Consider the following 57,671-nt stretch of genomic DNA (forward strand, 5'->3'; position numbering starts at 1 on the left):
ATCTGGCAATCTATGATCCAAAACGATGTAGCTAATGGTACAAGTGTGACAGGTAATATTGTTGAAACTGATAGACAATACAGACATGGAGAAAAAGGTCAATACTGCAACTAATTTTATTGTCATACTAATGGTCGCTGGCGGACTTAGCATGGCTCAGAAGACTCATCAGGTAACCCCACCACAACTCAAAACTCGGCAAACACCAGGGGTAAATCTATATGCTGGCTTTGGTCAGAAACTTGACAGTGCAACTGTTGTAACTGTTAAATTTAAACTTACTCAGACAGGTTTTCTGGATACGCTATATGTATCTGAAAATGCGCCAAAAGATTATTATGAAAAGATACGAAACCAGCTTAAAGAATTTGACGGCAAGTGGGTTCCCCAACAAAGTCAAGGGCATCCTGAGAAGAGCAAATGGCTAATCTACAGGCACTACGTAGTGGGCCCGTATAGCCGCAAAGGCGGGGTTTGGGCTGAGGTAGAAAGGGCATACCAAAGAGATTATGATTTATTCAGATGCCAACATAATCCTAAGCGTCAAATTCAATGTTTGACCACATATATTGAAGGGCCTGATTTTTTCCTGTTCCCTCCTGAGTGGTACCCGACATACAACTAATACAAATACATCGCTATATAGTTAAGAATTAAACTAGAAAGCCTCGATATAAAAACTGTCGAGGCTTTCTAGTTTAAAGTGTAATAAAAAGTCAAGATTGTTTCATCATACCAAATTACATGTCGATAATCTTTTAGCTTTCTATAATATTTCTCAGGTAACCTTTAAGCGCAGATATTCACTATGTGCCCTCAACGGCTTACGGTATAGGACTGAATCTGCGGCTTTAGATCATGGATAAATACTCCGGGAATTGCTGTTTCCAGACCGGCCAGTCGTGAACGCCCCACGGCTTGATGTCGAGCCGGTGCCGGATGCCCTTGCGGTTCAGAATACCTGAGATGTGCTGCGTCGAGGGTTTGCAGAAATCATACTCCGACGAACCGAGCACGATATTCATGTGGTAAAACTCGTTGTTCTGCGCGTTGGGCAGGTAATCGGGCGGGTTGTTGAAATAGACGTTGTCGTCGTAGTATCCATTCAGGAATGACTTGATGTCGAAAGCCGCGCCCATTGTAAACAGGTGCCCGACCTGCTCGGGGTGGCGGAACGCAAAGTTCAGCGCCTGGTAACCACCAAAACTGGCCCCGGCTACACCGATCTTCTGTACGTTACATTCCCGCTGGATACCCGGTACCAGCTCGTGGTGGATGAAGCGGTCGTAGAGCACGTGGTTCCAGATGCGGGTGCCGGGGTGGAGGTGCTTGCCGTACCAGCTATCCCGGTCGATGCTGTCCACGCAGATCAGCTTCACCTTGCCGGTTTCGACAAACCTCCGGGCCGTTTCGATCATCCCGAAATCTTTGTACTCATAAAACCGGCCCATGGATGTCGGAAACATCAGAACCGGATAGCCCCAGTTGCCGAAGACCAGGAGTTCAATGTCGCGGCCGAGGTGGTGCGAATACCACTTGCGATAGGATTCGTGCAAATCGAAGGATGGTTAAAATTGATATGAATTAGGTTGCTGAAAATTAAGCAAAGCAACATAAACCACAAATTACGACGATAGGTAAGCTAAAAAAATGGCTACTTTGCAAAATCGTGACGTTTGTATTTACCCTGTTGATTTGCTTTATGGCTGATTTTTCGCCGGCCCTGACCCACGCCGAACCGCCTGCGGTGACGGTGGTGCGGGATGATTCGTTGTATTCGGTTCCGTTGAAACGTACCGTTCGGCTGGACATTATGCTGCCGCCCGGTTACCGCCCGACCGATGCCCCGTACCCTACGTTGTTTCTAAACGACGGCCAGGACCTGCCCCGGTTGCGGATGCAGGCCGTACTGGACTCGCTGTACCGGCAGCAGGCTATCCGGCCCTTTGTACTGGTGGCTATTCACGCCGGCGACCGGATTCAGGAATACGGCACGGCCGCCCGGGCCGATTACATGGAGCGGGGCAGTAAAGCCGGGTTGTACACGGATTTTGTGCTGACGGAACTGCTGCCCTACGTCCGGAAGCATTACCGCATCAGCGATCGGCCCGATCAGTCGGTGTTTGCGGGGTTTTCGCTGGGTGGCCTGTCGGCGTTCGACATCGTGTTTCACCACCCGGAGCGGTTCAGCAAAGCGGGCGTATTCTCGGGCTCGTTCTGGTGGCGCAGCAAGGCCTTCGACAGTACGTACTCAGACGATACCGACCGAATCATGCACAACCTCGTCCGGGCAGGCAAGCATCACCCTAACCTCCGCTTCTGGTTCGAGACCGGCACCGACGACGAAACCAGCGACCGGAACAACAACGGTATCATCGACGCCATTGAGGATACCACCGATCTGATTGATGAACTGGTGACGATCGGCTACCACCGCACCAACGACATTCGCTACGTGGAAGTGCAGGGGGGGCAGCATAACCAGGAAACCTGGTCGGCCGTAATGCCCGATTTTCTGACGTGGGCCTTCGGGAAGCAGTGAGAAAAGCGAGCCATAATGCTTTTGTTGCTATGCTGAAATTACTCGTTGTTACTGGCGTAGCGGCCCTGGTTGCCTGCGGAGCCACCGATCCGACCGTCGCGCCTGTTCAGCCGCCGGGAACTGCGCCCACCGCCCGCAAGCTGGTCTGGGCCGATGAGTTCGACAAAGCGGGTCTGCCCGATACGACCAAATGGGCCTACGAAGTGGGTGGCAACGGCTGGGGCAACAACGAACTACAGTTTTATACCAACCGGCGCGCCGACAACGCCCGCGTTGAGGGCGGCAAGCTCATTATTGAAGCGAAAAAGGAAGAGTATCAGGGCCGAACCTACACCTCGGCCCGGCTGCTGACCCGGGGCAAGGCGGAGTGGAAATACGGTCGTGTGGAAGCCCTGGCCAAACTGCCGGCCGGTCGCGGTACGTGGCCCGCCGTCTGGATGCTCGGCAAGAACATTCCGACCGCGGGCTGGCCCCGCTGTGGTGAAATCGACATCATGGAGCACGTCGGCTTCGACGAAGGGGTGGTTCACGGTACGGTCCATACCGAAGCGTACAACCACGGCAAAAAGACGCAGAAAGGCCAGCAAACGCCCGTGCCGGACGCTGCCCAGGCGTTTCATCTGTATGCCATTGAGTGGACACCCGATAAGATAGATTTCTTCGTCGACGATCGGAAATACTATACCGTGGAGAAGTCGGTTTTAGGGAGCACCGTCGCCGAATGGCCGTTCGATCAGCCGTTCTATCTGATCCTGAACGTAGCGGTGGGCGGCAACTGGGGTGGGCAGAAAGGCGTCGACGAAACCATCTGGCCCCGGCGCATGGAGGTAGACTACGTGCGGGTGTATCAGTGAGGAAATAATACGTTTTGCATTGTCAATCAGGGCCGTTGCCATCAGGTAACGGCTTTTCTGCTATATTGCTCAACGCATTGCTTCCCGTTTAACACAACCTGCCATCTATGAATCGACTCACTACACTCCTGATGCTTTGCTTTGGGCTTGCCACCACGGCTACCATGGCCCAGACTACCTTCGCCGTTGCGTTTACCGATTCGCAACGTACCCAGCCGCTCGATGGGCGTGTGCTGCTTATCCTGGCCAAAACCCAGTCGCCCGAGCCTCGTCAGCAGGTCAGCGATATCGTTAGTACGGCGCAGATCTTCGGTAAAGACGTGGAAAAACTGAAACCCCGCGAACTCGTTACGTTCGACGGCTCGGTGTTTGGCTACCCGCAACGGAGCCTCGATAAGGTGCCGCCCGGCGACTATTACGTACAGGCTGTCCTGCACAAATACGAGACCTTCACCCGCAAGGACGGGCATACCGTCAAACTGCCCGCGGACCGGGGCGAAGGACAAAACTGGCGGACAGCCCCTGGTAATCTCTTTAGTAAGCCTCTCAAAATCAGCATACGGCCGGGCGCGAAACAGCGATTTACTGTCCTGATGGATCAGGTAAACCCGCCGATTCCGGAGCCGAAAGACACCAAGTTTATCAAGCACATCAGGATCCAGAGTAAACGCCTGACCGAATTCTGGGGCCGGCCTATGTACCTCGGTGCGCACGTCTTGCTGCCGGCCGGATTTGACGAACATCCGGAAGCCAAATACCCGCTCTGTATCTACCACGGCCACTTTCCGGCCAATTTCGACGGGTTCAGCGAAACTCCCCCACCCGCCGATATGGACACCTCCGACTACATCGAACGGTTCAAGGTGCGGGGCTACAAGAAACTAGTGGCGCAGGAAGCCTATGATTTTTACCGGAAGTGGACCAGTAAGGACTTTCCACGCATGCTGATTGTCGAGATACAGCACGCCAATCCATACTACGACGATTCGTACGCTGTCAATTCCGAAAACCTGGGACCTTACGGCGACGCCATCATGTACGAACTGCTGCCCGAAATCGAACGGCGGTTCCGGGGCATCGGTCAGGGGTGGGCGCGGTTCACCTACGGCGGCTCGACCGGAGGCTGGGAAGCCCTGGCCGCGCAGGTTTTCTACCCCGACGAATTCAACGGGTGTTTCGCGGCCTGTCCGGACCCCATTACGTTTTCGGCCTACACCGTTGTTAATCTCTACAAAGACAAAAACGCGTACTACATCGAAGGGCCGTTTCGGCGAACCCCCCGGCCTGGTCAGCGGGATTACCTGGGGCATGTAAAGTGTACGCTAGAAGAAAGCAATCACCGGGAGCTGGCCCTTGGCACGCATTCCCGCTCGGGCGATCAGTTCGACATCTGGGAGGCCGTGTATTCGCCCGTTGGGGCCGATGGTTACCCTCAACCCATCTGGAACAAACTGACCGGCGAGATTGATACGACCGTGGCCGCTTACTGGCGCGAACACTACGATCTGCTCCACATCCTGAAGCGCGACTGGAAAACGCTCGGCCCGAAGGTGATGGGCAAGATGCACATCTACTGTGGCGACATGGACAACTACTACCTCAACAACGCCGTGTACCTCATGGAGGATTTTCTGAAGCAGACGAAAAATCCGCCCTATGCCGGCGAGGTAGCCTACGGTGATCGGGCCGAACACTGCTGGAATGGTGACCCAACCTTACCGAATCACATTACGCGACTCCGGTACAACACCATGTACATTGACAAGATCCTGAAACGTATCGAAGCGAACCATCCGCAGGGAGCCGACCTAACAAGCTGGCGGTATTGAAGAGGGGAGGGAGGAAAGGGAACAGAGGGAAGAAGGGGAGGAAAGGAGAAGGGTACGGCTAATTCTTTTTCCCTTCCTCCTCTCCTCCTTTTCTCCTTCATTATAGGCCCGCCAAAAACGCCATGGTGTCGATACCATCGGGGTAGTCGGTCAGGCTGGGGCGCTGGGTTTGTCCGAACGCTACGCTGCCCGGGTACCAGCCGGTGCCGTCGCCCCGGTCGGCCGATGCAACAACCTGAATTTTGTCGGCGCGTTCGGTCAGGAGCGCCGTTACGTCATCCATCGTCCGGTACGTCTGGTAATACACGACCGAAATCGGCGACACCAAACCCGGATTCTCCGTCAACAGCAGAAACCCGTTGTCGTAGTGAGGTACCTGATTGATCAGATAAATTGACTTGTTGTAGTCATAGTTATTCAGGTACTTATGATGATTCAGATAATCAGGCAGCTGCGGTTCCAGGGTTTGCAGTAAACCCGTGAAATTATAATCATCCGGCACGAGCAGCGTCGATACGTTCCGACACCCCAATCCGAAGTAATCCAGCAGGTCGTGGCCCAGTTTTTCGAACTCCGGCTGCGCTTCGGCACCCATCAGCAACCCTACAGAAGTACGGTTTCTGCGGATTATATGCGGTTTTTTGGCAAAATAGTACTCAAAGTACCGGGCGGTATTATCACTACCGGTAGCGATGTACGCTTCGGCTGCGTTCAGGCGTTCGGCCACCTCAATGTACTCGGAAAAACCCGGATTTATCTCCTTTATTTTTTGTATTAAATATTGGATTAATACAAAATCTTGAGAGCTTAATTTAGCCAGTACCTTATGGCCGCTGACGAGTATGCACAGCAGATCGTGAAAACCAACCGCTGGTATATTGCCCGCCATAACGACGCCAACGAGCCGGGGTGTAACGGGCGTTTCTGTTTCAGATGCGCCGGCATACGAACCCGCCCAGGAAATCAATTTGTCGGCTACGAGGAATTCGTCGGCAATTGCCTGAAGAGCACTAAGCGAATTGTTGGGAGTGAACCAGTTATTCTTCTGATGAGCCCGGTGGGCAAGTTCAGTCAATTCAGATTGAGCGCCCGGCGAACGCAGGAAGTCCCCCAGCGCCACGAACGTTTGCAGTCGTTCTGATTGCAGCATGTATTCAGGAAAAGATGAGTATCCAGATAGGAACCTCTAAAATTTATTTTTAGTTTGGTGCCAACCTTTAAATAATTATATTTGTTGTTCAATCTAAAGATAACTGATTTTACAGCCATAAAATTGTATCGCTCATGGCAATAATGATCACCGACGAGTGCATCAACTGTGGTGCCTGCGAACCGGAATGCCCTAACACCGCTATCTACGAAGGTGGTGTTGAATGGACATGGGGGGGAGGAACTGAACTGACAGAAGTTGACTTTGGCGATGGTACGGTGGTCAGTGGTAAAGCGCCACAGTCGCCCGTATCAAACGAATTTTACTACATCGTGTCAGACAAATGCACTGAGTGCGTGGGTTTTCACGAGGAGCCACAGTGCGCGGCCGTCTGCCCCGTAGATTGCTGCGTTCCTGATCCGGAACACGTTGAGGACGAGGAAACGCTGCTGGCCAAGAAAGCCTGGTTACACGCCGAAGTGTAAGTAGTCATACGTATAGTTTACATAACGCCCGATCAGCCCAGCTGATCGGGCGTTATGCTTTTGTGCCAATGCAGTAATTGACTAATTGCTAAAAAACAATGTGTACAGACGTTTAGTTTTTAAGAGTTTTGATTAAAATTTTAGAGAAATTCAAAAAAATAGGGCTGTTTTTAGACTATTAACAATGAAAAATTATACAATAGAATGAAAAATAGGTTTTTGGTTTACTTATCTATTGCTCATATAATATTTTGTAATAAAATTTGTGGCCATATTATAGTAGGTAATTTTACAACAGAACAGAATAATATTATGAAAAAAATTGCTTTACTTCTTTCTTGTTCTTTAGTAGCATATGTTGGAAAAGCACAGGATTCAACTGCGCTTGCGGTTAAAGCTCCAGCATCTACTGCCACACCAACTGCTGCGCCGGCTGCTGAGCCAGTCAGTACCGGCAAGTTCACCTTTTCTGGTTATTTAGATACCTACTACTTCGGGAATTTCAATAATCCAAAGAGTCAGTCAAACCTGGGCCTTAGTGGCGAGAACGTAGGTAATGCCCGGGCGTTTGACCAAAAAGCCGGACAATTTGGCATTGGTCTGGTTCAGGCCAAAGCATTATACACGTCCGATAAGGTTGACGCCGTGTTCGATCTGGCGTTTGGTCCGTTTGCCGATCTGGGCAACTACGGTAATAACGTAGGATTCCTGGGTGCCGGCTCGACATCACTGGCGATCAAACAGGCATTTGTTACGATGAAGGCTACGCCCAAACTGTCGTTCACAGCGGGGCAGTTTGGTACGCATATCGGTTATGAAGTGATCGACGCACCGGTCAATTACAATTATTCTTTATCCAACTTATTCAACAACGGGCCGTTCTATCACATCGGTCTGAAAGGCCAGTACAACTTCAGCGACAAGGTGTACCTGATGTTGGGGGTTGTTAACAACGTCGATAACATATTCGACAACAACAAGCGGAAAGGACTGATCGGTCAGTTATTCGTCTCGCCGGTGTCGGGCTGGAATGTGTACCTGAACGCAATCGTTTCCAACGAAGCGTCGCCTGATTCGCTGGGTAACACGCCCGACGGCAACTACTCGCTTTTCGACCTGACTACTACGTATCAGATCAGCTCTAAATTCTTCCTGGGCCTGAACGCGGCCGTTGGTTCGCAGAAGGGTGGTTTCCAGGTGCCGTATGGCGTGAATGAGTCGCGGAGCTGGAGCGGTATTGCGCTGTACAGCAACTATACCTTCACCGACAAGTTTGGCCTGGGCGTCCGCTACGAAATTTTCGACAACAAGAGTGGCGTTCGGGCGCTGACCGATGCCGCCGGCAACGGGGCCAGTGTGAACTCGATCACCATCACCGGCAACATCACGGCTGCCGAGGGGCACGTACTGCTTAAGCCTGAATTCCGGCTCGATAGCTATTCAGCCAACAAGTTCCAGAAAAACGACGGCTCGCTGACCAAATCGCAGGCGACGCTGGGTATGGCTGCCATCTTCAAGTTTTAACACGTTTTCGTAACCTAACCTATACGTTCAAACCGATTTAAGTACAACAAAAACCTCTTTAGCATTATGCAAAAGCCTAATTACGTACCTCTTGTTCTCCTGCTGGCCGTTGCCATACTGGGCATTATCCCCGGCTTCAATGCGGTGCCTACCCAGATCGTTACGGAAGGCATCAACTCGGGCGATACCGCCTGGATGCTCGTTGCGACGGCTCTTGTTTTGTTGATGACCCCCGGCCTGGCCTACTTCTACGGCGGGATGGTGAACAACAAAAACGTTATCTCGACCATGCTGCAAAGCTTCATTGCCATGGGTGTGATCAGTATTCTGTGGGTAACGGTTGGCTTTAGCCTCGCATTTGGTGATTCCATCGGCGGCTTTGTCGGTAACCCCGGTACGTTCTTCATGTTCAATGGGGTGTTGGATGGCAAGCCCTGGTCGCTGGCCGCTACCATCCCGCTGGCGGTCTTTGCTTTCTTCCAGCTTAAGTTTGCCGTAATCACTCCGGCCCTGGTAACGGGTTCGATGGCCGAGCGGATCAACTTCCGTTCCTACGTACTGTTCATGATCCTGTTCAGCCTGTTCGTATACGCTCCGCTGGCGCACTGGACCTGGCATCCCGAAGGGTTCCTCTTTAAGCTGGGTGTACTCGATTTTGCCGGTGGTACGGTTGTACACATGTCGGCGGGTTGGGCGGCTCTGGCCGGTGCCCTGTACCTCAAGCGCCGGAAGTCGCACCTGGAGGCTAATTATTTCCCGCCTGCCAACATCCCGTTCGTGCTGCTCGGTACGGGTCTGCTGTGGTTCGGCTGGTTTGGTTTCAACGCGGGTTCGGCCGTTGGGGCGTCTCCGCTGGCGGCTTCAGCGTTCGCTACGACCAACACAGCCGCTGCGGCTGCGGGTCTGGCCTGGGTGTTGTTTGATGCGGCTAAAGGCAAGAAAGTATCCGCGCTTGGTTTTTGTATCGGTGCGGTAGTGGGTCTGGTGGCCATCACGCCTGCGGCTGGTTTCGTAACGGTTCCGACGTCGATCTTTATCGGTACGATTGCTGCCATCACCAGTAACTATGTAGCGCACCTGCGCACGAAGTCAACGCTGGACGACACGCTGGACGTATTCCCCTGCCACGGTGTAGGTGGTATGGTTGGTATGGTCATGACGGGCATCTTCGCATCGAAGGGGGTTAACTCAGCCGTTGTCGACGAAGGACTGGCGTTCGGAGCTACGAAGCTGTTCATGACGCACATGCTGGCCCTGGTGATTGTATCGGCTTTCGCGTTCGGCATGTCCCTGCTGCTGCTGAAAGTAACGGATCTGATTCTGCCGCTGCGGGTATCTGAAGAAGACGAAAAAGTTGGTCTGGATGTCAGCCAGCACGACGAATTCCTGATCGAAGGATAAGAGCTTATGACAGAGCCACAGGCACCTGCTTAGCCTACTTGGGTCGGCAGCCTAACTGTGGTTTTGTTGTACTCAGGAAGCCGTTCGCCTTTGGCGGGCGGTTTCTTTTTTTCAGACCTATTCCTTATCAAACTGCGCCCGCTTGTTCTGGGCCGCCATCCGGACGATCTGTGCTATGCGTGTTTGCCGGGTTTCGGGACGTTTGGCGTTGTTGAGCCACTCCAGAATTCCTCGCTTAACCGACCGGGGAAACTCCTCGTAGTACTGCCGGGCGGTTGGGTTATCGGCAAAGGCCAGGGTCAGGTCGTCGGGTAGGGTAAGGGCTTCGACCGCATCCAGCTTAGTCCAGGAGCCGTCCTGTTTTGCCTGCTCAATCTTCGCCAGGCCCGCTTCCGTCATCAGGCCGTCGGCAATCAGCTTGTCGATGCGCTGCTTGTTCACCCGCGACCAGCCACTTTTGGGTTTTCGGGGCGTAAACAACTGCCTGAACCGCTCGTCGTCAAGCTTGTTGGGTACACTGTCGATCCAGCCAAAACACAACGCTTCTTCAACGGCTTCGTCGTAGGACACCCGGGGTTTGCCGCTGTTCTTCTTGTACGATACAAGCCAGACACCCCCCGACGTAGCGTGATTGGCCTGAAGCCAGTCGCGCCATGCCTGCCGGCTCTGCGCACAGAACTCGGGCAGTTGCTGATTCGATTTAGCCATTGCTGAAAAGAGTTGGTAGAACAAACGTACAAAATGCGTTGAATAAGTTGGTTGTGCGCAAGGGTATGACCGTTTCCTTGTTTTCGGAGGGGTGGCCAGTCAATTTGCTACGAAATGAGTTAAGCCAGTGATCATTCCAAACGTTAAACTCAACGTCACTAATGAACACCGGCGAACAAACGAACCCGTACGAAAAAAAGGATCCACTGGAAAAATACCCACAGCCCCCTCATCCCGAGCCTCGGCAGGACGTGCCGGGTACGGAAGCCGCGATGCAGCTCAAAGCCGATCATGGCGAAACGTCGTATCGGGGATCCGGCAAGCTTACGGGCCGAAAAGCCATCATTACGGGGGGCGATTCGGGGATTGGCCGGGCCGTTGCCATTGCCTTTGCGCGGGAAGGCGCTGATGTGCTGATTTCGTATCTGAATGAAGAGGAAGACGCCCGCGAAACGGCCAGGTACGTTCAGGAAGCCGGCCGGAAAGCGGTGCTGGTGCCGGGCGACATCAGCGAAGAGGCTCACTGCCGGCAGCTTGTTCAAAAGGCACTGGATGAGTTTGGTCAGATTGATATTCTGGTCAATAATGCGGCTTTTCAGATGGCGCGGGAGTCGTTGCAGGAGGTTTCGGCTGAGGAGTGGGACTACACCTTCAGGACGAACATCTACGCCATGTTTTACCTCTGCAAAGCGGCCGAACCCCATCTAAAGCCGGGTAGTACGATTGTCAACACAACGTCGGTGAACGCCTATAAACCACGGCCTACCCTGATTGCGTATGCCGCTACCAAGGCTGCCATCCAGAACTTTACGGCGAACATGGGCCAGTTGTGGGCTGAAAAAGGGATTCGGGTCAATTGTGTGGCACCGGGACCCATCTGGACTCCGCTCATTCCGTCGACGATGCCACCGGATCAGGTAGAATCGTTTGGGCAGGATGTGCCCCTGAAACGGGCCGGTCAGCCCGCTGAGCTGGCGCCCATCTATGTGCTGCTGGCTTCCGAAGATTCGAGCTACATGACCGGTAGTACGGTGCAGGTGACCGGCGGTTCACCGACCATATAACCAAACTACGTAGTATCCCGCGATCCGCTCTAGTTCGTTCAATAGCGGATCGCGGGATACTCGTACTAAGCCAATACCGGCGATACGTCCTGATAAATACGCACCGATTTTACCTCTCCGGCTTCGTTCAGATCGGTGAAGGCTACGGCATGCACCGTAACGGCCTTTCCATCGTGACGAACGTAGTGGTTCAGCGCTTCAAGGACGTAGTTTGAGTCCGTGCCGTAGATGTTCGTGAGGTCGTGTTCGATGCTCGCAAAGGACTGCCAATAGGCGCCAAGGCCCTGCAAAACGGCTTCTTTTCCACCCTGCATGGGGGCATCATTGTTGAACTGCACCGTTACGTCGTCGGCCAGGAAACGGCCATAGCCCTCGACATCCCGGTTATCCATGGCCTGCAGGTAGGCTAAGTACTGGTTGTAAGCGGTAGCTGAAAGCTGGTTGATACGGAGGTTGCTGGTGATCATGGTTGCGTTTGTTTGCGTTGTTTGAACAAGTCAAAGGTACGCCAGCCAACAGGGGAGGGGGTAGGACAAAGTACGGCGATGCTGGTAGTTATTTCCAGAATAGATGTCGTGCGTCAGGCGCGGTACTCCATCGGTGTGCATCCCGTTTTGCTTCGGAACAGCCGGGTAAAGTAAGATGGATCGTCGTAGCCCAGCCAGTACACGATCTCCTTGATGCTCAGGTCCGTCTGTTTGAGGAGACTCCTGGCTTCGAACAGCACAAAGTCCTCGATGCTTTGCTTGGCCGACTTACCGGTTTCCTGTTTCAGCAGCTCCGACAAGTGCCTGGCCGATACATTCAATTGATCGGCGTAGAAACCAACCTCTTTTTGTTCCTGGAAGTGCGTGTGCAGCAACTGACTGAACTGCCTGACCAACCGATTACTCATGCCTGGCAAAACGGAGTTGGCGCTGTCGGGGTAGATGCCGAGAAGGTATTCCAGGAACGAAAACAGGAGCCCGGCGGCAATTTTCGGCATTGCTACGTACTGCTGAATCAGGGCGATGAAGGCATTGGCGCGGGCGTATTGCTCATCCGAAAGCACGATGACGTGTTGCGCACCCGACCCGAAAAAAGGATAACTGAGCAGGAAACTGCTGGAAAAGGGAGCCGAAAATAAATCGGGCGTAAAGAAAAGAGTCGTGTTGCGAACAGCCCAGTTGTTTTCGAGCCATAGGCGGGTTATGCCCGGGCCAATCACCGTGAGGGCCTGCTTCGGTACGTCGAAGTCCTGAATTCCCACGCGGATCCGGCACCGATCCTCGTGCATGAGCCCGAGGGCATAGAAGTAACTCCGGTAGGGAAACGTAATGTTTCCGGCTTTTTGGAAATCAGACTCCGTCGCAACGTACAGATGCCGATCGGCCGGGGCAACACCAACCACCTGCCGGAGGAATTTGTGAAATTCGTAATTGAACGGAGTCTGATGAACCATAGCGCTTATGCTGATCTATGGCCGCGTCGGCTTATTTCTTGGCGCTGAAAAACTGATACGTACCGAACAGGAAATCGTTGATACCGGCCGTATGATCTTTGCCGGGCAGGGTGATCAGTTCAACGTTTGTGGCTCCCCGTTTGCGCATGGCATCGTAGGCGTCGACGGAGTTAAAATAGAACACCTGCTGGTCGGCGTCGCCGTGGTAGAGCTGGGTGGGCGTGCGGGGCTTCCAGTCGTAGATGTCATTGTCTTTTACGGCGTTGATAAACTGCGTATCCGTACCGTCGTTTATCCCCTTGCGGAATGAATCCGTGACGGCTTCATTGAAGCTCACCGGGATATTGCTGCCGAATGGGTCTTTCTGCACAGCCGTGGCATACGGCTCTTTGAGGTAGACGGTCAGCGGCCGGTTCAGCTTGTAGACCTGGTTGATGGTCGCTAGTACCATGGTGTACAAGCCATTGTAAAAGGGATTTCCGTGCGTTTTCTGATTGAGCAGATACGTCATAAACGCCGTTGAGTTGTAGGCCCCGGCTCCGCAGCTCGACGCCACCAGATTGAACTCGGTACCGGTTTCTTCCTCAATTTTCTTCTGCAGGGCCATGGTCGCGTAGCCACCCAGCGAATAGCCGGCAATGAACAGCTTTTCGTTCCAGTTGACCTTTTCCTGCCGCACAAATTCGCGGGCGGCCCGGATCATATCCAGCGAGGAGGAGGCCAGCGAAGCCCGGTGCTGATACGGATGCGGCAGGTTTTTTGACTCACCGTAACCAATGAAATCGGGCAGGACCATGATAAAACCGTTGGAGCCCAGCAGCGAGCCGGAGAAATACGTTTCGCTGCTGGCACCGTTGTACGACGGCGCCTGGTCGTCGGTCCGGATGGTGCCGTGCTGTTCGCTGATCATCGGAAAGCTCATGTTCTTATCCGTTGCGACAGGAATAACCACCGCGCCTGAAGCCTGGATGTCGGCACCATCCACGTTTTTGGTCTTGTACACCAGTTTGTACACCTTAATGGGGTGGTTCAGCAGAAACGTAATAAGGTTACCCCCATCCGTACCCGCAAACCGCTGGGCCAACTGGGTGCGCGTGTACTCGCCCAGCAGGCTGCTGCTGACGAGGTACTGGTTGGTAGGACTGGGTTGCGGATCAGGGTCGGTGGTGTTGCTCTGGCAGCCTGCCAGCCAGACCGACCAGATGAGTACGAAGGCAAAACGAAATGTAGAACGACGTGAAGTCATAGTGAGTAGTGGCAAGAGGGATTAGTGTATTGTCAATAAAACGAAGGTACGGTATGCACCAATATAAACGATTCCGGACGAATAACCAATGAGTTACACCAGAACGTCGACGTCTTCTACCTCAACCAGCCCGTCGGGGTTAACGGCCAGCAGCCGAACGGACTTAATTTCGTTGATCAGCAGCGGGTCGTATCTGGCAACCACCCGAACGTAGTTCTCCGTAAAGCCCTGCATGTAGCCGTCGGCAACGTCCTCTTCGAAGAGGACGATAGCCTCGCGGCCCAGCTGCGACTCGTAAAACGCCCGGCGCTTCTTATCCGACAGGATGTGCAGCATTTTCGACCGCTCGGCCCGTACGTGGCCCGGCACTACCGGTTTGATGGTGAGGGCGTGGGTATTTGGCCGTTCCGAGTATGTAAACACGTGCAGGTACGATACTGGCAGTTCGTTCAGAAACTGGTACGTTTCTTTGAACAGCTCGTCGGTTTCGCCCGGATGACCCACAATGACATCCACTCCGATGCAGGCGTGCGGCATCAGTTTCTTGATTTTTGCGACGCGGTCGGCGTACAGATCGCGTTTGTAGCGACGGCGCATGAGCCCCAGCACCTGGTTACTGCCCGATTGCAGGGGTACGTGGAAATGGGGCACAAACCGTTTGGATCGGGCCACGAACGCGATAATCTCATCGGTAAGCAGATTAGGCTCAATCGACGAAATCCGAAACCGATCGATGCCGTCAACGTCGTCCAGCGCCTGAATCAACTCCAGAAATGTTTCTTTCCGGTGGGAACCGCTACCATCCGCCAGACCGAAATCGCCGATGTTGACGCCCGTCAGCACAATTTCCTTAACCCCCCGTTCCGCAATGTCGTGCGCAGCCCGGACAACGTTGGCAATCGTATCCGAGCGGCTTTTACCCCGCGCCAGCGGGATAGTGCAGTAAGAGCAGGGGTAATCGCAGCCGTCCTGCACCTTCAGAAAGGTCCGGGTGCGGTCGTTCAGCGAGTACGAAGCATGGTACTCAATGGCTTCCTCGATGGGCGAGTTGAAGACGCGGGCCGACTCCCCGGCGGGCTGCTTGTCGAACGTCCCGATCAGTTCATGCAGCCGAAACTTTTCGGCGGCCCCTAAAACTGCGTCGACGCCGGGAATTTGAGCAATTTCCTGTGGTTTCAGCTGGGCATAGCAACCCAGAATGGCTACGTAGCCGTTCGGATTGATTTTCTGCGCTTCGCGGACAATTTTCCGGCATTTTTTGTCGGCGTTATCCGTCACGGAGCAGGTGTTGATGACAAAAACGTCGGGATGCTCATTGAATTCCACCCGCTCGTGCCCCTGCTCTTCGAGGAGCCTGGCCAGTGTGGATGTTTCGGAGAAATTCAGTTTGCAACCGAGGGTATAAAAAGCAACTTTCTTCATGAATAACAGCCCGTTACCGGCCCACGAAGGGCGATAGAGCATCCTGCAAAGGTACAAAAATTCAGGCGGGTAGGTTCCGTTTCTGATGCATTCACTGCGTGAAATGCAGGTTTTAAAAACCGGATGGTTGAGCCATAAAAACGAAGAGCCGGCTCACGGAAGGGTTGAAACAAAGCAACATCAGACTGAAAACTGGTAGTTTGTCATAAAACTACGTTTATTCATTAAATGATTACATTCCAAATAAATCAGGCCGGAAATTGTAAATTACAAACGAAAATTAGGAGTATTTTATAAAATTGCAATTAAAAGTAGGTTAATGGCTAAAGGACTGCTATAAGTTTTTGGACTGTATTATATATTTGTTAGGAAATCATCGTACTTATCAGTTCCATACAATTTTATTTACGTACCCCTATGGCAAAAGCTAAGTTGGAGTATATCTGGCTTGACGGTTATAAGCCCACCCAGAGCCTGCGCTCGAAAACCAAGATTGTAAGTGATTTTTCCGGTGAACTGGAAGACTGCGAAATGTGGTCGTTCGACGGCTCATCAACTGAGCAGGCTCCGGGCGGTTCGTCAGACTGTCTGCTGAAGCCGGTGTTTATCGTTCCCGATCCGCAGCGTAAGAATGGATATCTGGTTATGTGCGAAGTGCTGAACGCCGACGGAACCCCCCACGAGTCGAACGGTCGCGCTACGATTGAAGATGATGACAATGATTTCTGGTTTGGTTTTGAGCAGGAGTACTTCCTCTACAGCCGCGAAACCAACAAACCCCTGGGCTTCCCCGCCGAAGGCGAACCGGCTCCTCAGGGACCGTACTACTGCTCAGTCGGCGCAAACCACGCGTTTGGTCGCGAGATCATCGAGGAGCACCTGGATGCCTGCCTCGAAGCCGGTCTGAACGTAGAAGGTATCAACGCGGAAGTAGCACCGGGTCAGTGGGAGTTCCAGATTTTTGCCAAAGGGGCTCAGCAGGCCGGTGACCAGATCTGGGTAGCCCGTTATCTGCTGGAACGTATTGGCGAGAAATACGGTGTCTGGATCAACTGGCACTGCAAGCCGCTGGGTACGGATGCCGACTGGAACGGATCGGGTATGCACGCCAACTTCTCGAATTCGACCCTGCGCACGGCTGGTAAGAAAGAAATTTACGATACGATCTGCGAAGCGTTCGCGCCGGTAGTGAAGGAGCATATCGACGTATATGGCGCCGACAACCACCTGCGTCTGACGGGTAAGCACGAAACCCAGTCAATCGACCAGTTCTCATACGGTATCTCTGACCGGGGCGCGTCAATCCGGATTCCGATTGCTACTGTAGAGCGTGGCTGGAAAGGCTGGCTCGAAGACCGCCGTCCGAATTCAGCGGCTGATCCTTACAAAGTAGCCGCCCGGATCATCAAGACGGTCAAGTCGGCAAACGTACTGCAGGAAGCGTAAACGCCTGATACAGATTTATAAACAGAGCGGCTCAGTTAACTGAGCCGCTTTTTTGTTGCCCAGGGGTAGCTAGGCCTGAACGGCAATGACGGCAAAGTTCATACCAACTCTACCAACCTGATGTGAACTAGGCATTTCGTCCCGGAATAAATAGCGCTTGTTGCTATTGTGCCGACACCCGGACTGGTCCGCCGGAGCGGGGAGTCTTCGGCGGCTGGCGGTTAGTCAACTTCACCCGAAGTTTCATCCGGGCGCTGGAGTAGCAAAACAGAAATCTGCAACCAATTGATAAACAATCATTTGATATTTGCTTTATTCAGAGCTCACGCCAGCCTGTGTTAGAAAAGCCGGATTGGTAGGGAACTGACCCGGCTAACCAGATTTACAGACTACGAACGAGCCTTACTTCTTTGGCATGTATTTTGAACCGGTAGGACGGTTACCACCCGTTTGTGTATGCCGAAATTCTACATGCTCAATGTTTCCTCTCTTCATCGCATCCTGAGTCAGATTGGGCTGATGCTGGTGCTCGTGGGTGGTATGACCATCAGTACGGCTACGCCTTTGTTGGCTCAATCGGTTGAGATCTGCAACAATAACATCGACGATGACGGCGATAACCTCATTGATTGTCAGGATCCTGACTGCCCGGAATGCGCCCAGTCGATCGAGTGCGGTACGTCCAATACGTGCTATATGCCGCCCATCTACGGCAACCCAACCACGGCCAACGCCAGTTATTTTGGGTCGCAGGACCTTGTTCTGTCGACCAACGCTCCCTTTACGACCGTGCGCATCCGGACGCCGGATGGGTCCTACGACCAGACCGTTGTCGTAACCTCGACCGGCTCGACCATCGTATCGCTCCCGACCAGCCTGACCGGTGGCCAGACGGTGGTAATGACCAATACGGTAAATACCATCCAGCGGAACCGTGGCCTGATCATTACTTCCGACGAACCCATTCAGGCAACCTACCGGCTGACGGCTTCACTGAACCAGGATATCGTACCGCTAAAATGCCGGGCGGCTCTTGGCTATGCGTTTTACGCCGGCAGCCAGACCCGCCTGACAACGACCAACAACAACCTGGACGAGCGCCATTTCGTAGGCGTTATGGCGACGCAGAACAACACCGTCGTGACGTTCCGGTTACCGCCTTCCGCTGCAGGGGCACCCACCAGTGTAACCTCCCTGCAGGGCATTACCACGTTTCCGCACACCGTAACGCTGAACGCCGGCGATACGTACCTGGTGTCGACCCGCATAATCGGTACGACTAACTCAGAAAACCGGTCGGTTGCGGGCGTGCTGGTTACGTCGAACCAGCCGATTGTGGTTAACTCCGGTTCTCAGCACAACGGGCAGCCGTATAGCGGTAACAAAGACGCGGGGATCGACCAGTTGGTGCCGGCCCGAACCACCGGCCAGAGCTACGTGGCGGTACACGGTCAGAATACGACCGCTAATTCCGACTACATATTCGTGGTCGGTATCGAGCGGGGCACAACAGTTACGGTTACCGGTCCTACCACAGCGTCGGGCACGACCATTGCCACGTTGGCAACGGCTACCATTAACAACGGTGAAGTGTTTACCTATAACCTGCCAAACTATCCGAACCGGGCTTTTACCATCACTACGTCCAGGCGGGCGTATACGTATCAGGTATCGTCCTATGCGGCCAATGAGTTCGGGATGGGTATTCTGCCGACCATCAACCCCTGTAACGGCAGCAGGCGTATCGATTTTTACCGAACCAGCAGCGGGTCCAACGACCAGGCCATCGTGACGATTCCGCAGACGGGCCTGTCGTCTCTGCGCTTCAGGGGGCAGCCGTATACAAGCTTCGGTACCGTTGTCGATAACGTCACGGTAGGGGGCGTTCCGCAGGCCATCGTCAGTTTTCCGAACGGCTCGATTGCCTCGGCTGGTACGGTCAATACCGTTACTTCCAACGAGCGGTTTCAGGTTGGCGTGGTCAGCAATACGGGTGGTACAAACACCGGTAACTTTGGCTTTTACTCCAATTACGATGCCCGTGTTGACGTACTAAACCCCGACAATAACCTGCCCGACGATTTTTATACCGCTGCCGAAGTCACACCGGGACAGGCCGTTACGCGCTGTCTGCGCCTGACCAGTTGCGGCACCCGGAACCGGATCACCAGCATTGTGGGCGGCTCTCTGACGCAGTCCGTAACCTTTTCGCAGGATAGCTGCATTACGTACACGATGCGGGCGAATGCGCCGGCCTGTTCGCGCGATACAATCCGCGTGGCCGTCGAAAACGAGATTGGCCGGCAGGGTACCGTTTGTCTGGAGTTCGTAAATCGGAACAGCGATCTCACCGTCAATATTTTGCCGGCAAACCCACTGATTTGTCTGCCGGGTGGTACTGCCTCGCTGACGGCCGTGGCCACCAGCTCGAACAGCAACTATACGTACCAATGGATTACGCCGGACAAGCAGATTCTGACCACCCGGGTTATTTCGACTACGGCTGTCGGGCGATTTAACCTAACCGTCACCAACGCCCAGGGGTGCCGGGACACGACATCGGTGGTTATGCAGGGAGAAACTCCGACGCTGAGTTTTGCGGGCGGATCTGCAACGGCCTGTACCGGTACAACCGTCACCTACAACCTGGCCGGTAGTTCAGGAACCTATAGCTGGTCGGTTACCAACGGAACCATCACGGCGGGCGGTACGCCAACCAGCACCAGTGTGACGGTTCGGTGGACCGGGGCAACACCCGGAACCGTCCGGGCAACCGTCACAACGCCGAACGGTTGTACGGCTGCGGTGACGCAATCCGTGACCGTATTTGCGCAACCAACGCTGACCGTAGCTACCCAGAACCCACGATGCAACGGCAGTGCCGACGGCCAGGTAAATCTAACGGTAGCCGGGGGCACATCACCGTATACATTCCGGTGGAGCAACGGCGCCACCACCGAAGACCTGGCGGCCGTAACGGCGGGTACGTACTCGGTGACGGTAACAGACCGGAATACCTGCGCTGCGTCGCCCACGCCCTTGTCGGTTACGCTTACCCAGCCCACGGCCATCAGCCTAAACACCGCCGTAACGAATCTGTCGTGCAGCGGGGCGACAACCGGCACCATCAACCTGACGGCAACGGGGGGGACACCGGCCTACGCGTACCGATGGAGCAACGGAGCCACCACCCAGAACCTGACGGGGGTGACGGCCGGAACTTATTCCGTAACGGTGACCGACGCCAACAGTTGTACGGCCACCACCTCGGCCACCATTGCTCAGCCGCCCGCCCTGCGCGTAGCCCTCGATAAGCAGGATGTTCTCTGCAACGGAACCAGCACCGGTTCGGTCAGCCTGACGGTTACGGGCGGTACACCGGCTTACACCTATCGCTGGAACAACGGGGCCACCACCCAGAACCTGCCGGCTGTTCCGGCGGGAGCGTACTCGGTGACGGTGGCCGATGCCAATAGCTGTACCGTGACCGGCTCGATCGTGGTCAGCCAGCCACCGGCGCTGACGCTCACTACCCAATCAACGCCGGTTCGCTGCTTCGGCGGTGCTACGGGGGCCATATCACTGGCTGCGGCCGGGGGCACGCCCGCATACACGTACCGGTGGAGCAACGGGGCCACCACCCAGAGCCTGAACGGAATTGTAGCCGGGACGTATTCCGTTACCGTGACCGATGCCAATAGCTGTACGGCGACGGCATCGGCCACGGTAACGCAGCCAACGGCCTTAAACCTGAGCACGACGCAACAAAACCCGTCCTGTTTCGGTAATGCAAACGGGAGTATCAATCTGACCGTAACGGGCGGCACACAGCCCTACCAGTATCGCTGGTCGGATGGGGTGCTGACCGAAGACCGATCAGCACTGGTTGCCGGGGTGTACTCGGTTACTGCTACGGATAACAACAACTGTTCGGCGATTACGTCGGTAACGCTGACGCAGCCGGCCGCCCTGACCATAGGATCGGTGGTTACCAATGTGGCCTGCGCCGGTGGTGCCACGGGAGCCATCAGCCTGACGGTGACCGGCGGAACGCCTGCCTATACCTATCGCTGGGCCGATGGCCCGACTACGGCTAACCGTACCAATCTGGCTGCTGGCACGTATCAGGTTACGGTTACCGACGCGCAGGGTTGCCTCAGCAGCCGCACCTTCGTGGTGGATGAACCGCAGCCGCTGCAACTGAGCCGGACGTTCACAAATGTGCGGTGTTCGGGCGGTACCGATGGCAGTATCGACCTGTCGGTGGTAGGCGGAACGCAGCCTTATACGTACCGCTGGACTACCGGTGCCACTACGCAGGATCTTACGGGGCTGGTAGCGGGCACCTATTCGGTGACCGTTACGGATGCAAATAGCTGCTCGGCCGCTATAAGTACTACCATCACGCAGCCAGTGGCGCTGAGCCTCAATACCCAGGTGACGGGTGTTGCCTGCAACGGGGGAGCCAGCGGAGCCATTAATCTGTCCGTCAACGGCGGTACGTTGCCGTATCAGTTCCGCTGGACAACCGGCGCGACGACCGAAGATGTGTCGGGCCTGACGGCCGGCGTATACTCGGTTACGGTAACGGATGCCAATCTGTGTACGGCCACAACGTCCGTAACGGTGACGCAGCCGTCGGCCCTGACCCTGCTGACCGATGCCACGAATCCGTCCTGCTTCGGCAGCGCCGACGGAGCCGTTAGCCTGACTGTACTGGGCGGGACCGTTCCCGATACCTACCAGTGGAGCAACGGCGCGACGGTCGAAGACCTGATCGGCCTGACCGCCGGGGTATATTCGGTCACCGTGACGGATGTGAACAACTGCACCATAACCACGTCGGTGTCGCTGACGCAGCCGGCCGTCCTGAGCCTGACGACATCCTCAACGAACGTAGCCTGCAATGGTGCCCGAACCGGCGCCATTAACCTGACCGTATCCGGGGGCACTACGCCTTATCGCTACGCCTGGAGCAATACCAGTGGGCTACCCGGTGCGACGACTGAAGACCTGACTGGTCTGTCGGCCGGAACGTATACCGTCATCGTGACCGATGCAAATGGCTGTACGGCTACTACCTCCGTAACCATTACTGAACCCCCGGCGCTGGCTGTTCAACTCACCGAGCAGGATGCCGCCTGCAACGGGGCCGCTAATGGTTCGGTTAACCTGACCGTTAGCGGGGGTACGCCCGCGTATACGTACCGGTGGAGCAACGGGGCCACGACCGAAGATCTGACCGGTCTGGTGGCCGGCACGTATTCCGTAACGGTGACGGATGCCAATAGCTGCACCATCGGTGGTTCCGTTGTGGTGGCGCAGCCCACCGCGCTGAGTCTGACCACGCAGGTGACCCCGGTACGTTGCTTCGGTGGGACAGACGGCTCAGTCCGGCTGGCCGTCGCGGGAGGGACACTGCCCTACGCGTTCCGCTGGTCGAGTGGCGCAACCACCGAAGATATTACAGGGGTATCGGCCGGGGTGTATTCCGTGACGGTAACCGACGCCAACCTATGTACCGGCGTTACGTCGGTGACCGTTGGGCAACCGGCCGCCCTGAGTATTGCCGCCGTCACCCAGAACGTTGGCTGCTTTGATCAGGCAACGGGCAGCATCAGCGTGACCGTAACGGGCGGTATTGCACCGTATGAATACAACTGGAACGATAATGTCAGCACCCCCAATCGGCAGGGTCTCGTAGCCGGTACGTACTCCGTAACGGTGACCGACAACAACCTGTGTACGGTGATCCGGTCTTTTACGTTATCCCAGCCCGATTCGCTGAATATCAGCGAGGTAGTCAGGCCCGTGTCCTGCAAAGGCGGCTCCGATGGAGCCATCGATCTGACCGTAACGGGCGGTACGACCCCGTATCAATACGCCTGGACTAATGCCGCCGGGCAACCGGTCGCGACCACCCAGGACCTGGAAAATATCCCGGCGGGTAATTACACCGTAACGGTAACCGATGCGGCCGGGTGCCAGCGCCGATTCACTTCGGCCGTTACCGAGCCGGACCCCCTCATCGTCGAAGCAATGCCCAGCAATCTGCAGTGCAGTGGTCAGACGGGCAGCATTACGCCGACTGTTCGCGGAGGCACTGAACCGTACAGCTATCTGTGGAGTAACGGCGCCACTACGTCGAGCGTATTTGGCTTGCCGCCCGGCTCTTATACATTGGTTGTGACCGACGCCAACGGGTGCCGGGCCTCGCTGCAAACCGTGATTACGCAGCCACCGCCGTTTGCCGTCAGCGTTCAGGTTACGCCTGAAACCTGCAACGACAGTGCCGACGGGGCCATTAACCTGACCGTCGAGGGAGCGACGCCACCGTATCTGTTCCGCTGGTCAACCGGCGCGACGACCGAAGACCTGACCGGCCTGACCGCCGGGGTGTATTCCGTGACGGTAACCGATCGGAACGGATGTACCGAAACCGTAATGGCTACCGTTGAGGAGCCACCGGCGCTCGTACTCAGTGCCACGCAGGTGAACAACGCCTGCTTCCAGGGACGTACCGGCAGCATTGACCTGACCGTAACGGGCGGCACGGCTCCGTACCAATACCGCTGGTCGGATTCGCTGACGACCCAGGACCGAATCAATCTGGAAGCCGGCACGTACGTTGTGACGGTGACGGACAATAACGGCTGCGTACAAAGCCTGTCGGTGGTAATCACGCAACCCCCAGCCATAACGATCAACGTCGTTGAGCAGGACGTATCCTGCAACGGCGGCAACAACGGCCTCATTCGGCTGACCGTGACGGGCGGCACCGGTGCTTACACGTATCGGTGGAATACCGGCGCGACCACCGCTGAAATCAATGGCTTAACCGCCGGTATTTATTCCGTAACGGTGACCGATGCCAACAGTTGTACGGCTACCGAGCGGGTCGTGGTCAATCAGCCAACGGCGCTGAGTCTATCGGCAGCTGATCAGGATGTTCGTTGCTTTGGCGGGAACGACGGCTCAATCCAGCTGGCGGTTTCGGGGGGGACGGCACCCTACGGTTATTCGTGGAACAACGGCGCTACAACCGAAAACCTGTCCGGGCTGACGGCCGGGGTGTATTCAGTAACCGTGACCGACGCCAACGGCTGCACCATTAGCCTGACTGAAGCGATCACCCAGCCGGCAGCCCTGAGTATTGCCGCCCAGCAAACGAATGTTCGCTGCTTCGGTGGCGACGACGGAACCATCAGCCTGACGGTTACCGGGGGTACATTACCGTACGAATACGAATGGGCGGACGGGGCGGCAACCCGAACCCGCCAGGGCCTGAGCGCCGGGGTGTACTCGCTGACGGTTATGGACGGTAATAACTGCATTACGAGCCTGAGCATTACCATCAGTGAGCCACCCGCCCTGGCCTTGCAGGCTCAAGTGCAGCCGGTAGCCTGTGCCGGTGGTGCCACGGGGGCCATCAGCCTGACGGTATCGGGCGGCACGGCTCCGTACAGTTATTCCTGGAATACGGGAACCACAAGCCAGAACCTGACCGGACTGACGGCGGGAACGTATCAGGTTACGATCTCTGATGCGAACGGATGCCGCCTGACCCGCAGCTTTACCATCGACGAGCCGACCGAACTACAGTTAAGTAATAGCTTTACGAATGTCAGCTGCTTCGGTGGGCAGAATGGAACCATCGACCTGACCGTAGCGGGCGGAACCCAGCCGTACGGCTATCGATGGACCAACGGCGCGACGACCGAAGATGTGTCGGGCCTGACGGCCGGCGTATACTCGGTTACGGTGACCGACGCCAATCTGTGTACGGCGACCATGTCCGTCACGATTTCGCAGCCGCAACCCCTCAGCCTGAGCGCGCAGGCAACACCGGTTACCTGTTTTGGCCGCGCGGACGGTGCCATTCAACTGGCCGTTTCGGGCGGTACGCAACCGTACGTCTATCAGTGGAGCAACGGCGCCACGACCGAAGATCTGACGAGTCTGATCGCTGGAATTTATTCAGTAACCGTTACGGATAGCAACGGCTGTACAGCCGGTACGTCGGTGACCGTCACGCAGCCGACCGAACTAAGCCTGACGTACCAGTCGGAGGATCCGGATTGTTTCGGGGCATCTGACGGTGCTATCCGGCTCTCGATTGCGGGCGGTACGCAGCCGTACACGATTCGATGGAACACGGGTGCCACGACCGAGGACCTGGCTAACCTGGTGGCGAGTGTCTATTCCGTCACCGTCACGGATACCAACGGCTGTACGGCCGGTACGTCCGTTACCCTGACGCAGCCTACGGCGCTGAGCCTGACGGCTTCGGCTACGAACGTGGTCTGCAATGGAGCGGCAACCGGCCAGATCAACCTGACCGTCAATGGTGGGACCACCCCGTATCTGTATAGCTGGAACACCGGCGCGACCAGCGAGGACCTTTCCAGTTTGTTGGCCGGGGTGTATTCGGTCACCGTTACGGATGCGAATCTCTGTACGGCAATTACCTCCGTCACGATCACCCAGCCGCCGGCCCTGACGCTGGCGCTGACCGAGCAGGATGTACGCTGCAACGGTGGCAATACGGGCAGTATCAACCTGACCGTTAGCGGGGGGACACCCGCGTACACGTACCGGTGGAGCAACGGCGCTATCACCGAAGACCTGACCGGTCTGGTGGCCGGGGCGTATTCCGTCACGGTAACCGATGCGAACAGTTGCACCGCGACTGGAGCTGTCGTAATTAGTCAGCCCACAGCTTTGACCGTAACGGAAACCAGCCAGAACGTTCGCTGTTTCGGCGGGAACGAAGGATTCATCCAACTGGCCGTTTCGGGCGGTACCCAGCCGTATTCGTACCAGTGGAGCAACGGGGCCACGAGTCAGAACCTGACGGGGCTTATTGCCGGCGTGTACTCCGTAACGGTGTCGGATGCCAACGGTTGTACGCAGGCCGTTTCCGAAACCATTACGCAGCCAACGGCACTGAGCCTTTCGGCCCAAACGACCAGCGTTCGCTGCTTTGGCGGCTCCGATGGAACCATCAACCTGACCGTAACGGGCGGCACGGCCCCGTATCAATTCGAATGGGCCGACGGTACGGCTACGGAAGATCGGCAGGGACTGGCCGCCGGAACGTATTCGTTGACGGTGCTGGACGCCAATAACTGCGTTTCGAGCCTGAGCATAACGATCGGTCAACCACCGGCGCTGGCCCTGCAGGCCCAGGTGCAGCCGGTAGCCTGTGCCGGTGGGGCCACGGGGGCCATCAGCCTGACGGTATCGGGCGGCACGGCTCCGTACAGTTATTCCTGGAACACAGGCGCAACCACCGCCGGCCTGACGGGATTGACCGCGGGCAGCTATCAGGTTACCATCACCGATGCTAACGGCTGTCTGCTGACGCGTGGCTTTACGGTTATTGAACCGGCTCCGCTGCGGCTCAGCAGTAACGAAGCCGATGTCAGTTGTTTTGGTGGCTCAAACGGCAGCATCACCCTGACCGTCGGGGGCGGTACACAGCCGTATGCATACCAATGGAACACGGGCGCAACTACCGCCAATCTAAGCGGGCTGACGGCCGGGGTTTACTCCGTCACCGTCACCGACGCAAACCTATGTACCGGCGCTCTGTCGTTCACAATCAGTCAGCCAACGGCATTGAGTTTGTCGGCGCAGACGACTCCGGCGCTTTGCAACGGCACGAACACCGGCACCATTAACCTCACACCCGCGGGGGGAACCGCTCCCTACACGTATCAATGGAGTACGGGCGCCACCACCGAAGACCTCGACAGTCTGTCGGCTGGTCAGTACGTCGTCACGGTAACCGATCGGAATGCCTGCGTTCAATCGCTGACCGTGACGATCGGCCAGCCGGATGCGCTGGTGCTGACCTTTACCACCCGGAACATCCGCTGCGAAGGCGATCTGACCGGCCAGATTAACCTGACCGTAACCGGCGGAACCACTCCGTACACGTATGCCTGGACAAACACCACCGGCCAGCCCGTTGCTACGACCGAAGACCTGGACAACCTCGGGGCGGGGCTTTATCAGGTGGTCGTCACTGATGCAAATGGCTGCCGCGATAGTACCCGGATCACCATTACTGAACCGTTCCGGCTGGAATTTGAAGGGTTCGTGACCAACGTAACGTGCTTCAGCGGCAATACCGGTAGTATTGCCATCAATACCCGCGGGGGAACACCACCTTACCGCTTCCTCTGGAACGACGGCGTCACGACCGAAGACCGCACGCAACTGGTGGCCGGTACGTACTCGCTGACCGTGACGGATGCCAATGACTGTCAGTTCTCGCAGGCTTTCGGAGTGGGCCAGCCCGCGGGTTTCCCGGTTGTTACGGCCGGCAGCAATGCGCCGATCTGTTCGGGGGATACGCTCCGGCTGACGGCCACGACCAGTGTGTCGGCTACGTATCGCTGGACTGGTCCGGCCAACTTCACCGCCAACGTAGCCAACCCAACCCTGGCGAATGCAACCACGGCCAACGTGGGTCTGTACATCGTCACGATCACGGATTCAACCGGTTGTTCGGGGTCTGATTCGGTCAATGTGATCATCAATCAGCGACAGGCCTTCAACGCGTCGACGGTATCGCCCACCTGCGTCGGGGCAACACCCCAGGCGGATGGCCGGCTTGTGCTGGGCGGCTTCAACCCCGCCGACCGCTATGACTTCACGGTGGGCCCAACCTACACGGGGCCGGCTACCGGTCCGGCGGGATTGCCAACCATACCCGCCAACGGCGTTATTGCGCAGAACCTGGCCAATCCAGCCAGTCCGCAGCCGTATACCGTGCGGGTGTTCAGCGACAACGGCTGCTTTCGGGATGTTACGGTCGTGCTGGTACCGAGCACCTGCGAGTGCCCGGAGATCTGCGTACCGGTAAGTCTGCAAAAAATTTCGCGGTAGCAGGCAGCCTGGAAAGATGGTTCAGGAGTTGGTCAACTGCGGAGCGGCCTCGTAGCGGAGCAGTTTCAGGACAGCCGCTTCCTGGCGCGGGGTGTTGGCCATGATCTGCTGCTGTACGGACCGGACGCGCTCTGCGTAGGCGGTCTGATCGGCAAGCAGCATACTCATCTGCCAGCGGATTACGTTCGGATCGGCTTTACGCAGTTCGCCGGCCAGACCCAGCCGGTGGTACAGCACCCGGCCCACGTTCCCCACCTGATCGCTGGTCAGGTTCAGCGGGTAGACGAGCATGGGCACCCCGGCGGCAAGACATTCCGTTACGGAACCGATGCCGCCATGCGTCAGCATCAGATCACAATGGGGGAGTAGTTCGGGCTGCGGCACGTGCGCAAACAGGTGGATATGAGCGGGCAGCGACAAATCGGACTGAGCAGCCAGCAGTTTGTTGGCAATGATTACCTGAACGCCCGAGAGGGGGCGCACGGCTTCCACTACCTGATTCAGGAACCGGACCGCTACGTCGGCCTGATCGGCGCTGAGTGTTCCCAGAGCCACCAGGATTACTTTGTCCTCACCGCTCAACACCGGCGCCATACCTTTCCAGAACGCAGTATTGTCGGTGGTATCCCGGCGCTGGTAAGGCCGGGTCAGGAAGAATTCCGTAGCGGCCTGCCGGAACCAGGGGTATTCAAACGCCTGGGGGGTCATGTAAATCGATGGGACGCCCCGCACAATATCGTAAAGGGCGTTGTTGCGTCGGTCCAGACGGCGCTTGTCAACGCCAAATTTCCGGCCCCAGCGCCCGACAAAATACAAGTCGTTCTTACCGAGAAAAACGCCCTCGCGCAGCCACCGTCCGACCCGTCGGCGCATCAGGTGTTTCTCCCACGACCACCAGCTGTAGACCCGGTCGCGGAGCGAATTGGAACTTGGAGTCGGGTCGGTCATGGGGGGCAGACCGGGCGCGCGTCGGGTGGGGGGCTTGATGTGCAGAAAACAAACCTGCGGCACCAGGTGCTGAATGAGGTAATAATAGTAGTTCAGGTGCTCGTCGACCAGAACATGATCCGGTTGTACGGCCTCCAGAACGCCTTCGATGGAACGTACTTTTTCCAGAAACTCGCGGTACCGCTGCCGGCCGAACTGCCGGCTTCGGATGGTCCGTTTCAGGTGTTCGAGGCTTTCGTGGCGGTTAACAACGTAGTACTCGATGAGGTAGTCCAGCTCTACAAACGCAAACCCCTGCGATTCGATGTGGTCGCGCAGGTACGCAGTTCCCGTAAAAACAACCCGGTAATCGTGGGCTCGAAGCAGATCGGCCAGTCGGAAAAAGCCATTGTAATGGCTGGGCAGCGGATTAATCAGGAACAGAACGGTCTTCATCGAATAAGCTGGAAAAAAGGCACGTGTCGAAGTTCCGAAAATTTGGAACGTGGGCCCGGTCAGAAAGCGGTAGAGTTTGCGCTTATTTTCTGAGCGGTTGTTTTCTTTCCTTTTTGACTCGCTTTGTTCGATCAGGTAACGTCAATAAAGCCAAATTCGAGCCTGCTTCGCTGGTTTTATGGCGTCTTCATGGACCCGTTGGCCCTCCGGGAAATAGGTGTAAACCGGTGTAAGGAACCCCAAACGTATCGAATGGCAGCAACCTGTTTAGCACGTAACAGACCCACTTGGCTGGTACAATCAACAGGGGCGTTTTTGTCATGCTGACGAAACCGGATGGCCGGTACCGGAGCATGACAAAAACAACCGAATGCCCTTACTTGAAATCAAACAGAACGGGAAACAGGAAGGTCACGATGACAGTCCACAACGAGTAAACCGGTAAAAATCCGGCTATGACGTTCCCGACGTTTTCAACGCGCAAGGCTGCCCCTTTCTGACTGTTTCGAACGGCTTGAAAAAGGGTACGCGTGACCAGAACCAGATTGACCAGAATCAACACGTTGCTGCCCAGAACAGCGAGCCGATTCGGGGTAATGCCCCATTCGGTTATTCGGTATAAAATGGCCGACAGCGCAATGCCATTCACGATGATGGTTGTAAGGGCCAGCACAAACAGCAGCAGTACTTCATTCCGGTTGTGGGCTGCCTTCGACGATTCGGCCACGGAAAACAGAATCAGGGCCATGACCCCAAGCAGGAGCAGGTTGAACACGATCAGAAAGTCGCGGTCTGTGAACGGGTCTTTCCCCGACGTAACGATGGCAACCAGAAAAGCGATGATCGTAAGCAGCGCCAGCGGGGTAAAGAGCCGGGCGATAACGGGCGAGACCCGGCCGACCAGCTGCGGATTGCTGCGCACCAGATACGTACCGACAAAGGGCGCAGCCGATACTCCGAAAACGACGACGTATTGTCCGTAGAATTTCTCGATGTTAATCTGTATGGAATGAAATAATCCGATCGTAAGCGCCGTGAACAGGATGCCGGCAATGGCGATCAGAGCCAGCATCACCGCCAGATCGCCATTGTAACGTAAAAAGTCGAGTCGTTTCCGATGGTCGGCTACCTTATCACCAACGAAACTGAAACCCAGCAGCGTCCACAGGAAAAGGGGCAGGTGAATACAGGCCAGAATCAACGTATCGCTTTTGGTTGCAACGGGTAGCTTATTGATATACAGCAGCGAAAGCAGCGTTATCGAGGCTACCTGGATGATCCTGTTCACAGGGCTTTTCTGCGCCCGGAGGAAGTACGCCATCAGCAGCGGCAGCACAATGAAGGCTACGTTTCTCGAATAGAAGTACTCTTCATTGATCGACAGCAGTTCGGGCAGTTTCGCAATGAGTCCGGCCAGCACCGAGGCAATGATGGTAAACGTCTGTTCATTGGTCGAGTCCCGCGCAATCCCCGGGCCTCCGTAGTTCAGGCGTTCGTACCAGACCGCAGCCGTCTTGTTATGTTTCAATTCTTCATAAATCGAGTTGAACGACTGCGTAAAGGCGGTTTGATTGTCCCGGTACAGTACTTCAAGCTGCCGGGGATTGTCCAGATTATTCAAGATGGCCTCTCTCATGGATGTGGTCGTTTTGGAGTTACAACAGAGTACCGTTTGTGAATGAGTACGTTAGTTACGGGGTAGATGGTTACAGGTTTTTGATAAATTCTTCCAGGGCATTCAGGTGGTCGCTGAACGCCTGCCGACCGGCGTCGGTGGCCGAATACGTCGTATTGGGTTTGCGACCGACGAATTGCTTCTGCACGGCAACATAACCGGCTTCCTCCAGCGCCCGCAGGTGGGTCGCGAGGTTGCCGTCGGTGAGACTGAGCAGTTCTTTGAGAGCATTGAAACTGAGCGACTCATTTACGACCAGAACGGACATGATGCTCAGCCGCGCTTTGCTCTCAAAGGCTTTGTTAAACTGCGCTAACAGGTTCTTGATCATGCCGTATCCGTTTTACGTTCGTACTTATACCACATGGCAAGCCCATACACGATGTGCAGGACCCCGAAACCGAGCGCCCAGGCCAGCAGATTGATTCCGGTAACAAACAGGGACAGCAAACCAAGGGCGATTTCGCAATAGCCCAGCGATTCAACGTCGCGGTGGGTGTACTTACTGCCGTTCAGCAGCGCCAGGCCGTAGAAAATAAGCGTCGTGGGGAACGTCAGCCAGACCAGATTATACCGGATAAGGGCCAGACAGACCAGCCCACCCGTCGCCAGGGGCACCATCAACGCCCACAGCAGCCGCCGGGAGCTCGCATTCCAGACACTCAGCCCCTGCCGACGTGCCCGGCGAACCGTAAAAAACGTACCAGTCAACAAGGCGAGCACCAGTACGGCAAGGGCATCCGTGATGAGGAACGTGACCAGATCGTGCCGGGTGGTGGTCGATGCCATAATTGGCCGGTCGTAGATGGCAAGGGGGTACAATTCGGCCGCTTTCCGCAGCGAAACGACGCCCACGCCCGCCAGCGCGATAATGCCCGCCGACACGCCCGACAAACCACTTAAAGACAAAAATTTGGAAGAGCGCTCCATCAGGCTGCGAATTTCGGTCAGCGTCTGGAGGTGTTCGCGCGATTCAGACATGGTCAAGGTTGGATGAAAACGGATTTAACGAATAGCATACTGGCTGTATAAAAGGTCGACCAGTTTTCCGCCCAGGATAATGACACCGACAACGGCAGACGTAATGGCCAGCACCAGAACGGCCCCCGACGAGAGGTCCTTAACGGCTTTGACGGTCGGGTGGAGTTCCGGCATAACCAGATCGCAAAGTTTTTCGAGGGCGGTATTAAAGGCTTCGGCCGCCCAGATCAGCCCGATCTGAGTCAGAATAATCGCCCATTCCGTCCGCGCCAGACCTAACCAAAGGCCGGCGATAATCACAAGCAGCGCGATGAGCAAATGCACTTTCGCGTTGTTCTCATACCGAAACAGGTCAACAATACCCTGCCCGGCAAACCGGAAGCTACGAATAACCTTGCGAACGTTAATCATGGAACACAGGAGCAGAATCCGCTACGGTTGTCGGTGAACCGACCGATAATCGGGCGAACCTACCTTTATCGTTCGCCAAGTTAGGTTGAATCTCGGTTTTTATCTTCGACAGAATCGATTCCAGTACAGGCAGCATCGTATTAAGCTGCTTTGTTTTGATGATAAAATTCCAGACAGGCTCAAATTTCTTCCAGCCACCCGCGTAAAGCAGGTGCTTTAGTTTGTGCTTGTTCGACGCATGCGTCATGCCTGATGCAATGATATTGGTCCAGCTATAAAATTCTTTGTAGGCCCAGTCATACCCATGCTTCAGCTGGTCGGCCGTCAGCCGTGTGGTTCGATAAACGACATGCCGGGTGTCGTACAGATTCCAGTCATGGGTTACGATGCGGTTTTCCGCTACCATCGTCTTGTACAGGTTGGTACCCGGGTAAGGCGTCAGGATATGGTACGTAGCTGTGGTGATGCCGTGCTCGACGCCCCAGTCAACCGTTCTTTTGAAGACGTCGTTGTCATCTTCATCCAGACCAAAGACAAAACTACCGTTAATCATAATGCCAAGCGAATGCAGGCGTTCTACAGCACTGGTGTAGTCTTTTGCCAGATTCTGCTTCTTGTTACTTTGCTTCAGGTTGGCAGGTGAAAACGTTTCAAATCCAATGAATACGCTTCTCAATCCAGCGTCTGCGGCTTTTTCAATTAAATTTCCGCGAAGGATGGAATCAATGGTTGCGGCTCCCTGAAAGACTCGATTCATCCCTTGCATCCCATCGAACAATGCTCTGGCAAATCCGGCATTACCCAGAAGATGATCGTCGAGGAAATACAGATGCCGACCGGGAAGGCGCTCGATCTCCTGAAGCGCCTGGTCGACCAGTTGGGTGTAAAAGGTTCTGCCTCCCTCAAAAAAGGCGTCTTTATAACAAAAATCGCAATGGTGTGGACAGCCGCGGGTAACAACAATTGAATTGGGAACCAGATACCGATCCCGTTTGATTAAATCACGCCGGACCGGAGGAATGTTGTCGAGCGTTCTGACGGGTGAACTATATCTGCGTTTGGGAACACCCTGTCTGAAATCGCTCAAAAAGGTGGGAAATGACTGGTCGCCCGGGCCAAGAAAAATACTGTCGGCATGCTGAGCAGCTTCATCCGGCATGGAAGTTACGTGTAGCCCGCCCAGGATGACGTAAGCTCCGCGAAGGCGGTAGTGATCAGCAATGGCGTACGCTCGATAGGCATTCGTTATGTACACCTGAATAACGACAAGGTCCGGATAGTCGTCGAGTTGTAAGGTCTCCACGTGCTGATCCTGTAAGTCAACCTCGTCGTCAGGGGCCAAGTGAGCGGCCAGGGTAGCTAAGCCAAGTGGCGGAAAAAGGGAATATTTAATCGGCCGCCAAAACGGACTCTCAGCTTCTGCTAACGCCGGTAAGATCATTTTTACCTTCAAAGCTTTCATAGATAAGTGTGGAACAAAACCGCCGGGCGCACATTGACGGCCAGATAAACTCTACGAAGTACCTCCCCGAAAGCGGGCGATTCAGGCTTTAGCATCGCTATCCTGCTCAACGTACCAGTGAAAAGCCACGTACAGTACCGTCAGCACAAAACCGTACGACAGGGTCAGTTTCATACTCAGGTGATCCTGGTAGGAGCTTGTTACGGCATTCAGCAGCGACGACGGCCTGGTCAGGATATGCCAGCTATTCCAGCGGCCGAACCGACCCAGGTAAATCCCAAAGCCTGACAGGAGCTGGCAACCGATCATCAGCAGCCAGGCGAGGCCCCAACCCGTTAAGGGGCGGATCATCCGGTGGACCAGCAAGGTTGAATACAGGCCCGCCAGCAGACCCGTCAGGGCAAACAGAAACAAGGTCATGGTGTCGAACCACAACAACGAGTCCTGTAGGTTCTTGATGTGAAACAGGTCGGTAATGATGTACGGGGCATTCGGAACGAACGCCAGCCAGCCGGCCAATCCGGCGATCAGCAGCCACGTTTGGCGAAAACCAGCCGCCCGCAGATCGCGCAGCACCAGCACCACACCCAGCGGAAACCACGCCAGGAACAGGTTCCACGTGAGCATGATGAAAAACCACCAGTTGCCGGTCAGCAGCCCGCGGGTGATCAGCAAGCTCAGGCCGGCTCCGGTGAGCAGGGTCAGTGCCTGCAGGCCACGGCTGTTCGATATGGACTGGAAGGGGGAGCGGTACGTGCCTAACGTCTGAGCAAAATTGTTCATGGTGTAAAAGTACTTTGTATTGCAAAGTAAATGAATAAATGAAATGCCAGTCAAGAAGACCGGCAAATTATTTTTTAGTGGGTCAGTTCGTCACCACTGCCGTGCGGAAAAACCGGGTGAAAAAGCCCCAGCCAACCAATACCATCGAGCCCGCAACCACGATGGGGAGGTACACGTTGATCGTATCCATATAAGCCGCGATGATGGGCGGCAGGGCAAAAGCCGCCGACAAAACCGACTGGTTAATGCCCAGCGTCTGCCCCTGTTCCTGCGCGCCCGCGCTCTGCGACACCAGCGCCGTGGAGTTAGGAGAGGTCAGGCCCTGAAAAAGGGCCATAATCGGCACGACCAGAAACAGTTGCCAGCTTTCCTGAGGCAGCAGGAACAACCATAAGGCAAACCCAAGACCCAGCACGCTGAACCGAAGTATCTGCTGGGGAGCGTACAAACTGGCTACCCGACGTACCACCGTGCCCTGCATGAGCGCTACCCACAGACCGACGTAGGCAAAGTACCGCCCGATCTGGGTCTGGTTGTAGTCAAATACTTTGATCAGGATCACCTGGAAAAACTGGGTGTAGAAATTAAAGCCCAGCGAATAGAAAAACACACCCAGAAACAGAATGCGCAGCCGCTGGTTGGTAAATGCTTCCGACAGGTTTCTGACGCCGGTCAGGAGCGTAACTGGTCGATCAACAGGGTGTTGCAGGGTTTCGCGGAAGTTCAGTACGACCAGCAGCATGTTGATCAGCGAGAGCAGGGCCGCGGCCAGAAACGGCGTCGTGAAATTGAACCAGGATACGGTGTTCGGGTTGGCCAGTTCGCCACCCAGGGCCGGCCCGATGATGAATCCCAACCCAAAAGCCACCCCGGTCAGGCCGAAGTTTTTGGCCCGGGACTGCGCATCACTCACGTCGGCAATGGCCGATTGAATAACCGACAGGTTGCCCCCGCCAATGCCGTAGATGGTCCGGCTCAAAAACAACAACGGGACACTTTTCAGATAGATACCCAGGGCGAAAACCAGGTATCCGGTGAAAGTCAGGCTCAGCGACGCCAGCAGAACCTTCTTTCGGCCGTAGCGATCCGACAGAGCACCGAGCAGGGGGCCGCTGAAAAAACCGGCGATGGAAAACACGGCAATCAGCACACCCAGAAGCAGCGTACGTTCGGTTTCAGTGTAACTGGCCGGCAGCATACCCGACTCCGGCCGGAGCAGCAACGGCGCGATGATGGGATTGGCAATGCCAACGCCAACCAGATCCAGAAAAACGGTGAAAAATATGGTGCCCAGCCGGAGCCTGTTTGACGAGTTCTGGGATGAAGCGGGGGTGTTCATACACAGGATAACTACCAGCCGGGGTAAATTCTTTCGCCATTCGCCAGAACTTATCGGATGGTTTGGCACCCCGCCGGCCGCTAAAAATTTAATGCGTTGCTTTTTCGTTAATTCGCCCGCCCTTTGATTGAGTTTCTTACATTTAGCTGTTGATTATCAACACGTTATGTTAAAATAATTACTCATTCGAACCTCTGTTGTAACTGTTAATAGAAGTCAAAGGTAAACATGTTACTATATGCCGGTGTGGAATGTTGAAACGGCTCGTCACCTATTGTCGCGGTGCTTATTCGGTTACACACGTAACGATTTGCGTAAAGCTCTATCGTTCGCGTCGGCTGATGCGTTTGTTCGCAACGAGTTGCTGGCCGATCTGCCGCTGCCTGCTCCGCCCGATACGTGGGTGACCGAACCGCCCGTCGCCAACAACGCCAGAGTGGATGGGGAGCGCTACAAAGAACTGACCAACTGGTGGCTGAACCGGATGCTGACCGAAGGGACCAGCATGCGCGAAAAAATGGTCCTGTTCTGGCATAATCACTTTACGTCCGATCGCCAGAAGGTGAACTATCCGCAGCACATGTACCAGCAGAATGCCCTGTTCCGGCGGCACGTATTCGGCGATTTCCGGCAGTTCGTTAAGGACGTAACCGTCGATCCGGCCATGCTGATTTACCTCGATGGCCGGCAGAACAACAAAAACGCGCCGAACGAGAACTACGCCCGGGAACTGATGGAACTCTTCACGCTGGGCATTGGCGATGGAACGACTGCCAACTATACCGAAGCCGACGTAAAACAGGCCGCCCTGGCGCTGACCGGCTGGCGGGTGGATGGGCTGAAGGCGGTATTTAACAGAGCGAACTTTGCCGACCGCGACAAGACATTTCTGGGTAAAACCGGCAACTTTACGTACACGGACATTGTCGATGTCATTCTGACGAAAGACGCCGTCGCTGACTTCATCAGCCGGAAGCTCTTCCGAGAATTCGTGTATCACCAGCCCAACGAAGCCTTCGTCAAACAGATGGCGACCGTTTTCCGGCAGGCCAATTACCAGATCAGGCCCCTGCTGCAGTTTCTGCTGACGTCGGAGGAGTTTTACAAGCCAGACTACCGGGGGGCCAAAATCAAATCGCCTACCGAGCTGCTGGTTGGAACGGTGAAAGAACTCGGTATCGAAAAGCCCGACTGGACTTACCTCGCTGACATGGGCAAAACGCTCCAGCAGCAGCTATTTCAACCACCCGACGTAGCAGGCTGGCCGGGGCAGCGCGACTGGATCAGCTCCAACACCTACCCGGCTCGGGGCGGTTTTACCGACTCGGTCACAAACGGCCGCCGGGCCAATGGACAGGCGTTGTCGTTCGCCCTCAATCCGCTTGCCTACGCCCGAAGCTTTGCCAGTGCTGAGCAGGCCGAACTGTTCGTGAAAGACGTAACGGACTGGCTGCTCCGGTTTCCGCTCAGCGAAACACGGCGGAAACAACTGCTGGACACCCTGCTCGACGGTACCATTGCGGCCAACTGGTCTACCAACACACCCATGGCGGACATCCGTATCCAGAAGTTTATCAAGGCAGTCATGCGCCAGCCCGAGTATCAACTTACATAAAAGGAGAAAGGGAGGAAAGGAGAAGGAAGACCGGGTCCTTTCCTCCCCTTCCTCCTTTCCTCCCTTCTTTCCCTCTCTTTATGAACCGTAAGGACTTTCTACGACAACTGGGTTTGCTGACGGGCGGAGTTGCCTTCGGGATAGAGGGCATACCGGTCCGGGCGTATGCGCACAGCCCGCTGCTGTTCGACCTCGACTGCACGAACGGCAACGTACTGGTGCTGGTGCAGTTGCAGGGCGGCAACGATGGCCTGAACACGGTCGTGCCTTACGAAAACGATGTGTACTACCAGAAACGCCCGACGATTGCCATTCCAAAGGATAAAGTATTGAAACTGAGTAGTCAGCTTGGTTTCAATCCGGCGCTGGCTGCCTTCCGGGAGTTATACGATAACGCCCAGTTGTCTGTTGTCCAGAACGTTGGCTACCAGTCGCCGAACCGGTCGCATTTCCGCTCGACGGACATCTGGCTGTCGGGATCGGACGCGAACCAGGTATTGACGGAGGGCTGGGTGGGGCGCTACCTGACCAGTCGGTTCCCGGCTTACCCCGTCACACTGCCCGAGCAGCCGATGGCCATTCAGCTCGGATCGGTCGAGTCGATGCTGCTGCAAAGCGAACTGGGTTCGATGGGTACCGTGTTCGATAACCCCAATGCCTTCTACGAACTGGTGAAAGGCAGCAGTACCGACAGCGATGCCATTCCGAACACCGTAGCGGGGGAGGAGCTGAAGTTTCTGCGCCAGGTAGCGGCACAGTCTGTGCAGTACTCCGACGTGATTAAGAAGAAGGCCGATATCGGTAAAAACCAGGTTACGTATCCCAACACGGGGCTGGGCAAACAACTGGCCATTGTGGCCGAACTCATCGCCGGCGGCCTGACTACCCCTGTTTATCTGACTACCCTCGGTGGTTTCGATACCCACGCCAATCAGGTTACCGCCGGGAACGTAACGAGCGGACAACACGCTACCCTGCTCAGAACCGTAGCTGAAGCGGTAGCCGCTTTCCAGAAAGACCTCACTAAACAGAATCTGGCCGACCGCGTAACGGTGATGACGTTCTCTGAGTTTGGTCGGCGGGTCAACCAGAACGGTACGACCGGCACGGACCACGGCACCGCTGCCCCCCTGTTTGTCGTCGGCAAGCCGGTTCGGGGTGGTATTGTCGGCGCAGCCCCCGATTTGAAAGACCTCGACAGCAGCGGGGATCTGAAATTCAAAAACGACTACCGGCAGGTCTACGCCAGTGTGCTGCAGGATCATCTGGGCGTCGATGATTCAGCCACCCGGACGATTCTGGGGCGGAATTTCGACTCCCTGCCTATTTTCCGGCAGGCACCGGCCTTGCGGGTCACGGAAGGAACGTTTGCGCTTGGCCAGAACACACCAAATCCATTCTCAGACGTAACAGAAATTCAGTTTACCGTACAAACCGCCCAGTACGTCCGGCTGACGTTGTACGATATGCAGGGCCGGGAGCTATCCGTGCTGCGCGAGGGCCGGGTCGACGCGGGCAACTACACGGTGCCGGTCAGCGGGTATGGCCTGGCGGCCGGGCATTATCTCTACAGTCTGCAAACCGACGGTGGGCGGGCTGTGAAGCGACTCATGAAAGTATAACAGGAAAAGAACGCAGAGAGCCGGATAAACCATCCGGCTTTTTTGTTAGGTCCAAAAGGAATGGGCAAATTTGTAGTATGACAACCAACAACCTGGACGAGAAAATTGACGCGATGACGCCCCGCCGACGGGAGCAGCTGCTGGCCTTCGATCGGCTGCTGACCATCATGGACGAATTGCGTGAGCAATGTCCCTGGGACCGTAAGCAGACCTGGGAAAGCCTTCGCCACCTGACCATCGAGGAAACGTACGAACTGTCTGATGCCATTCTGGAAAACGACGCGCCCGAAGTGCGGAAGGAACTGGGAGATCTGCTGCTGCACCTGGTATTTTACGCCCGGATTGCGTCGGAAACGGGGGCATTCGACATCGCCGACGTACTGAACGGGATTTGCGAGAAGCTGATCAGCCGGCACCCGCACATCTACGGTAACACGAAAGCCGAAACGGAAGAAGAAGTTAAACAGAACTGGGAGCAGCTGAAACTCAAAGAAGGCAACAAATCCGTGCTGGGTGGCGTACCGGGGTCACTGCCGGCGCTGGTCAAAGCCATGCGCATTCAGGAAAAAGCCCGGGGTGCCGGCTTCGACTGGGAAGAGAAGCAGCAGGTCTGGGAAAAGGTTGAGGAGGAAATGCAGGAGTTTAAGGCCGAGTTCAACGCAGAGAAAAACGAAGCCATTGACCGCCAGCGCGCGGAGGGCGAATTCGGCGATCTGCTGTTCTCGCTGGTCAACTACGCCCGTTTCATCGACATCAACCCCGAAACGGCGCTGGAGCGAACCAACAAGAAATTCATCAGGCGATTCCAGTACCTTGAGGCCAGGGCCAAAGAAAGTGGACGGGATCTAAAGGATATGACGCTGGCGGAGATGGATGTGTTCTGGAACGAAGCGAAAACAGCCCTATGAGAGTTGCGTTCATTACTGATCTGCACATCGGGGCCGAAGGCGAAAAACCCATGGACGTTGATGTGCGCCAGAATTTTCTGAATGCGCTGGCGTTTCTGCCTGAAGTCAATCCGGCCTGCCTCGTTATCGGGGGGGACATCTGCTACCAGACCGGCGACCGCACGATCTACCAGTGGGTCCGTCAGCAGGTAAGTCGGCTGCGATTTCCGTGTTATTACATTGCCGGCAACCACGACGATTCTACGCTGCTGGCGGAGGAAATGAACCTGACGCATAACCTTCAGGACGGTGAACTGTATTATGCCCTGCCGCTGGAAGGTTACCCGTCGCTGTTCCTCGATACGTCCCGCGGAACCATGTCCCCGACGCAGTGGGAGTGGCTGCGGGAACATCTGCTGGTGCTGAAGGACAACAACGTACTGGTGTTCATGCATCACCCACCCGTCGAAGCCGATGTCCGGTACATGGACACTACGTACCCGTTTCAGCAGGGCGACCAGTTTTTGTCGCTGGTGAAGGAACTGCCCTGCCACGTAACGGTGGTCTGCGGGCATTATCATGTCGAAAAGACCGTACTGCGCGGCAACCTGACCGAACTGATTACGCCCTCCCTGTTTTTTCAGATGAAGCACGATCCGGCTCACGATGCCGTCATCGATCATTACCGCATCGCCGTTCGGGAACTCAATTTAACCTCCCACGGCACCAACAGTACAGTGCACTATCTTTAACCGATTGAGTTGTTGAGTGATTGAATTGAGTTGCTCATTCAACAATTCAATCATTCAACAACTCAATCTTTTTACCTCACCGAGTAGTTCGGCGCTTCTTTCTGGATCTGGATGTCGTGGGGATGGCTTTCCCGCGAACCGGCTGCCGTAATCTTCACAAATTTAGCTTGTTGCAACGCCGGAATGTCGGGAGCACCGCAGTAGCCCATGCCTGCTTTCAGACCACCGACGAGCTGGTACACGATCTCCGACACGCGACCTTTGAACGGTACCCGACCCACGATACCTTCCGGCACCAGTTTCTTGATATCGTCTTCAGCATCCTGGAAATAACGGTCTCTTGAGCCGTCTTCCATGGCTTCGACAGACCCCATACCGCGGTACGTCTTGAACCGGCGACCTTCGTACAGGACCACTTCGCCGGGAGCTTCTTCGGTACCGGCCAGCAGCGATCCGATCATGACCGTACTGGCTCCACCGGCCAGCGCCTTGGTAATGTCGCCGGAGAAGCGAATGCCACCATCGGCGATCACGGGAATCCCCGTGCCTTCCAGTGCTTTAGCGGCTTCGTAGACGGCCGTGAGCTGCGGCATACCAATCCCGGCAATGATGCGGGTAGTGCAGATGCTGCCCGGGCCTACGCCCACTTTCACGGCATCGGCTCCCGCGTCGGCCAGGGCTTTGGCGCCTTCGCCCGTAGCGACGTTGCCGGCAATGACCTCCAGGTTGGGAAACCGCTGTTTGATGTTACGTACCGCGTCCAGTACACCTTTGGAATGGCCGTGGGCCGTATCGACGCTGATGACGTCAACGCCCGCTTTCACCAGGGCTTCGATGCGCCGGATCAGGTCGGGCGTAACACCGACGGCCGCTCCGACCCGCAGCCGGCCGAGTTCGTCCTTACAGGCGTTGGGATGGTTCTTCTTCTTCAGAATATCCTTGTACGTAATCAGTCCGACGAGTTTGTACTGATCGTTGACGATGGGTAGCTTTTCGATCCGGTACTGTTGCAGGATACTTTCGGCTTCTTCGAGCGTCAATCCTTCGCGGGCCGTAATCAGGTTTTCCATCGTCATGATGTCCGTTACGGGCTGGGTCAGATCGGTCTGGAAGCGGAGGTCGCGGTTGGTCAGGATACCAACCAGTTTGTTGTCGGCATCGACAACGGGAATCCCGCCGATTTTAAACTCGCGCATGATCTTGTGCGCATCGGCGAGGGTAGCGCTTTCAACCAGCGTAATGGGATCGATGATCATACCGCTCTCCGACCGCTTTACTTTCCGGACCTGATCGGCCTGAGCCTCCACGCTCATGTTTTTGTGAATCATGCCGATACCGCCCTCCTGCGCCATGGCAATGGCCAGGTCCGACTCCGTCACGGTGTCCATAGCCGCTGAGACAAGCGGAATGTTCAGCCGGATGTTGCGGGTTAGTTGGGTATTGGTCTGAGTGTCACGCGGGAGAACCTCCGAATAGGCAGGCAGGAGCAGAACGTCGTCGTAGGTGAGAGCCTCGTAGAGAAACTTGCTGGCATCTAAGCTCATGGCAAATAAACAGGTGGTGTTATTTGCCAGACAAAGTTACGAAAATTTTTTGAATTGGGAGTGAGTGGATTGTTTGTGAGTGACTGCTTAACGTGAGTCCTGGCTGGCGGTAGTAGTCTAATCCATTGTTTGCCAGTCTGGTAAGGCGGCTTTTATGGTACCATGACCGAGATGACAAAAATACTCATTGAGTTAGCCAGGAATCACGTTGATTCAACACAGGAGTCGATCTGCTTTAGGATGATACGTGTCTTTTGACGCAGAAACGTTGTTCAACGTCCTGGCTCTGTTTATACCCTGTATGGTTGCAGCGAATCAGTTCAACTTGATACTGATCGACTTACCGTCGGCGTTGACCTGAATTTTGCAGTCACTAAACTTGGGGGCCGACATCACCGGCCGGAAATTATTGCTGAAACCGTACGGCTCCTTGGGGATGCCGAACATCCGTTTGTCCAGCACGCCGTTGGCATTGGCGTCGTGATACACCGCCACGGCATACTCGCCCGGCTCAACCGAAAACGTAGCTTCAACGCTGGCTCCAGTGGGTTTTATCTGTCTGACGTCGAACGGTTTACACTCCGGAAAACCGGCGCAGGCTTTGAACAGCGCTATGTTCACGAGCCCTTTGGTCTGGCGGACGTTTTGTACGTCTATGAGCAGCGTAGCTTTTGCAGCAGGGCTTTCAACAGGTACGAGAACGAAGCGGGCAACTAGCAACGACAGGAAAACAAACATCGGCATCATGGTTTTTCCAAAAACGAAAATAGTCCGGATTTAGTAAATTCTAACGGTCATGATCCCCAAATTTGCTCATTCGCCGTTGGCGGCACCTTTCGGGGTGGTTTGGTTGGCTCAAATCACGGATACCGTTCACATCGCAGGCGCAGGACGCACACAAAGGAGGGGCAGTACAATACCATTCATTAGTTTTGCAATCGATTGCATGAAATTGATTTTATTTGGCATCTTAATCAGCTAACCCCGTTGATGGCAGAAAGCAAATTGTCTGCACGGGACCGTAGTCTGCTGATCAATGACCTCAACAATGTCCTGAAGATTGACTGACAATGAAGTGCTTCGTTTTATGCTGCTGGCTGTTACTGGTCGGTGTTACCGCACAGGCTCAACTACGTTTACCAAAATTAATCAGCGATGGTATGGTGCTGCAACGCGACACGCGCCTGACCATCTGGGGCTGGGCCAAAGCCGGGGAGCGAATTACGGTCCGCTTCAGGAATAAAACCTATAAAAGCCAGACCAACAGCGAGGGTACGTGGCAGGTGACATTGCCGCCTGCACCGGCGGGTGGGCCGTATAACATGGAGGTTGCGGGAGGAACGTCACGGCTGACGGTCAACGATATTCTCCTGGGCGATGTGTGGTTGTGCAGCGGCCAGAGCAACATGGTCCACCAGCTGAATATTCACGACGTGACCTACGCCAAGGAAATTGCGGAGGCTAACTTTCCCAACATCCGCCAGTTCTGGGTGCCTACCCTGACGGACCTGCAAGGGCCACAACGCGATTTCCCACAAGGGCAGTGGAAAGCCGCCGTGGGGGAGGACGTTCGGCCATTTTCGGCGGTGGCTTATTTCTTCGCCAAAACGATTCACCAGAGATACAACGTACCGATCGGTATCATCAACGCCAGCGTAGGCGGTACGCCCATTGAAGCCTGGATCAGCGAAGCGGGCCTGAAGGAGATTCCATCGCAGAAAGCACTCATCGAGAAAAACAAGGATACAACCTACATCAATGGCCTGGCTCGTCGGGCGGCTGCTGTCCCCCGGCCCACACCGCCGGTCGATTTGGGCATGACGGGTTCCACCAAATGGTCAGACCCGGCCTATGCGCCCAAAGGCTGGCGGCCGATCAACGTTCCGGGCTACTGGGAAGACCAGGGCATCAGGGACCTGAACGGCGTGGTCTGGTACCGTCGCGAGGTGGAGATTCCGGCTTCTATGGCAGGTAAGGCGGCCAGGGTGTTTCTGGGCCGAATCGTAGATGCCGACGAACTCTACATCAACGGCAAGCTGGTCGGGCGCACCACCTATCAATACCCGCAGCGCCGGTATGCCGTGCCCGCCGACGTGCTAAAACCGGGTAAGAACACCTTTGTTGTACGGGTGACGAACATGGCCGGAAAAGGCGGCTTCGTGCCTGACAAGCCGTACTGCATCTTTGCGGGAGCCGACACCGTTGATCTGAAAGGAACCTGGCAGTACAAAGTAGGCACGGCTTACCGGCCAGTGGCCAGGGGCAATGCAGCCGGGGGCAGTCCAGCCGGGGCCATCAATGCGCAGAATCAGCCCACGGCTTTATACAACGCTATGATTGCTCCGGCCGTCGAATACGCTATCAAGGGGGTTTGCTGGTATCAGGGCGAAAGTAACGCCGGCCGGCCGCAGGAATACGAAACCTTGCAGCGGGCGTTGATCAGCGACTGGCGGAACCGGTTCAGCCAGCCGGCGTTGCCGTTTCTGTACGTACAGCTTCCGGGGTTCATGGACTACAACTACCAGCCTGGCGAGAGTAGCTGGGCCGTCTTGCGGGAAGCCCAGCTCAAAGCCCTGTCGGTGCCCAACACGGCGATGGCGGTGGCAATCGACCTCGGCGAGTGGAACGATATTCACCCCGACAACAAAAAAGACGTGGGCGAACGGCTGGCGCTGGCCGCTATGAACGTAGCGTACAAAGAAAACCGGGTTTATTCGGGTCCGTTATTCCAGTCGGCAACCGTTGACGGCAATAAAATCGTGATCAGTTTTACGAACGTGGGGAGTGGCCTAATCGCCAGCGACGGCGAAGAACTCGGCGAATTCGCCATTGCCGGGAGCGACAAAAAGTTCGTCTGGGCCAAGGCGAGGATTGAAGGCGACAAGGTGGTGGTGTGGAGCGATGAAGTGACCGCGCCCCAATACGTGCGCTACGCCTGGGCCGACAACCCTGTTCATCCGAATTTATACAACAAAGAAGGCTTGCCGGCCTCCCCGTTCCGAACGGATAACCAGTAAACGTAGTATCTTGGGGGAGGTCGACGCCTGGCATCAGCCAAAATTCAGGTACGCACCTAGTCTACCAATGCATAGTCGAAGCTTTTTTCAAGAACAATTCAACATTCAGTATCTGACTTGTAAATCAATTCCTTACCAATTAACCGCATTCGTCATGAACAAATCAATCGGCTTAACCGCGCTACTCGGTGGCTTACTCTGCTTCGGCGCTACGGTGGACCCCGACAGGCACCTGGCTCTACCTACGCTAAAGGAAGCGTACAGGAATTTCTTTCCGGTTGGCGTGGCCGTGGCCCCCAGAAGCCTGACCGGGCCGGAAGCGGAGTTGATCCGGCAGCAATTCAACAGCCTGACGCCGGAAAATGCCATGAAGATGGGCCCGATTCATCCCGAAGAGAACCGGTATTTCTGGCAGGATGCCGATGCCATTGTGGCCTTCGCCCAGCAGAACAACTTCAAAGTCAGAGGGCATACGCTCTGCTGGCATAACCAGACGCCCCGCTGGTTTTTCACCGATGCCCAGGGCAATCAGGTGAGTCGCGAGGTGCTGCTGAGCCGCCTGAAGCAGCACATCAACGACGTAATGGGGCGGTACAAAGGCAAAATTTACGCCTGGGATGTGGTCAACGAAGCCGTGCCGGATACCGGTACGGGCATCTACAGGCGGTCGAAGTTTTACGAGATCATCGGCGAAGACTACATCGAAAAAGCATTTGAATACGCCCACGCGGCCGACCCCGGTGCGACGTTGTTTTATAATGACTATAACACCGAAAATGCATCGAAGCGCGAGCGGATTTTTCAGCTCCTGAAAAAGCTGAAGAACAAAGGCGTTCCCATCCAGGGCGTTGGCTTGCAGGGTCACTGGTCGATTTACGAACCAACCGTCGGGGAGCTGGAAACGTCCATCAAACAGTTCGCCAGCCTGGGACTGCAGGTACAGATCACCGAGCTGGACGTATCGGTTCACCCAAAAGAACACGAGCGCCGGGCTAAAAAACCAACCGATACGAGTGAGTTGACCCCGGATATGGTGGTCAAACAGGCGGCTCAGTACAAGATGCTGTTCGATACGTTCCGGAAGCACAAAGGCACCCTGACCGGGGTGACGTTCTGGAACATTTCTGACAAAACAACCTGGCTCGACAATTTTCCCGTTGCGGGCCGGAAAGATTACCCGCTTTTGTTTGATCAGAATTACCAGCCCAAGGAAGCGTTCAAGAGCGTGGTTACGTTCTGATCCCTGTTGACGAGAGCGGTGCTTTTACGGTGCAGTCAGCCTTTTTTGGGTTGCTTCGGCGTAAAATCACCGCTCATTTTTTTACATTTGTAAACGCCCCTCAACCGGGCCACAACAGCCATGAGCGGTTCGCAGGGTGATGGGCAGTAAACAGATTGCAGATCGACATACTGAACGTTACCCTTTAAACGGCTTTGTGAACGTAGTTTGCCAGTATGATAGCCCAGCCGACACCACCCCCGAAACGATGGATTACTAAACCCTTCCCGAACTCACCAGCGCAGCGGGTGGCCATTGAATCCCTTACCCAATCGCTGAATATCAGCCCGTTTCTGGCCAGTCTGCTCGTGCAGCGCGGTATCCACACGTTCGAGGAGGCCCGTTCGTTCTTTCGGCCGGAGCTGGGCCACCTGCACGATCCGTTCCTGATGAAAGATATGGACCGGGCGATTGAACGCCTGAAACTGGCGTTTCTGCGGCAGGAAAAAATTCTGGTGTACGGCGACTATGATGTAGACGGCACTACGTCGGTTGCGCTGTTTTACGGATTTCTGAAGACTTTTTACCCCCACGTTGATTACTACATTCCGGATCGGTACAAGGAGGGCTATGGCGTTTCGAAGGCGGGCATCGACTGGGCCGTGGCGAACGAGTTTACGCTGATTGTCAGTCTCGACTGCGGCATCAAATCGATCGATCGGGTAACCGAAGCCTGGGAGCTCGGTATTGATTTTATCATCTGTGATCACCACCGCCCCGGCCGAGGAACGGATGGCGACGAACTGCCGCCGGCTGCGGCTGTGCTGGACCCCAAGCGATCCGACTGCGACTATCCCTACAAGGAACTGACCGGCTGTGGGGTTGGCTTCAAGCTGCTTCAGGCCTACTGCATCTTCGAAAATATCCCGCTCGAAACCCTCTTCGGCTACCTCGATCTGGTAGCCATCAGCATTGCGTCGGATATCGTGCCCATCACGGGCGAAAACCGGGTGATGGCCCACTACGGACTGAAGGTGCTGAACCAGTCGCCTCGGCCGGGCGTGAAAGCGCTGATTAAGGTGGCCGGCTTCACGCGGGAGCTCGACATCACCAACGTCGTGTTCGGGCTGGGGCCGCGCATCAATGCCGCCGGGCGGATTCAGCACGCGCGGGCAGCCGTGCAGCTGATGCTGTCTCATTCGGAGGAAGAAGCCGATCAGTTTGCGCTGGAAATCAATAAGCACAATGCCAGCCGGCGCGAGTTCGATACGACCATGACGGAGCAGGCTTTGTCCATGATCCGGCGTAACGAAACGATGGTAAAAGCCAAAACCACCGTACTCTACGATGCCACCTGGCACAAAGGCGTGATCGGGATTGTGGCGTCGCGCTGCATCGAGCACTTTCACCGCCCGACGATCATCCTGACGCAGTCGCACAACAAAGCGGCCGGGTCGGCGCGGTCGGTGCCGGGCTTCGATGTGTACGAGGCCATTGAAGAGTGTGCCGACCTGCTCGAACAGTTCGGGGGGCATACGTTTGCCGCCGGCATGACGCTGCCCATCGACAACATCGAGGCTTTCCGGCGGAAGTTTGAGGAGGTGGTTGCCCGCCGGATCAGCGAAGAACACCTGACCCCGCTGGTCGAAATCGACCTGCCGATGGACTTCAGCGAGATCGAGCCCAAGATGGTCCGTATCCTGAAGCAGATGGCGCCGTTTGGTCCGCAGAATATGTGTCCGGTTTTCATGACCGACGACGTGTATATGGTCGGGTTGCCGACGATTATGAAGGAGAAGCACCTGAAGATGACGGTTCGGCAGGGACGATCGGGCCACACCTTCACGGCCGTTGGCTTCGGCTTTGCCCACTGGGCCGACCAGCTCAGTACGGGTGAACCCTTCTCGATCTGCTACCAGGTTGAAGAAAATCACTACGGCGGCAACATCTCACTGCAATTGATGCTGCGGGATATTAAATGCTGATGGATCGAGTCGCTACGGTAGAATACCATACCCTTTTTCCGGCTCCGTTACGTTTTTAGTACGTTATGATACGACGCATTCAGTGGGTGATGGGACTGCTTACGGCCGGTATGCTTGCGGCCTGCCAGGCTGATCCGGAAGGCCGGTCGCTCACGCCAACCCTCACTGTGTTTGCCGACAAACCGGACCCGATGCCGCAGTCGGCCAGCGGCCCGGCCAGCGTTCCCGATGGGATGGTCTACGTGCCGGGCGGCCTGACGCAGATCGGGGCAGACGATGGGCAGGCGTGGGAAAAGCCGATATTCTGGGTGCAGGTCAAGCCGTTTTTCATGGACGAGCACCTGGTTACGGTGGCCGAGTTTCGCCGGTTCGTGGCCGCAACGGGCTACAGGACCGAAGCCGAAAAATTTGGCGACGGTGCCGTACTGGACGAAACCACCAAGCAGTGGACCCTGCGCAAAGGCGCCAACTGGTCGCATCCGCAGGGACCCGACCAGCCCCCGGCCCCCGACAACCATCCCGTTACGCAGGTATCCTGGAATGATGCGCAGGCCTACGCCCGCTGGGCCGGTAAGCGGCTGCCCTCCGAGTTTGAGTGGGAGCACGCAGCCCGCAACGCAACCAACAGCCGCACCCTTTACCCCTTCGGTAATGAGTTGAAAACCAGTGCGGGTAAATTCCTGGCCAACACCTGGAACGGTACGTTTCCGGAAGCCGATGCCGTGCTGGATGGCTTTCACCTGACGTCGCCGGTAGGGCAATTCGGCAAAACCCCGCTTGGGCTGACCGACATGACCGGCAATGTGTGGCAGTGGTGCGAAGACTGGCGGCAAAACTACGCCGACGTGGTGGCCGGACAGCCGCCCGCCAACCCGACTGAGAAAGTACAGCGGGGCGGGTCGTTTCTGTGCGAACCGGGCTGGTGCCACGGTTACCGGGTATCGGGCCGGTCGTTTACCTCGCCCGAAACAGCGCTGATGCACGTTGGGTTTCGGTGCGTGAAAGATGTGTAAGTGGGCTAAACGGGAACAAAAATGGCGATAGCCAGGAGCCACCGCCATTCCGAAACCCACTCTATGAGAAATAAAAGTCTAAAGATCGTTTTTTCTGGTTTATACTTTCAATTAAAAGGTTAACCGTTTCACATACAGCGGTTGGTAGTTGTTTGTTCGATCAGATTTAACGTCTGACCGCACAACCCGGCCGCAACCGTATGGCACACAAAAGCGCCTTACTGTCCACCCAGCGGAATCATGTAGCCAACGGTGCCCTGTGCCACAATAACCCGGCTGTCGGTGTTGATCTCTTCGGTAGTGCCCAGCGTATACAAACCACGTAGTTCAACGGTCAGGTGACCGGGACCGGCTTTCAGCGCGGCTCCCAGTCCGGCCGCTGCCCCGACGCTGAATCGGGTATCCAGCAACCCGTCGAGATCCTGCTTTACGCCATTATTCGTGGCGCGGTAGAGATACGAGCCGTAGGGACCAACGTTGAAAAAGATGCGGTTGCCCGTGGCCTGACCCGACGAAAATTTCAGCAGCAACGGCACTTCAATCTGGGTAAACCGGGCGTTGATCGACCCCAGAAAAGGAATTGAGGTGCTGAAACCAAACTGGCTTAAATTAACCTCCGGCTGAAAGGATACGGTGCCCCGGCCAAACTGAGCCATCACACCGGCGACGTAACCGAATTCTGCTTCAGCTCCCTGATTTTCCAGAAAATACGGGTTCGTAACGCCACCGCGCACCCCGATCCGAATAGCCGCTACATCGCTGGGCAGCATTCCGGTCGGTTGGGAAGACCCAACGGGCCGGGCACCGGCCTGGCGGCTTGTGGGCTGGGTGGGGGCAAATCCGCCCCGGTTCTGGGCATGGGCTGGCTCTGAAAGGGTGAACAGGATAACGGGTATCGACAAAAGAAAAGAAAGTGGTTTCATAAAGAGCCTGCTGGGAGATGACCACAAGTTTAGTCGGTATATTACAGAAAAAGAGAACATATATGAGGAAACAGATGGTACGTTTTAGCTTACGGTTGATTTCCTGAACACCTGCCCGACGGAAGCAGTTAAGCATGGGATGGCCGATAGCCGGCCGTCGTCAGGAAAGGTTGCGTTCTGGTTACTTACTTTATACCATTTTGTGTGCCAGACCTATCGCAACCGCAGCAAAATCAGCCATGATCACTGAACATTCCCGTACAGCCTTTATTACGGGCGCTAATAAAGGCATTGGCAAAGAAACCGCCCGGCAGCTTGCGCAGCAGGGTTTTGCCGTTTTCATCGGTGCCCGCGACATGACCAAAGGCCGCGAAGCCGCCGAAGAACTCTGTAATCAGGGCTTCGAAGCTACGTTTATTCACCTCGACATTACGGACCCGGTCAGCATCAAAAACGCGGTGGGTACGTTCTCGCAGAAAGCCGACCACCTCGATGTACTGATCAATAATGCGGCCGTGCTGGAAGATCACGGCGAGGACATTACCAAACTCAACACCGAGATGCTGGACCGGACGCTGAAGTCGAACGTGACGGGCCCGATTCTGGTAACGCAGTATTTTTTGCCGTATCTGCTCAAAAGCCAGTCTGGAGCCCGGGTAATCAACGTATCGAGCGGGGCCGGCGCGCTGCACGACATGAACACCTATGCGCCCGCCTACAGCATTTCGAAAACCGCCCTGAACGCCGTGACGCGCCAGTTTGCGGCCGCCCTGCACAAGCAGAACATCGCGGTTAACTGCGTTGATCCGGGCTGGGTACGTACCGACATGGGTGGTTCCAGCGCCAGCCGACCGGTTGAGAAAGGAGCCGAAACCATCGTCTGGCTGGCCGCCGAAGCGTCGCCAACCGAAACCGGCAAATTCTGGCACGACAAACGCGAAGTGGAGTGGTGATTTGGTCTGACGTGACCCGGTCTGACGGTACGTCTGACCGGGTAACACCAGGCCCGGTCAGACGTACCGTCAGACCTTGATAGCGGTGTGGTCAGGTTGAGCACCTGACCACACAGGTCGGTCATTTACATAAAAAGAAACTGTTACGAAAAAAGCCGTTTAATCTATATTTTTTCATTTTCGATAATAAAACTTGTTGCAAATGTTACTTCTATTACATTTGCGCATCTTTGTTTTGGCTGATACTATACGTAAAAAAGGTTTATGCCCTCATACGTGGCGTTTAGTGTAGGTCACGTACCGTTGCTGGCTAATCGACTAACTGCCTTTCGTGCGTATACGTACCGGCGTGAGTTACTTGACAGTTCAATTTCCCAGTTTTTAATGTACACCACTTCTAAAACTTGTACCAGGTATGAGAAGACTTGTATTTCTCTTCTTTGGGGTAATAGCCCTATCCACCGTAACCCAGGCCCAATCGCAGACAAAGGCCGTACATGATTCGCTCACGCAGCAGCTCGCTTATTTCCAGAAGAAAGCCCAGTATCTGGCCAAGCGGTCGAAAGGGCTGACCCAGCAGGTAACCAAACTGAATACCAAAAACAGGAAGCTGTTTCTGCACGTCGAAGCCCTGAAACAGGATAGTGTCCGCTTCAAACAGTTGCTGGAGGAGTCCTATGCCGAAAACAAGCGACTGGTGAAAGCCTATGAACTGCGTATTCAGGGTATGGCCGGCGAACTCCGCGCGCTCCACGATTCGGTGGCTTCGCTGCGCGTGGTTAAGCATGATCTGGAAATGATCAAGAGCTATTTTGCCACGGCCCGATTGGCCAAGCGCGAGTATGACCTCCCCGTCGATAAGGTTATCCAGACGCTGAACGACCTGTTTATCAGGCAAAGTTCGCCCTACAAGATCAAGTCCATCTCCGATAAAGAGCTGGTGATTACGGAGGACTTTACCCTGAAACGCCAGACGTTACTGTTTATCAGGTCGAACGTTCCGATGCAGGGTGAGTACAAACTGATCATGAAACCGCATCCGTTCGATGATGACAAGACACTCGTTGACCTGCGGGATGCACTCGTACACAAGCGCGGGGATGTACTGGTAACCGACAGTAGTTCGGCGGATCAGTTGCGGGCCGAAAGCAGACTTTTCTCGTTCATCGACAAAGCGATCTATTGAGATGAATCCGTATGGCAAGTACATACTTCTGGTGGTGTTTCTGACTGCCGGTAGGGAGTGCTTGGCAGACCCCTCCGTAGTCGCATCGGCTCCGCAGACCTGGCGTCGGGATTCAACGGTTGTTCCCGAAAAGCAGCGACTGGTCGACGAGGGTCTGCGTTTCTGGGACCAGAAAGACTACGTCAAGGCTGAACAATGCTTTCGGAAAGCAGCCGATAAGGGCTACAGCTGGGGGCAATACAATCTGGCGCTCTGTTATTTTCATGGCAGGGGCGCTGCCAAAGATCTGCCGAAGGCGGCCGTGCTGTTTCAGCTGGCCGCCCGGCAGGGAAATCCCGAAGCCCAGTGTTGCCTGGCGACCATGTACCACTTCGGGATGGGGATGAATACGAATTATGAACAGGCGCTGCGGTGGTATACACTGGCGGCCAAAGCCGGAAATGTGCAGGCGCACACCTACATCGGCTCGATGTATCAGTTTGGACAGGGTGTTGAACGAAACTACCAGACGGCTTATGACTGGTATCAGAAAGCGGCTGGTAAAGACTGCGCCAACGCCATGTACTACCTCGGTACCCTGTACGAAGCCGGTAACGGCGTGGAGAAGAACCCGAAGGAAGCGCTGAAGTGGTACAGGGCCTCTGCCGACCAGAACAACGCGGAGGCCTGTTACCGGGCCTTCCGGATTTATTATTACGAACTTGCGGATGCTGCCAACGGGTACAATTATTTGACCCGGGCAGCCGCTCAGAACCACGTCGGAGCGCTTTATGAGCTGGGCGAGACGCATTATCTGGGGTTGCTGGGGCGGCCGGTCGATCGCAAAAAAGCCCGATTGCATTACACAAAGGCCGCGGACGCCGGTAACTCGATGGCGCAGATGGCTCTCAAAGTGAGAACTTTTGACGAGTAGTGCGGGGTGAGGAGCAGGGGGCATGGGGGGATGATTCGGGTCTGACGGTACGTCTGACCGGGTCACGCCAGACCGAGTCACGCCAGACCGGATCTGGCCAGATCCGGTCTGGCGTGACCCGCGCATAGGCGCTACTCCTTGCCCCCAGCCCCTTGCCCCACGCCTGTCAGGAGGGTTTCGCGGATCAGGTGGCTGAGTACGCCATCATTCTGGCATTTGGTTGACAGTCACCGAAAGACTAACATCCTTCTCGGGGTCGTAATACAGAACGCATCCCCACGAACCGCTGTGGCCAAGCAGCGTGTAAGGGCCAATCCGAAGCCGCCGAATACCCAAACCGTAGTCGCTGGTTGGAGAGCCAAGCATGAACCGTGCATTGTTTTCGGGCCGGAAATCTATCATCTGCGTCAGCGTGGTTGGTTTTTTAAATAGGCGACCGCCAAACAGGCTCCGTATGAACCGGTGCAGATCAGCATGGGTAGACACCAGACCACCCCCGCCCCAGTCGAACGAGGTGTTTATGTGCCGAAGCGATAGTTCGCCAACGTACGGATAGAGCAGGGGTACCTGACCACGGGGCGGCTGGTAAAACTCCAGGTAGGTATTATCCATCCCCAACGGCTCGAACAGGCGCTCCGTCAGGGCCTGGTGCAGGGGCTTGTTCGTAAGCTGTTCGATCAGGATAGCCAGTAACACGTAGTTGGTATCGGCGTAATGCATCCGTTCGCCCGGAGGAGCTACGGCCTTGTTGGCCAGATTCAACTGCTCAAAACACTGCATGATGGTCTCCGCCGACCATTGCTGTTGTGGGTTCGCCATCACATTGGCCAGAAACCCGTCATTGTCGATATAGTCAGCCAGCCCGCTCGTGTGCCGGAGCAGATGTTCGACGGTGATGGAGCGTCCATAATCGTGTCCGCCGAACCGATGCAGGCGGTCAGGGTGAACGTAACGAACGCCTTTCAGCCGGTCTGCGATCCGGTCCGACAGGGCGAGCCGACCTTCTTCCATCAATTGCAGGACGAGCGTAGCCGTGACCAGTTTCGAGATGCTGGCGATGCGAAAGGCATGCCTGTCCGTGATGGTTTCGCCCGTTTCGGGTACTCGACCGGCTGCCCCGCTGAACTGATCTGGCCCCTGCAACTCCATCGATACGTAATGAATGGGGTGGTGGCCACCGGGTTGTATGGCCTTGTCCAGCAGGTTCTGGATTTGTAAGGTGTTCATGGTCTTATGGTCTTGTTTGTCAAAGAGATAGTAGCCGCCGAGCGTCGTCAGGCTAAAGGCCAGAACGCTCAGCCACAAACTAGGCCGTTTCATGGCTTGATGACGTAAGGTGGACGAACTGATTGGCCGCTACCGGTGCGGGATACGTACAATATTGGCTGAACACGCGCAAAAACGCATCCGGGTCGAAAGCCGCTTCCGGCGTGAGTACCCCCCGTTTGGTTAGTTGCCCTTCGGCCAGCAGCGACAACCCAACGGCCAGTGGAATCCCCGTCATGCCACCCATACCCGGCGCAAAAGCCGTTAAACTGATGGCCAGTTGCTTCCGCTGACCACCAATCCAGCCCTCACCCCAGGCAAAAAGTGACGGAACCTCGGCCACGTCGCCCGGAATTATGTCCTCCGGTGTCGGATTAGTCTGCTGCTCCTGAGCAATCTGGTCGGCGGCTTCGGCTACGGTAAGCTGTCCCTGATTCACCGCAGCGGCCAGTTGCGCTATGCCCAGATACGTTGCCTCCTGCATGTGCATCAGGTTTTTGCATTCGCGAAGGCCGGGCAGCAACAGCGGCAGGGTTACCGCTTCGGGGTGCCCGAGTGTATAAAACGTCCGTTCGCCCGCGCCGGGGTAGTGCAGACTGACCGGTTCCAGCGGCCGGGCCGTTTGCCGCTTTCCGTTCTGATGCACGTCGATCTGGCCCGTAAACTGGTGAACCCAGTGTTCAATGGCCGCCCGGCTGTCGCCGGTATCAAACGACGACTCAACCCGCCAACCGGTGTACAGCCGGTCGATCTGGTCGAAGGACGCGGCCAGTTTCATCGCCAGCAGATTTGATACGCCAGGACTGGCCCCCAATCCAATCACGGCTGTAATCCCTGCTTCGTTGGCCGATGCACTCAGGCTGAGCATATCGAGCGTCGGCTCCCAGTCGTCGCAGAGGTCGAGGTAATGACAGCCCGTCTGAATGGCGGCTTTGAGTGTCGGCACGCCGAACCGATAATACGGCCCGACGCAGTTGAGCACTACGTCGTGTGGGCGCAGTGCCTGCTGCAACGCGGACTGATCGGTAACGTCGAGGGATATTGCTTCGGCTTTCGGGCCGCAGGTATCGGCCAGTGCCTGGGCTACACGCAGATTTCGGTCGGCGATGGTCAGCCGGCTGACCGAATCAAACTGTACGACGGTTTGAGCAGCCCACTGGCCCATGCTCCCCGCCCCTAACAGCATTACGTTCATGATGTTGCGTTGGTTGGTTGACGGGACAAAGTTGGGGTGGGCGGCTAGGTCATTGCTTGACATCGATCAAAAGCCGATTTGACCAATGTCAAAAAACACTCAGTCGATCCGGGCGCGGATGCGACTCAGTGTTTCGAGCGTAATACCGAGGTAAGACGCGATGTAGCTCAGGGGGACTTTCTGCACCAGGTAGGGCTCGTTGCGCAGCAGGTCGGCATAGCGTTCGGCGGCCGTGTGGAATTGCAGGGAAAAGATGCGCTGCTCCAGCCACATCGTGTAGTAATCGTTACTCAGCCGGTCGATCTGGTCGATCTCAGGATACGTCGTTCGCAGCGATTGCAGGGCGGTGTAGTCGAGCAGCGTTACCGCCGATTCTTCCAGCAGTTGGATAGCCGACTGGCTGGGGACCTGAAGGTAGAAGCTCTGGAAAGACGTGACGAAATCGCCCGGAAAGAAAAAGGCGGTCGTTACGTCGGTGGTTCCGCTCCGGCCTTCCGGCTTGAGGTGAAAGATGCGGGCCGAGCCGCTTTGCAGCGTAGCGACGGTGCGGCAAACGAATCCCTGACGGCACAGGTAATAACCTTTGGGCAGCAGCTCCTGGCGTGTAACGGCATCGTAGGCCGCACGAGCCGATGGCGACAGCTCATCGACCAGTTGCAGATAGCGCTGGCGGAGGGATTGAAGGGGGTTCATAACCCGAAAATACACCAGAATGACGGCAAGGCAAGAAGGGCAGGGGGCGTTGAGCAGGGGGCGAAGGGCATGGGGCAGGGGTAGGGATCGCAAGAATACGCGATAGGTCTGACGGTACGTCTGACCGGGTCACGCCTGACCGGGTCACGCTTGACCCGCGCAAGGGGCTTGGAGCAGGGGGCAGGGGGTAGAGACCCACGCCCCCTGCCTCAAGCCCTACGCTCCCTCCACAATCGCAATTTCCTCGGGTGTGAGCGCAAACAGGGCGTACACCATCTGGTCCAGCTCAGCTTCCAGGGCCGACGTATCCGCTTTTGGGTCCTCTTGCTTTGCCGCCAAAATCGCATCCACTTTCTCAATGAACGGCCCCTGCGCATCGGCGGAAATGTCGGGAATGGGGATTTGAGAAATATATACCGGCTTGTACTCGAAATACCCGTTTTGTTTGGTGGAAGAGATTTGCCGCATTACAAAATACGACGTGCGGCAATTCATAACACCTAATACATATTTGTCATCAGTAGCTACGATAGTTGTCTTGTCGTTGGAGTAAATGCCGCTTTCATCCCATGCACACGAAGGCTCCTTAATAATAGCCGGAATGATGATATGCGGCTTCTCGAACGCTTCGTAGTAATCAACAGCATCCTGAAGCTCATACCATTTATACGTACCTTCCTTGCGGCCGTTCCATTTTCCCGAGAAACCCTTGGGCTTTGGTAATAACTCCTCTTTGTACTTGTCAAGGTGTTTCAAAACGGCCGGGTAGTCTTCAATCTGGATGCCGCGCCGGGTAAACAATAAAAACCTTTCTGCTTTCGGCGTCTGATAGCGTTTAATGTCGCG

General features: G+C 55.6%; 44 protein-coding genes (2 of these 44 cut by a window edge). 22 read left to right on the forward strand and 22 right to left on the reverse strand.

Translation table 11 applies throughout. From position 1 onward, the window contains the following. Together DYU11_RS33100 and DYU11_RS30670 are read left to right on the forward strand one after the other, a co-directional pair. Positions 1-114, forward strand: partial view of a hypothetical protein gene (locus tag DYU11_RS33100; protein WP_147368083.1) — the end only. The gene continues 648 nt to the left of window position 1, outside the view; 114 of the gene's 762 nt are visible here — the last part of the coding sequence; its start codon lies beyond the left edge, outside the window; its stop codon occupies positions 112-114. Then, complete coding sequence (locus DYU11_RS30670) at positions 86-625, forward strand: hypothetical protein (RefSeq protein ID WP_147368084.1); 540 nt, start codon at positions 86-88, stop codon at positions 623-625. Before DYU11_RS33100 ends, DYU11_RS30670 begins: the two co-directional genes overlap by 29 nt. A gap of 226 nt (positions 626-851) precedes the next feature. Here DYU11_RS30670 and DYU11_RS30675 read toward each other — a convergent pair whose 3' ends face one another. After that, positions 852-1,556: an esterase family protein gene (locus DYU11_RS30675; protein WP_119671570.1), complete on the reverse strand. Its 705-nt coding sequence runs from the start codon at positions 1,554-1,556 to the stop codon at positions 852-854. 146 nt (positions 1,557-1,702) lie between these two features. Here DYU11_RS30675 and DYU11_RS30680 point away from each other — a divergent pair, with 146 nt between their 5' ends. The 3 genes from DYU11_RS30680 to DYU11_RS30690 all read left to right on the forward strand — a co-directional run bounded on the left by DYU11_RS30680 (position 1,703) and on the right by DYU11_RS30690 (position 5,225). Beyond that, a complete protein-coding gene (locus DYU11_RS30680; protein ID WP_119671571.1) occupies positions 1,703-2,542 on the forward strand; it encodes an alpha/beta hydrolase in 840 nt (279 codons plus the stop codon). A 29-nt stretch (positions 2,543-2,571) separates the two neighbouring features. Further along, positions 2,572-3,396: a glycoside hydrolase family 16 protein gene (locus tag DYU11_RS30685; RefSeq protein WP_119671572.1), complete on the forward strand. Its 825-nt coding sequence runs from the start codon at positions 2,572-2,574 to the stop codon at positions 3,394-3,396. A 107-nt stretch (positions 3,397-3,503) separates the two neighbouring features. Beyond that, positions 3,504-5,225, forward strand: coding sequence for an alpha/beta hydrolase (locus DYU11_RS30690; RefSeq protein ID WP_119671573.1), 1,722 nt, complete (start codon positions 3,504-3,506; stop codon positions 5,223-5,225). Between the two features lie 100 nt (positions 5,226-5,325). Here the strand turns inward: DYU11_RS30690 and DYU11_RS30695 are convergent, their stop codons facing one another. Continuing rightward, a complete protein-coding gene (locus tag DYU11_RS30695; protein WP_119671574.1) occupies positions 5,326-6,375 on the reverse strand; it encodes an acyl-CoA reductase in 1,050 nt (349 codons plus the stop codon). Between the two features lie 134 nt (positions 6,376-6,509). On the opposite strand from DYU11_RS30695, the gene DYU11_RS30700 reads away from it, so the two are divergent. The 3 genes from DYU11_RS30700 to DYU11_RS30710 all read left to right on the forward strand — a co-directional run bounded on the left by DYU11_RS30700 (position 6,510) and on the right by DYU11_RS30710 (position 9,785). Further along, positions 6,510-6,860 (forward strand): 4Fe-4S binding protein, encoded by a 351-nt coding sequence (locus DYU11_RS30700; protein WP_119671575.1) that lies wholly within the window; start codon positions 6,510-6,512, stop codon positions 6,858-6,860. Positions 6,861-7,172: 312 nt separating this feature from the next. Continuing rightward, positions 7,173-8,384, forward strand: coding sequence for a porin (locus DYU11_RS30705; RefSeq protein ID WP_119671576.1), 1,212 nt, complete (start codon positions 7,173-7,175; stop codon positions 8,382-8,384). A gap of 66 nt (positions 8,385-8,450) precedes the next feature. Then, positions 8,451-9,785 (forward strand): ammonium transporter, encoded by a 1,335-nt coding sequence (locus tag DYU11_RS30710; RefSeq protein ID WP_119671577.1) that lies wholly within the window; start codon positions 8,451-8,453, stop codon positions 9,783-9,785. Between the two features lie 117 nt (positions 9,786-9,902). Here the strand turns inward: DYU11_RS30710 and DYU11_RS30715 are convergent, their stop codons facing one another. Beyond that, positions 9,903-10,493, reverse strand: coding sequence for a YdeI/OmpD-associated family protein (locus tag DYU11_RS30715; RefSeq protein ID WP_119671578.1), 591 nt, complete (start codon positions 10,491-10,493; stop codon positions 9,903-9,905). A gap of 161 nt (positions 10,494-10,654) precedes the next feature. On the opposite strand from DYU11_RS30715, the gene DYU11_RS30720 reads away from it, so the two are divergent. Then, positions 10,655-11,557: an SDR family oxidoreductase gene (locus tag DYU11_RS30720; RefSeq protein WP_119671579.1), complete on the forward strand. Its 903-nt coding sequence runs from the start codon at positions 10,655-10,657 to the stop codon at positions 11,555-11,557. Between the two features lie 65 nt (positions 11,558-11,622). Here the strand turns inward: DYU11_RS30720 and DYU11_RS30725 are convergent, their stop codons facing one another. From DYU11_RS30725 to mtaB, 4 genes are all read right to left on the reverse strand, one after another. Beyond that, positions 11,623-12,024, reverse strand: a complete 402-nt coding sequence (locus DYU11_RS30725; RefSeq protein WP_119671580.1) for a nuclear transport factor 2 family protein — start codon at positions 12,022-12,024, stop codon at positions 11,623-11,625. 113 nt (positions 12,025-12,137) lie between these two features. Then, the gene (locus DYU11_RS30730) at positions 12,138-12,998 is read right to left on the reverse strand and encodes a helix-turn-helix domain-containing protein (RefSeq protein ID WP_119671581.1); all 861 of its coding nucleotides are present in this window, start codon (positions 12,996-12,998) and stop codon (positions 12,138-12,140) included. 31 nt (positions 12,999-13,029) lie between these two features. Then, complete coding sequence (locus tag DYU11_RS30735) at positions 13,030-14,244, reverse strand: alpha/beta hydrolase family protein (RefSeq protein ID WP_119671582.1); 1,215 nt, start codon at positions 14,242-14,244, stop codon at positions 13,030-13,032. A gap of 93 nt (positions 14,245-14,337) precedes the next feature. Beyond that, complete coding sequence (gene mtaB, locus DYU11_RS30740; RefSeq protein ID WP_229366130.1) at positions 14,338-15,708, reverse strand: tRNA (N(6)-L-threonylcarbamoyladenosine(37)-C(2))-methylthiotransferase MtaB; 1,371 nt, start codon at positions 15,706-15,708, stop codon at positions 14,338-14,340. Positions 15,709-16,083: 375 nt separating this feature from the next. On the opposite strand from mtaB, the gene DYU11_RS30745 reads away from it, so the two are divergent. Next, positions 16,084-17,112: a glutamine synthetase beta-grasp domain-containing protein gene (locus DYU11_RS30745; RefSeq protein WP_119671583.1), complete on the forward strand. Its 1,029-nt coding sequence runs from the start codon at positions 16,084-16,086 to the stop codon at positions 17,110-17,112. A gap of 456 nt (positions 17,113-17,568) precedes the next feature. Then, complete coding sequence (locus tag DYU11_RS30750) at positions 17,569-28,008, forward strand: hypothetical protein (RefSeq protein WP_119671584.1); 10,440 nt, start codon at positions 17,569-17,571, stop codon at positions 28,006-28,008. 21 nt (positions 28,009-28,029) lie between these two features. On the opposite strand, the gene DYU11_RS30755 is transcribed toward DYU11_RS30750, so the two are convergent. From DYU11_RS30755 to DYU11_RS30790, 8 genes are all read right to left on the reverse strand, one after another. Beyond that, positions 28,030-29,391: a nucleotide disphospho-sugar-binding domain-containing protein gene (locus DYU11_RS30755; RefSeq protein WP_119671585.1), complete on the reverse strand. Its 1,362-nt coding sequence runs from the start codon at positions 29,389-29,391 to the stop codon at positions 28,030-28,032. Between the two features lie 376 nt (positions 29,392-29,767). Then, on the reverse strand, positions 29,768-31,027 hold the full coding sequence (locus DYU11_RS30760) for a hypothetical protein (RefSeq protein ID WP_119671586.1): 1,260 nt from the start codon (positions 31,025-31,027) through the stop codon (positions 29,768-29,770). A gap of 70 nt (positions 31,028-31,097) precedes the next feature. After that, positions 31,098-31,397 carry a winged helix-turn-helix domain-containing protein gene (locus DYU11_RS30765; RefSeq protein WP_119671587.1) on the reverse strand — a complete coding sequence of 100 codons (300 nt, stop codon included), beginning with the start codon at positions 31,395-31,397 and terminating at the stop codon, positions 31,098-31,100. Further along, positions 31,394-32,047, reverse strand: a complete 654-nt coding sequence (locus DYU11_RS30770; RefSeq protein WP_119671588.1) for a hypothetical protein — start codon at positions 32,045-32,047, stop codon at positions 31,394-31,396. Before DYU11_RS30770 ends, DYU11_RS30765 begins: the two co-directional genes overlap by 4 nt. Before the next feature lie 24 nt (positions 32,048-32,071). Further along, positions 32,072-32,458 (reverse strand): diacylglycerol kinase family protein, encoded by a 387-nt coding sequence (locus tag DYU11_RS30775; protein WP_119671589.1) that lies wholly within the window; start codon positions 32,456-32,458, stop codon positions 32,072-32,074. Beyond that, on the reverse strand, positions 32,451-33,761 hold the full coding sequence (locus DYU11_RS30780) for a B12-binding domain-containing radical SAM protein (protein ID WP_229366131.1): 1,311 nt from the start codon (positions 33,759-33,761) through the stop codon (positions 32,451-32,453). Before DYU11_RS30780 ends, DYU11_RS30775 begins: the two co-directional genes overlap by 8 nt. Positions 33,762-34,001: 240 nt before the next feature. Further along, positions 34,002-34,703, reverse strand: coding sequence for a DUF1361 domain-containing protein (locus DYU11_RS30785; RefSeq protein WP_119671590.1), 702 nt, complete (start codon positions 34,701-34,703; stop codon positions 34,002-34,004). An 82-nt stretch (positions 34,704-34,785) separates the two neighbouring features. After that, positions 34,786-36,042, reverse strand: coding sequence for an MFS transporter (locus tag DYU11_RS30790; RefSeq protein WP_119671591.1), 1,257 nt, complete (start codon positions 36,040-36,042; stop codon positions 34,786-34,788). A 238-nt stretch (positions 36,043-36,280) separates the two neighbouring features. On the opposite strand from DYU11_RS30790, the gene DYU11_RS30795 reads away from it, so the two are divergent. The 4 genes from DYU11_RS30795 (at position 36,281) to DYU11_RS30810 (ending at position 40,918) form a co-directional block, all read left to right on the forward strand. Continuing rightward, entirely contained in the window at positions 36,281-37,657 is a 1,377-nt protein-coding gene (locus DYU11_RS30795; protein ID WP_119671592.1) for a DUF1800 domain-containing protein, read from the forward strand. An 80-nt stretch (positions 37,658-37,737) separates the two neighbouring features. Then, positions 37,738-39,279: a DUF1501 domain-containing protein gene (locus DYU11_RS30800; RefSeq protein WP_119671593.1), complete on the forward strand. Its 1,542-nt coding sequence runs from the start codon at positions 37,738-37,740 to the stop codon at positions 39,277-39,279. Positions 39,280-39,356: 77 nt separating this feature from the next. Beyond that, positions 39,357-40,187, forward strand: a complete 831-nt coding sequence (gene mazG, locus DYU11_RS30805) for a nucleoside triphosphate pyrophosphohydrolase (protein ID WP_199736843.1) — start codon at positions 39,357-39,359, stop codon at positions 40,185-40,187. Continuing rightward, the gene (locus DYU11_RS30810; RefSeq protein ID WP_119671594.1) at positions 40,184-40,918 is read left to right on the forward strand and encodes a metallophosphoesterase family protein; all 735 of its coding nucleotides are present in this window, start codon (positions 40,184-40,186) and stop codon (positions 40,916-40,918) included. The genes mazG and DYU11_RS30810 overlap by 4 nt, the downstream gene beginning before the upstream one ends. Before the next feature lie 71 nt (positions 40,919-40,989). On the opposite strand, the gene guaB is transcribed toward DYU11_RS30810, so the two are convergent. Next, positions 40,990-42,462 carry an IMP dehydrogenase gene (gene guaB, locus DYU11_RS30815; protein WP_119671595.1) on the reverse strand — a complete coding sequence of 491 codons (1,473 nt, stop codon included), beginning with the start codon at positions 42,460-42,462 and terminating at the stop codon, positions 40,990-40,992. A 315-nt stretch (positions 42,463-42,777) separates the two neighbouring features. Beyond that, positions 42,778-43,209, reverse strand: coding sequence for a DUF2141 domain-containing protein (locus DYU11_RS30820; protein ID WP_229366135.1), 432 nt, complete (start codon positions 43,207-43,209; stop codon positions 42,778-42,780). Between the two features lie 323 nt (positions 43,210-43,532). On the opposite strand from DYU11_RS30820, the gene DYU11_RS30825 reads away from it, so the two are divergent. The 4 genes from DYU11_RS30825 to DYU11_RS30840 all read left to right on the forward strand — a co-directional run bounded on the left by DYU11_RS30825 (position 43,533) and on the right by DYU11_RS30840 (position 49,696). Next, on the forward strand, positions 43,533-45,479 hold the full coding sequence (locus tag DYU11_RS30825; RefSeq protein WP_119671597.1) for a sialate O-acetylesterase: 1,947 nt from the start codon (positions 43,533-43,535) through the stop codon (positions 45,477-45,479). A 154-nt stretch (positions 45,480-45,633) separates the two neighbouring features. Then, entirely contained in the window at positions 45,634-46,719 is a 1,086-nt protein-coding gene (locus tag DYU11_RS30830) for an endo-1,4-beta-xylanase (protein ID WP_119671598.1), read from the forward strand. 215 nt (positions 46,720-46,934) lie between these two features. Then, the gene (recJ, locus tag DYU11_RS30835; RefSeq protein ID WP_199736845.1) at positions 46,935-48,683 is read left to right on the forward strand and encodes a single-stranded-DNA-specific exonuclease RecJ; all 1,749 of its coding nucleotides are present in this window, start codon (positions 46,935-46,937) and stop codon (positions 48,681-48,683) included. Positions 48,684-48,748: 65 nt separating this feature from the next. Further along, positions 48,749-49,696 (forward strand): formylglycine-generating enzyme family protein, encoded by a 948-nt coding sequence (locus tag DYU11_RS30840; RefSeq protein ID WP_119671599.1) that lies wholly within the window; start codon positions 48,749-48,751, stop codon positions 49,694-49,696. A 218-nt stretch (positions 49,697-49,914) separates the two neighbouring features. On the opposite strand, the gene DYU11_RS30845 is transcribed toward DYU11_RS30840, so the two are convergent. Further along, positions 49,915-50,619, reverse strand: a complete 705-nt coding sequence (locus DYU11_RS30845; RefSeq protein ID WP_158600397.1) for a porin family protein — start codon at positions 50,617-50,619, stop codon at positions 49,915-49,917. 239 nt (positions 50,620-50,858) lie between these two features. Here DYU11_RS30845 and DYU11_RS30850 point away from each other — a divergent pair, with 239 nt between their 5' ends. The 3 genes from DYU11_RS30850 (at position 50,859) to DYU11_RS30860 (ending at position 53,671) form a co-directional block, all read left to right on the forward strand. Further along, positions 50,859-51,572, forward strand: coding sequence for an SDR family oxidoreductase (locus DYU11_RS30850; protein WP_119671601.1), 714 nt, complete (start codon positions 50,859-50,861; stop codon positions 51,570-51,572). A gap of 415 nt (positions 51,573-51,987) precedes the next feature. Next, positions 51,988-52,758 carry an MreC domain-containing protein gene (locus DYU11_RS30855; protein WP_119671602.1) on the forward strand — a complete coding sequence of 257 codons (771 nt, stop codon included), beginning with the start codon at positions 51,988-51,990 and terminating at the stop codon, positions 52,756-52,758. 1 nt (position 52,759) lies between these two features. Then, positions 52,760-53,671, forward strand: a complete 912-nt coding sequence (locus DYU11_RS30860) for a tetratricopeptide repeat protein (protein WP_119671603.1) — start codon at positions 52,760-52,762, stop codon at positions 53,669-53,671. A gap of 204 nt (positions 53,672-53,875) precedes the next feature. Here DYU11_RS30860 and DYU11_RS30865 read toward each other — a convergent pair whose 3' ends face one another. From DYU11_RS30865 to DYU11_RS30880, 4 genes are all read right to left on the reverse strand, one after another. Beyond that, on the reverse strand, positions 53,876-54,991 hold the full coding sequence (locus tag DYU11_RS30865; protein ID WP_119671604.1) for a serine hydrolase domain-containing protein: 1,116 nt from the start codon (positions 54,989-54,991) through the stop codon (positions 53,876-53,878). Then, a complete protein-coding gene (locus DYU11_RS30870) occupies positions 54,978-56,132 on the reverse strand; it encodes a saccharopine dehydrogenase family protein (protein ID WP_158600398.1) in 1,155 nt (384 codons plus the stop codon). Before DYU11_RS30870 ends, DYU11_RS30865 begins: the two co-directional genes overlap by 14 nt. 99 nt (positions 56,133-56,231) lie before the next feature. Beyond that, the gene (locus tag DYU11_RS30875; RefSeq protein ID WP_147368085.1) at positions 56,232-56,918 is read right to left on the reverse strand and encodes a Crp/Fnr family transcriptional regulator; all 687 of its coding nucleotides are present in this window, start codon (positions 56,916-56,918) and stop codon (positions 56,232-56,234) included. 123 nt (positions 56,919-57,041) lie between these two features. Continuing rightward, on the reverse strand, positions 57,042-57,671 hold part of the coding region annotated (locus tag DYU11_RS30880; RefSeq protein ID WP_199736847.1) for an Eco57I restriction-modification methylase domain-containing protein (this coding region is incomplete at its 5' end). The annotated region continues 1,610 nt past the right edge of the window; 630 of 2,240 annotated nt are visible.

The organism is Fibrisoma montanum (assembly GCF_003583365.1).
Classification (GTDB): domain Bacteria; phylum Bacteroidota; class Bacteroidia; order Cytophagales; family Spirosomataceae; genus Fibrisoma; species Fibrisoma montanum.

Bases quoted from the DNA above. Each gene is read 5' to 3' on its own strand.
- DYU11_RS30680 (WP_119671571.1), top strand. From the start codon at position 1,703: ATGGCTGATTTTTCGCCGGCCCTGACCCACGCCGAACCGCCTGCGGTG.
- DYU11_RS30765 (WP_119671587.1), bottom strand. From the start codon at position 31,397: ATGATCAAGAACCTGTTAGCGCAGTTTAACAAAGCCTTTGAGAGCAAA.
- DYU11_RS30830 (WP_119671598.1), top strand. From the start codon at position 45,634: ATGAACAAATCAATCGGCTTAACCGCGCTACTCGGTGGCTTACTCTGC.
- DYU11_RS30720 (WP_119671579.1), top strand. From the start codon at position 10,655: ATGAACACCGGCGAACAAACGAACCCGTACGAAAAAAAGGATCCACTG.
- DYU11_RS30820 (WP_229366135.1), bottom strand. From the start codon at position 43,209: ATGATGCCGATGTTTGTTTTCCTGTCGTTGCTAGTTGCCCGCTTCGTT.
- DYU11_RS30800 (WP_119671593.1), top strand. From the start codon at position 37,738: ATGAACCGTAAGGACTTTCTACGACAACTGGGTTTGCTGACGGGCGGA.
- DYU11_RS30705 (WP_119671576.1), top strand. From the start codon at position 7,173: ATGAAAAAAATTGCTTTACTTCTTTCTTGTTCTTTAGTAGCATATGTT.
- recJ (WP_199736845.1), top strand. From the start codon at position 46,935: ATGATAGCCCAGCCGACACCACCCCCGAAACGATGGATTACTAAACCC.
- DYU11_RS30700 (WP_119671575.1), top strand. From the start codon at position 6,510: ATGGCAATAATGATCACCGACGAGTGCATCAACTGTGGTGCCTGCGAA.
- DYU11_RS30810 (WP_119671594.1), top strand. From the start codon at position 40,184: ATGAGAGTTGCGTTCATTACTGATCTGCACATCGGGGCCGAAGGCGAA.
- DYU11_RS30795 (WP_119671592.1), top strand. From the start codon at position 36,281: ATGCCGGTGTGGAATGTTGAAACGGCTCGTCACCTATTGTCGCGGTGC.
- DYU11_RS30870 (WP_158600398.1), bottom strand. From the start codon at position 56,132: ATGAACGTAATGCTGTTAGGGGCGGGGAGCATGGGCCAGTGGGCTGCT.
- DYU11_RS30730 (WP_119671581.1), bottom strand. From the start codon at position 12,998: ATGGTTCATCAGACTCCGTTCAATTACGAATTTCACAAATTCCTCCGG.
- DYU11_RS30865 (WP_119671604.1), bottom strand. From the start codon at position 54,991: ATGAAACGGCCTAGTTTGTGGCTGAGCGTTCTGGCCTTTAGCCTGACG.
- DYU11_RS30735 (WP_119671582.1), bottom strand. From the start codon at position 14,244: ATGACTTCACGTCGTTCTACATTTCGTTTTGCCTTCGTACTCATCTGG.
- mtaB (WP_229366130.1), bottom strand. From the start codon at position 15,708: ATGCTCTATCGCCCTTCGTGGGCCGGTAACGGGCTGTTATTCATGAAG.
- DYU11_RS30860 (WP_119671603.1), top strand. From the start codon at position 52,760: ATGAATCCGTATGGCAAGTACATACTTCTGGTGGTGTTTCTGACTGCC.
- DYU11_RS30715 (WP_119671578.1), bottom strand. From the start codon at position 10,493: ATGGCTAAATCGAATCAGCAACTGCCCGAGTTCTGTGCGCAGAGCCGG.
- DYU11_RS30710 (WP_119671577.1), top strand. From the start codon at position 8,451: ATGCAAAAGCCTAATTACGTACCTCTTGTTCTCCTGCTGGCCGTTGCC.
- DYU11_RS30685 (WP_119671572.1), top strand. From the start codon at position 2,572: ATGCTGAAATTACTCGTTGTTACTGGCGTAGCGGCCCTGGTTGCCTGC.
- DYU11_RS30855 (WP_119671602.1), top strand. From the start codon at position 51,988: ATGAGAAGACTTGTATTTCTCTTCTTTGGGGTAATAGCCCTATCCACC.
- DYU11_RS30755 (WP_119671585.1), bottom strand. From the start codon at position 29,391: ATGAAGACCGTTCTGTTCCTGATTAATCCGCTGCCCAGCCATTACAAT.
- DYU11_RS30840 (WP_119671599.1), top strand. From the start codon at position 48,749: ATGATACGACGCATTCAGTGGGTGATGGGACTGCTTACGGCCGGTATG.
- DYU11_RS30695 (WP_119671574.1), bottom strand. From the start codon at position 6,375: ATGCTGCAATCAGAACGACTGCAAACGTTCGTGGCGCTGGGGGACTTC.
- DYU11_RS30725 (WP_119671580.1), bottom strand. From the start codon at position 12,024: ATGATCACCAGCAACCTCCGTATCAACCAGCTTTCAGCTACCGCTTAC.
- DYU11_RS30790 (WP_119671591.1), bottom strand. From the start codon at position 36,042: ATGAACACCCCCGCTTCATCCCAGAACTCGTCAAACAGGCTCCGGCTG.
- DYU11_RS30670 (WP_147368084.1), top strand. From the start codon at position 86: ATGGAGAAAAAGGTCAATACTGCAACTAATTTTATTGTCATACTAATG.
- DYU11_RS30760 (WP_119671586.1), bottom strand. From the start codon at position 31,027: ATGAGAGAGGCCATCTTGAATAATCTGGACAATCCCCGGCAGCTTGAA.
- DYU11_RS30770 (WP_119671588.1), bottom strand. From the start codon at position 32,047: ATGTCTGAATCGCGCGAACACCTCCAGACGCTGACCGAAATTCGCAGC.
- DYU11_RS30845 (WP_158600397.1), bottom strand. From the start codon at position 50,619: ATGAAACCACTTTCTTTTCTTTTGTCGATACCCGTTATCCTGTTCACC.
- DYU11_RS30785 (WP_119671590.1), bottom strand. From the start codon at position 34,703: ATGAACAATTTTGCTCAGACGTTAGGCACGTACCGCTCCCCCTTCCAG.
- DYU11_RS30745 (WP_119671583.1), top strand. From the start codon at position 16,084: ATGGCAAAAGCTAAGTTGGAGTATATCTGGCTTGACGGTTATAAGCCC.
- DYU11_RS30825 (WP_119671597.1), top strand. From the start codon at position 43,533: ATGAAGTGCTTCGTTTTATGCTGCTGGCTGTTACTGGTCGGTGTTACC.
- DYU11_RS30775 (WP_119671589.1), bottom strand. From the start codon at position 32,458: ATGATTAACGTTCGCAAGGTTATTCGTAGCTTCCGGTTTGCCGGGCAG.
- mazG (WP_199736843.1), top strand. From the start codon at position 39,357: ATGACAACCAACAACCTGGACGAGAAAATTGACGCGATGACGCCCCGC.
- guaB (WP_119671595.1), bottom strand. From the start codon at position 42,462: ATGAGCTTAGATGCCAGCAAGTTTCTCTACGAGGCTCTCACCTACGAC.
- DYU11_RS30750 (WP_119671584.1), top strand. From the start codon at position 17,569: ATGCCGAAATTCTACATGCTCAATGTTTCCTCTCTTCATCGCATCCTG.
- DYU11_RS30850 (WP_119671601.1), top strand. From the start codon at position 50,859: ATGATCACTGAACATTCCCGTACAGCCTTTATTACGGGCGCTAATAAA.
- DYU11_RS30690 (WP_119671573.1), top strand. From the start codon at position 3,504: ATGAATCGACTCACTACACTCCTGATGCTTTGCTTTGGGCTTGCCACC.